This is a genomic window from Dyadobacter psychrophilus (assembly GCF_900167945.1).
GTDB lineage: Bacteria > Bacteroidota > Bacteroidia > Cytophagales > Spirosomataceae > Dyadobacter > Dyadobacter psychrophilus.
In genome coordinates this window covers 1-43,051 of record NZ_FUZA01000015.1, presented here as the reverse complement: position 1 = coordinate 43,051, position 43,051 = coordinate 1, and the positions used below count along the sequence as shown (strand labels likewise).

The window sequence follows — 43,051 nt, the reverse complement described above, 5'->3', positions numbered from 1 at the left end:
GCCCTTTTTTGCGAAAAGTTCTTTAAGAATTTGATTGTCCAGGCTCAGGTCGGCAAACATCTTTTTCAGGCGTGAATTTTCCTCCTCCAAATCTTTCAGCCGTTTGACGTCAGATGCTTCCATTCCTCCATACCGGCTTTTCCAGTTATAAAAAGTGGCCTCAGAAATGCCATGCTGCCGACAAATCTCCTTAGTAGTGATGCCGGTTTCCTGCTGTTTGAGGATCGAAACGATCTGGGTTTCTGTGAATCTCGTCTTTTTCATCAGTTTAAAATTAAGTGATATTCTCTAATTTCAAACTGTCTGTCATTTAGGGACACTTACACACTTGTATTAATAATCCTTTGGCTGATCGGGTATCTTGGATTTGACGGCTTTGGGATGGGCATCATCATTCATTATTTACTTGTAATAGCAGTTGTAGCTATTCTTCTCAGAGTAATTCGAGGTTAAAAGGTAATTATTAACCTACTGTAATTGCATGTTAGCTGGATTTATCTCACTAAATCAGAGTTGGGAGATCAAGTAAATTACATCCGGGTAACCCATTCAATACTATTTCTTTGAAGTCTGATTTTTTGATCCTGTTCCATTTTCTTTAATAATCTTGATATTACCTCCCGAGAAGTATTGAGATCATTGGCAATCTGATGATGGGTAATTAAAATCTGACTGGTCTCAGTAGTTCTAAACCGATTTTTCAGATAAAATTCCAGCCTTTCGTCCATGCCCTTAAATACTACATTGTCAAATACTACCAGCAGCTCTTCAAAGCGGGCCCGGTAGTTGGCAATGACAAAGTAATACCAGGTTTTATATTTCTGCATCAGCTCGTCCATTAACTGGATGGGTATCAGAATTGCCACGGTATCTTCCAGGGCTTTGGCCATGATCTCACTAGCCTCTTGTTTTGTATTACAGATCATCGATAAGGCGCATGCGTTTCCTGGTTGAAGATCATAAACAAAGGCTTCCTGACCATCATCTCCCTGACGGTAAAGTTTTACTCTCCCGCTTCCAATAAGCAAGGTGTGTTTAATGTACTGTCCGGCCCGCATGATTACTTCTCCGGCTGGAATCTTTTTCAGGCTGCATTCCCGGATCAAGTGTTGTTTTAATTCAGGCTCAAAGTCCGCAAAAACGGTATCGAGATAGTAGGAAATATCTTCACTCATAAGTAGCTAAATAATTAAGCGAGGCATAAAGTCATAAAAAAAATGCACCCTAAAAGGTTCCGAAATGCTTGGAAGTACAAGTTTTGGGACATAATAAATATTATTTCCCATATGTGACCTTTATCACTTTCCCGGCGCTTGACACTTCTGATTTTTGCAGCATAAACAATGCAAAAAATGGAAATCATCGCCTACATAGCGTCTGTATTTATTGGTATCTCATTGGGTATGATCGGCGGGGGCGGCTCCATTTTGACTGTGCCGGTCCTGGTCTATATGTTCGGTATTAGTCCTTTGGTATCAACATCGTACTCGCTGTTCATTGTCGGATCCACCAGTCTTGTCGGGGCATACAGCAATTATTTGAAAGGCGCAGTCAAAATTAAGACGGCACTGCTCTTTGGAAGCACATCGATCACAACGGTTTTCCTGACGCGTAAGTTTTTAATTCCATTGGTGCCCCATGATCTTTTTAGCATTGGAGCCTTTCAGATCACCGAACCTTTACTGACGATGGTGCTCTTTGCTGTGCTGATGGTAGCGGCATCGGTAGGCATGATCAAAAGCAAAGAGCGAAAACCGGGGTGTTTGGAGTGTGACTTAAAAGGTAATATTGCCCGGATGCTTTTAAGCGGCATTGGGATTGGATTAACTACGGGTTTTCTGGGAGCAGGGGGCGGGTTTTTGCTGATCCCGACATTGGTATTGATCCTGGGGATGCCTATGAAGGAAGCTGTGGGCACTTCGCTTCTGATTATCGCGCTGAATTCGCTGATCGGTTTTGCAGGGGATATAGGACATTTCGTGATTGACTGGGCTTTTCTACTGAAAATCACTGGTATTGCCATGGCAGGGATTTTAATCGGGGGCATCCTAGCCAAAAGGGTTAATGCTACTTCTTTGAAGAAGGGGTTTGGCTGGTTTGTGCTGGTGATGGGGATTTATATTATATCCTCCGAGCTGATGCATCTCAAATAATTTCCGATCACTAGCCAAGCAGGTGAAAATGATTTTCATTCTTTTTCGCAATGTGACTCTTGTCACTGACCAGCCAGCTAAACATCCTGAAATTTGTATAGTTAATTCAAAAAGGGTTGAAAAATCAAAAAATCATCAATATGAAAATTGAGCAAATTTATACCGGCTGCCTCTCGCAAGGAGCCTATTATATCGAAAGCAATGGGGAAGCTGTGGTAATCGACCCACTGCGTGAAGTTGAGCCCTATATCAACCGTGCAGAACAAAATGGGGCAAAAATAAAATATGTCCTGGAAACGCATTTTCATGCGGATTTTGTATCAGGCCATATTGACCTGGCTGAAAAAACCGGTGCACAAATCGTTTTCGGCCCGACTGCTAAGCCTAGCTTTGATGCGCTTGTAGCCGTAGACGGCCAGGTTCTGAAAGTGGGCGATGTGTCGCTTACAGTATTGCATACACCCGGGCACACCATGGAAAGCACCTGTTATCTTTTAAGTGATCAGCAGGGAAAACAGGTTGGCATTTTTACAGGGGATACCCTGTTCATTGGTGATGTTGGGCGTCCTGACTTGGCACAAAAGGTATCCGCCGGACTGACACAAGAAAAGCTGGCAGAGCATCTGTTTGATTCCCTGCGTAATAAGATTATGCCACTTGCTGATGATATTATTGTCTATCCGGCCCACGGCGCAGGAAGTGCGTGCGGCAAAAACATGAGCAAAGAAACAACCGATACATTGGGTAGCCAGAAAACCTCCAACTATGCACTCAGGGTGGATATGACCAAGGAAGAGTTTGTCGAAGAAGTTACGGGTGGGCTGATGCCACCCCCTGCTTATTTTCCCGAGAACGTTTTGATGAATGTCAATGGCTACGAAAGCATTGACAGGGTTCTTGAAAGGGGAGCCCAGGCTTTGGATGCGGCGGCTTTTGAGGCGGTGGCAAACCAAACTGGCGCGGTCGTCCTTGATACGCGGGATGCAGAAATCTTTGCAAAAGGATTCGTTCCTAACTCGATCAACATCGGAATAAATGGGGGCTTTGCTCCCTGGGTTGGAGCGCTTATTCCCGACATCAAACAAAGCATATTGATAATAACTGAGCAGGGTAGGGAAGAAGAAGTGGTGACCCGTCTTGCGCGTGTGGGCTATGACCATACGATCGGATATTTAAAAGGTGGGATCGATGCCTGGGTTAAAGCCGGTAAAGAAACCAGCCAGATCCAGTCAGTAACCGCTGACCAGATGAGTCAGCGCTTGAAAATGGACCCTGCCATCGGCGTGCTGGACGTACGTAAGGCAAGTGAGTTCCTGTCTGAGCATATGCTGGATGCAGAAAATATCCCCCTGGATTATATCAATGATCACCTGGCGCAGATTGATAAAAACAAAACGTACTTCGTACACTGCGCCGGCGGTTACCGGTCGATGATCTTTAATTCAGTGCTCAAAGCACGGGGATATGACAATCTGATCGATGTCAGGGGAGGTTTTAAGGCAATTAAGGATTCAGGCAAGCTTGAAGTAAGCAACTATGTTTGTCCAAGTACACTATTGTAAGAAAAGATCATGGGAATTATGTCATTGTTTTTCGGAAATAATAAAACAGACTTGAAAGGCCTTGTCGGGCACGGGGCATTGATCGTTGACGTGCGTAGCCCTGAGGAATTCGCATCGGGCCATATTGATGAGAGCATTAATATTCCGCTGGATAAGATCAGCGACAAAGCATCATTTTTGAAAAAATGTGGAAAGCCTGTCATTACCTGTTGTCGTAGTGGCACGCGCAGTGGGCTGGCAGAAGGGATATTAAAAATGGCCGGGGTCCAGGTTTATAACGGTGGGGCCTGGGATAAGCTCAGACAAAAAATTCAATAAAAAAACACCTTCATACTATTATGCTGGAAATTATAAAACAGCCCTGGCCCTGGTATGTGGCCGGGCCGCTGATCGGGCTAACAGTGCCTGCACTTTTAATACTGGGTAATAAGTCCTTTGGGATTTCATCATCGCTCCGGCATGTTTGCGCCATGTGCGTTCCGGCTAAAATCCCGTTTTTTCAATACGATTGGAAAAAGGAGTTGTGGAATATGTTTTTTGTGCTGGGTATTTTTTTGGGAGGGATGATAGCGGTGACATTTCTGGCTAACACCGAACCAGTCCAGCTGAACCCATCATTGGTAAAAGAGCTGAGCATTTATGGTGTTACTGATTTTTCATCGCTCGTGCCTGTTGAGCTGGTAAGTTGGAATAAACTTTTGACGCTGCCCGGATTGATCATGATGGTTGGTGGTGGGTTTCTGGTAGGGTTTGGTGCGCGCTACGCGGGTGGCTGCACGAGCGGTCACGCGATTATGGGACTTGCTACCCTGCAATGGCCCTCGCTGGTTGCAACAGTATGTTTTATGATTGGCGGATTTGTAATGGCAAACTGGATATTGCCTTTCATATTAATGATGTAAGCAGATGAAAGATAACTTAAAAGCACATTGGGAAAATATTTATGGTACCAGCTCACCAGAGCAGTTAAGCTGGACAGAACAGAAGCCAGCGTATTCATTGGCCCTGATTCAGGATACAAATACCGCGAAAGATAGTGCAATCATTGACATTGGTGGCGGTGACAGCCTGCTTGTAGATTATTTATTGCTGGAAGGTTACAGGGATATAACTGTTTTGGATATTTCAGCCAAGGCGATAGAGAAAGCCCAAAAAAGGCTTGGCGCAAAGTCTGAGCAGGTTACCTGGCTGGTGGTTGATATACTGGATTTTAAACCGGAAAGACAATACGCACTCTGGCACGACAGGGCGGTGTTTCACTTCCTGATCACTGCTGAGCAGAAAGCGCACTACAAGCGCATCGCTGAAAACGCGGTCGCAAAAGGGCATATGATTTTGGGCACTTTTTCTTTGTCCGGCCCTCAGAAATGCAGTGGATTGCCGGTGAGTCAGTACGATATGACTGCACTTGCCGATGTCTTTAAAGATTCGTTTGCCGTAGAAACTCATTGCTACGCAACGCATATTACGCCTTTTCAAACAAGTCAGGATTTCCTTTTTGCGGATTTCATCAAAATAAACAATTAAAAGAGTATGGCCAATTCATCAGTAGAGCAGACGGCACAAAGCGAGCATGACATCCGGGCAACTGATTCAATATGCATCAATGAGAGTCAAAAACAACATAAATGGTATTACAACTTAAAATACCTTGTGGTTGGATTACTTTTTGGCGTACTATTTGTGAAAGCAGAAGTGATCAGCTGGTTTAGGATCCAGGAAATGTTCAGGCTGCAATCGTTTCATATGTACGGCATTATTGGAAGCGCCGTACTGGTCGGAATGATTTCAGTGTGGCTTATCAAACGGTACCGGATCAAAACCATTTCAGGGGAAGCTATCACCTTCACTGATAAGAAGTTCAATAAAGGACAAATTTATGGAGGCCTATTATTTGGGTTGGGCTGGGGTCTGACTGGCGCTTGTCCAGGGCCTTTGTTTGCACAGATTGGTATGGGGGCAACTGTTGTAATCGTCACGCTAATTAGCGCAGTGGCAGGAACCTGGGTATATGGCAGGTTTAGGGATCAATTACCTCATTAGTTACAGTTTAGAGTTGAATTAAAAACATTTGTTATGAAAATCCAACAGTTCGAAGATAAATTCTTGGCACATTACAGTTATGCCATCCTGAGTGAATGCGAATCAAAAATGGTATTAATCGATCCGGCCCGGAATCCAGAGCCGTATTATGCGTTTGCAAAAGAGCATCAAGTCCAGATTATCGCTGTTATAGAAACGCATTCACATGCCGACTTTGTCAGCAGCCATCTGGAAATCGCCCAGACCACTGGAGCTGCCATTTATGCGAGCCGAAAAATTGATGCTGCTTATACTCTGACGCCTTTTGACGAAGGAGACACATTAGCCTTTGGCAAAATCGTATTGAAAGCTATTAACACACCAGGCCATTCGGATGACAGCATATCTGTTCTTTTAGAGCATGATGGTAAACCTAAGTATTTGTTCAGTGGGGATACGCTATTCATTGGCGATTGTGGCCGTCCGGATTTGAGAGGAACTGGCAAAGACATGGACGCGCAGCGCAACAGACTGGCAGCTAAAATGTATGATTCACTTCGCAATAAACTACTTCCATTACCTGATGATGTTATCCTTTACCCGGCGCATGGAGCGGGCACTTTATGCGGAAAAGCGCTGAGTGATGCTTCCAGCAGCAGTATGGGAGAGCAAAAGAGAGAGAATTGGTCTTTACAGCCCATGAGTCAGGAAGCATTTGTACAACAATTAACGTCTGATCAGCCCTTTATTCCAGGCTATTTTCCTTTTGATGTCGATCTTAACAAAAAAGGCGCACCAGCATTTGGTGAAAGTGTTGGTAAAGTAAAGCTGGCTTCATCATTAGGGCAAAGTAAGGCTGAGCAATTAGATCCTGATCTATGGGTTGTAGATAGCCGCGACCAACAGGATTTTAAAAACGGGCATCTGGCCAGATCCATTAATATTATGGATGGAACCAAGTTTGAAACGTGGCTGGGAAGCATGATTGATCCTTCGGAGCAGTTTTATCTTGCTGCCCAGGATATACAAACTTTGAAAGAGCTTATCAAGCGCACAGCATCCATCGGATATGAAGCCAAGATCAAGGAAGCTTTTGTATTAAATAGTGGGCAGCAAACTATTCAGCTTTTGGACCTGAAAGATTTTAGGGCTCATCAGGACAAATACACTATTGTTGACGTAAGAAACAGCTCGGAAGTGTCTGAGAATCCGATTTTCAGCAGTAGTATTTCGATTCCGCTGGCCGATTTGAAAAGCAGGATTGATGAAATCCCGCTTGATAAGTCGATTGCAGTACACTGCGCGGGTGGATACCGGAGCGCTATTGGCAGCTCACTGATTGCTTCGCTAATTGGCGAGGGCAAACCGGTATATGACATTGGGAAACACATCAAAGAGTTTGATCAGTAGCCTTCTATTGAATAGGTTAATCTGCCAATAGCTTTTTTTAAAATAAATGTCATTTGGCTCACTAAAAACCCGATCGTTTGCGTTAGTAGTATTACAGCAAGCGGTCGGGAGGCGTGATCGGATACTACTTTACCTTGCAATATTTAATTTTCATAGTGAAACAATACGATATAAAACATCAAGTTCAAGGATGCAAGCCTGTCAGGGCGGTAGTCTTCTTGTTTTTTATTTTATTTTTGTTGTCCAACTGTCAAATTAAAAAATCTTTAAGTGATGCGCTTCTAGATCACTCACGCCAAGCGAATACCACACAGAGAATTGATAAGGGTTTACCTGCTGCTACTAAGGTGACCCAGCATGAGGCTTGTGGAGTGCTTAATAACTCGGCCTATGCTGATCAGGATCTTCATGCTACATCAGATACGGCCACCTTGCCGGTGGTTGAGTTCTTTATACTGACGTATCTACCGTTTTTGCTGATTTTCACTAGATTTTCTGGCGATGTGCATAGCCCTTTAGCGCATCTTTTTAAAGTTTTACCTGCCGACAGTGGCAGTCCCATCTACATCAAAAACAGATATCTTCTCATTTGAGCCTACATAATAAATCTAACTTTTTATTGGCACTAGCAGGATTTTAACTCTTGTTGATGTCGCAGTTTTAAAACTAACAGATTTAATATGATAAGGCTTAAGCTTTGTCTGACAAGCATTTTGATCATGCTAGTCGGCTCATCTTTGCATGCACAATCCAGTTTGGGACTTACCCAAATCTGGGAAATGACCCTTTCTAATTATCCGTCACTAGCCTCGAAACAGGCGCAACTGGATGAATCCAGATTGGCCAGAAGGCTCACCCGGAATAATGCCTATATGCCCAATGTGCAATTGCAGCTTCAAAATTCGATGGGGACCTACGCCAGCAGTAGCGGCGCGTTCTTTCCGCTTCCTGGCGTGATTAATATTAACGGCCGGGCAGCAGGGCAACCAGGCCAGCCGACAGCAGCATTCAATACTTTCGGTTCCGTTGTAGCAGATTGGAGATTCTTTGAATTTGGCCGCAAAAATCTGGCCATCAAAGCTGCTGATCAAGGTATTGATCAGGCGACAAATGAGCTCAGTGCCGAGCAGCTCAGACTAAAAACCAGGTCTACGCAATTATTTTTGAAGCTGTTAAACAGTAAAGTTAATTTGCAATGGGCACTTCAAAATGAAGCACGTACAAAACAAATCTTTGAGTTATCAGCAAGTCTGGCTGTGGCAGGCTTAAAGCCGGGAGCAGACAGTTCACTTGCCCTGTCTGCGTATTTGCAGACGGATGCAGAGCAGGAGTCATGGCACGCACAATTAAGCTCAGACCTGCAAGCGCTGACTGAACTCGCACCTGAGGTTGATACAGCCCAGGCGCTATATTATCAGCCTTACCTGGCCCCGGCACCTGTAATGCAAGGCGGCATGATAGAGAATCCCCACCCATACCTGCAAGTACTTGATGATGCTGTAAGGTATGGTCAAACTCAGGCTGAGCTCGCCGGCCGCCAGGCGCTACCCTCGTTTTCAGCACTTGGAGGGCTTGCCCTGAGGGGCAGCGGTATTAGTCAGGATGGCTTAGTTGAAAATGGGGTTTTCGATGGCTATGCAAACGGGTCCACCAACTACTTGTTGGGTCTGGCTGTTACTTGGAACATAACCAACGCTTCAAACAGTAGTCTTGAGAAGAAACGTATATTGTCAAGAGTTAGGTCACGCCAGGCAAATTACGATGTTCAAAAACTCGATCTGGACATTCGGCATATTTCTGCCTCAAAACGTATCGAAGGCCAACTAAGACAAATCAGCAGCATAAATGCAGCGGTTAAAAACGCCAGGCTGGCTTACGAGCTTTATTTATCAAGATATGAGAATGGGCTGATCAGTTTGACAGAACTATTGCAGATCCAGTTGATCTTACAGCAAGCAGAGAAAACCAATATCGATGCCCATAGTCAACTATGGGAGCACGTTCTGGTCCGCTCGGAGGCATCGGGCGATTTTTCCTATCTGCAAAACCAATTTAAATAGAATACGATGAATATTATAAGGCTTGCTTTGCGAAGACCTTTATCGATAATGGTAGCTGTTATTGGTATAGCTTACTTTTCTTTCACGGCGATCCGCAAGATCAATGTGGATATATTCCCTAGGGTCGAACTTCCGGTCATCTATATTGCTATGCCCTATGGTGGGCTATCACCAGCCTATATGGATGGTTTTATGGCCAACGAGTTTCAGAAAGTGCTCATATTTGTAAGCGGTGTCAAGGATATTGACTTTAAAAGTATCCAGGGTTTTACGCTGATGAAATTGACATTTTACCCTGGTACCGATATGGCGCAGGCTTCTGGCGAGGTTTCAACCCAGGTTTCCAGGGCTATGGGCTTTCTGCCACCTGGAGCAGTGCCGCCTCAGGTCGTGCGCTTTGATGGCAGCTCGATCCCGATCGGGCAGCTGGTGTTCGAAAGCCCTCAAAGATCAATCACTGAGCTTCAAAATATGGCCCTGACCAAGATCAGGCCGATGTTTGTGTCCATCCCTGGTGTGACGGCCCCTGCACCTTTCGGTGGTAATATCCGTACGATGGTTGTCAAGGTTAATTCCGATCTGATGCAGTCCTACGGGCTTTCAGCGGAAGAAGTCACTACTGCAATAGCCAAGAATAATTTTCCGGCCCCTGCTGGAAACATCCGGATCGGCAACCAAAATTTGATGAGCCCGCTTAACTCGATTGCCAATGATCCACAGGAATTTTTAGATATTCCAATCCGGAAGGGTTCAGGGACCAATGTATATGTCAAAGATATTGCCAGTGTAGAAGATGCGGCCGATATCACCACCGGCTATGCGATCATCAACGGCAAACGGTCTGTGTATTTGCCTGTGATCAAAAAATCAGATGCGTCTACGCTCAAAGTGGTTGAAAACCTGAAAGCTGCCATACCCATGCTGAAAGCAGCCTTGCCGGAAGATGTAGATATACGGTATGTTTTCGACCAGTCGGGTTATATCGAGCGTTCACTTGAAAACCTGATCCACGAAGGCATTTTAGGGGCGCTGCTAACAGGGCTGATGGTATTTCTTTTTCTGGGAGATTCGCGTGGATCATTGATTGTGGTAATGACCATACCCATCGCGATCCTTTCCGCTGTGATTATGCTATACATGCTCGGTCAAACCATCAATGTGATGACTTTGAGCGGTCTTGCGCTTGCCATTGGGATCCTGGTAGATGAAGCTACGGTAACCATTGAAAATATCCATCAGCATTTTGAAATGGATAAACCCAAAAAAAGGGCTATCCTGGATGCACTGCTTGAAATTTCGGTCCCTAAGCTTTTAATTCTGCTCTGTATACTAGCGGTACTGATCCCTTCATTTATGATGAGTGGCATTCCAAAAGATATGTTTATGCCGCTCTCTTTGGCTGTGGCTTTTGCTATGATCGCCTCTTTTCTGGCTTCCCAGACATTTGTTCCCATCATGGCAAACTGGCTAATGAAACCAGAAAAGCTAAAAGCCCATCACAGGGTTAAAGGCGCAAAGCGGACATGGTTTGACGCTTTTAAGTCCCAATATTTATTGCTCACCCGCCGTTTGCAAGGCAGGCCCGTAGCTGTTTTGACGGTCTATGCGCTTGCAGTAGGTGTTATGGTGGCGGCATCTTTTCTGGCAGTCGGAACTGATATTTTACCAGCTAGCAACAGCGGTGATATACAGCTACGGATTGTCGCCCCCGAGGGCAACAGGCTTGAAAATACAGAAGCATACCTAAAAAAAGTGACGGGTATCATCCAGCAGGCACTGCCTGAAAATTCGATTAAAATCAGCTCTGCCTTTGTAGGCCTTCAGCCATCGGCTACCGCTATTAATCCCATCTTTCTGTTCACCAGTGGTTCGCATGAAGCGGTTTTGCAGATTTCGATTGATCAGACGATTTTTAAAGAGTCCATTTCAGCACTCAAGGAAAGGATCAGGTCACAAGTAAAAAAAGAGCTGCCTGAGCTGAAAATCAACTTTGAGCCTATGGAGCTTGTTGAAAAGATTATGAGCCAGGGGGCCATGACTCCCATACAGATCAAAGTTGCAGCAGGGCAGCTAAAAGCTGCTAATCAGTATGCGTTGAAGTTGAAAGGGGAAATGGATAAAATCCCTTTTTTAAGAGATGTTCGTATTGCCGAGCCGGTCAATTATCCGAGTGTAAAGATCAATGTAGACAGGCAGCTTGCAGCCCAATTTGGTCTGACTATGGAAGACGTCTCACGGGCGCTGGCTATTGCCACATCATCAACCCGTTTTACCAATAAAAACCTGTGGGTTGATCCTAAGTCAGGTCTAGTATTTCAGGTGCAGGTGCAGATACCGGAATCTGATATGGGCTCGCTGGACAAACTTCGCTCTATTCCTCTCAAATCGGGCGAGCCGCGACCGGTACTCGAAGACGTGGCCAGCCTGGAAATGGTTAAGCAAGCAGGACAGGTAAACCGGCAGGGATCAAACCGGTATGTTACTATACTAGCCAATACCTACCAAAAAGATCTGGGTAGCGCTTCCGGCGCAGTCAAACAAGTTCTGGCGGATGCGGGTGATGCACCACGCGGGGTAATTGTTTCAAGCGAAGGGCTCATGCAGCTGCTGGATGAGACCATGTCGGGACTCCAGACCGGTTTGGTGGTTGCAATTGTGGTGATCTTTTTGATGCTGACAGCTTATTATCAGTCCTTTAAAATATCTGCGATGATACTTGCTGTCGTGCCAGCTGTGATCGGTGGAAGTATCCTGATGCTTTTGTTATTTGGCAGCACACTTAATTTACAGTCCTACATGGGTATTATCATGTCGGTGGGTGTATCTGTTTCTAATGCGGTGCTTCTAATCAACCAGGCTGAGCATAACAGGTTGTACATGGGGATGCAGGCACGGCAGGCAGGCCTTGCTGCGGCATCCTCGCGCCTGCGGCCCATCGTGATGACGACGCTGGCTATGATTGCCGGTATGGTCCCGATGGCTTCGGGCATGGGAGATGGCGGCGAGCAGGTCGCCCCGCTGGGACAGGCTGTAATCGGTGGCCTTCTTTTGTCCACGCTTACTGTGCTTTTGGTTATGCCGCACCTTTTTACATGGGCGATGCGTAAAACAGGCCGAGAAAGTCCATCACTGGATCCGGACGACACCGAGGCTCAATTAATTGCAATCACTAAATGAATAGGACAATGCTGTCAAACATGATGACAACTCATAAAAATTCAACCGTTCTCTTTCTGGGCCTAGCCCTGATAAGTGCTGGTATAAATGGCTGCGATAGCAAACCAGAAACAGACAGCCAAAGCAAGCCAAATGTGAAAGGCCCTGTGAGCGTGCAGGTAATCAGTCCAGTGAAAGACCAGCCAGACTACACGCTGGCGTTGCCAGGTGAGCTAAAACCTTATGAACAGGTCAGCCTATTTGCAAAGGTCAAGGGCTTTGTAAAAAACATCCATGTTGACCGTGGCAGTGTAGTCAAGAAAGGACAGGTACTTGCCATCTTAGAAGCTCCGGAGGTCTCACAACGCTTTCAGTCAGCCAGGTCTGACCAGCAGAAGTTCTATGAAGATTTTCAGCTGAGCCGTCAGATGTATGAAAGGGTTTTGAAAGCTACCCAAAAGGACGGTTCTGTTGCCGCCATCGAGCTGGATAGGGCTAAAAGCAAACTAAGAAGTGACAGTGCTGCGTATCAATCTGCTATATCGAGTGCCCAATCCTTTGGACAGATCGAAGAATATCTAAAAATTATTGCGCCATTCGATGGCGTAGTAGTGGAAAGGAATGTATCAGTGGGAGCCTTGGTGGGGGAAAATAATACAACACCGCTGCTGGTTATTGCCCAGAACAAAAAGCTAAGGCTGACTGTTGCAATTCCGGAAAAACATGCACAGTCTGTTGGAAAAAATGCCATGGCCAGCTTTACGGTTTCCAATCTGCCTGGGAAAATGTTTACGTCTGTTCTATCCAGGAAAAGCCAGGTTTTACAGCAGCAGAACCGCTCGGTAACCGCTGAATTTGATGTGGAAAACAAGGATAATTCCCTGGATGGAGGGGAGTATGCCCAGGTAACGATGAAGCTAAGGCGTCCAGATTCTACTTTATGGGTGCCTGCCAGCAGCATCGTGCACGCGCAGTCGGGAACATTCGTATTGCGTGTGGAAAACCAGGCGGTCAGAAAAGTGCCCATCAGTGAGGGAACAAGACGGGATTCGGTCCAGGAGGTATTTGGCGAGCTGGATCGAAAAGACCAGATTGTCAAAATTGGCAGCGAAGAGCTGCTCAATGCCGGTAAGGTTAAAATTAAATAACACTTTAAAATAGAAATAATGATGAAAAAGAAATGGTTATCGCCTTCAAACATATTCTCGGCCATGATGGTGGTATTTATCGCAGCTATGGTGATCAGCCCACAGGTAAAAGGATGGACAATTCAGAGCCTGATGAAAATCGGCCTGTTCCAGCCCAAAATTGACAGGCAGCCTGATGAAGCTGCCGCAGAACCTTTACCAAATGTTTATTTTAAAGATGGTGGTGGAAAGACGATTGATCTGGCCTCGTTAAAAGGAAAAGTCATATTTATCAATTTTTGGGCAACCTGGTGCCCGCCCTGCATTGCAGAAATGCCTTCGATCAATGATTTGCATAGCAAGTTTAAGGAGAATGAAAAGGTGGTCTTTTTGATGGTGGATGTAGATGGTAATCACCAGAAGTCAGATAGCTTCATGAAGAAGCACCAGTATGCTTTGGAGGTGGTAAGTCCGGCCAGCGAGATACCGCCGGTTTTTATGCAGGGAGCCGTTCCTACTACGGTTATTCTGGATAGGCAAGGCAAAATGGTATACAGACAGGAAGGTGCTGCGGACTACAGTAGTCCTAAAATTGTTGATATGATCGCACAGCTTGCAAAGTAGGAAAGGCCACTTAATAATCATTATGAAGCAAACTGCTTATGACAAATCTCACCAAAGTTTGTAGGCTTGTTTATCAGATTATGTATCATTCCAATCAATGGAAAGATCATGCATTTTGAAAAACTTTACAGGCTGTCTGACTTAGCACCTAGTCCAATGCAGCAGCATAATCATACTTAATAAGTAAATCAATTAAAACTATAAGAAATGAAAAAGATCGCATGCCTTTTATTTGCCACCTTATTGTTGCTTTCAAGCCGAGCCTGGGCGCAAAATAAACCGTTTAGCCCCAGTGAGTTTCACGGTGCAACTGCCGATAAAAAGTCTTATAAGGTCGTCTACCAACTGAATAGCGACGATGATAAAACAATTAAGGCAACCCTAAAAAACATAATGAATGCCCTGGAAGATCCCCGTTTGAAAGGAAAGCTCAAGGCTGAGCTCGTAGTTCACGGCGGGGGAGTTGCGGTCTTCAAAAAAACCAATCCTTATGAGAGCCAGGTGAAGGCCTTACAGGCAAAAGGGGTTATCCTGGCGGAATGCGAAAACACACTTCGGGAGCGTAATATCAGTAAGGATGAGCTTTTCGATTTTATATCATTTGTCCCTAGCGGTAACGGCGAGATCATAATCCGTCAGCAGCAGGGGTGGGCGGTTGTACACCCATAAACGCCTACCGCTATGAATAGAATTGTTTTTCTTACGATTATGCTCGTAAACCTTTTTGCTTTGGGCAGGGTGAGCGGGCAGGATCATTCTTTTGATCCGCCCTGGAATACGCCGCCCACTGAAGGCTTACAGTTTACAGTACCAGGCATAGACAATGTACCTGATCTGTATGGAGATATTACTGATCCCCAATTAATCATATTTTTTGGAGGTAACCAGTTTATGGTGATTGATGATTTGTTATCAGCATTTAAAAAACAGTATCCGCAGTATCAACGGGTATTTGCAGAGACGTTACCGCCCGGGATTTTGGGCAAACAGATCCAGTCTGGATCTATAACGATTGGGAATATGCGTATCAGTCATCAGCCGGACATTTATACCGCCGGAAAAGGGAAAATTGATGAGTTCTCGGACATGTTTTTGCGAACAGAAACCTATGCTAAAAGCAAACTTGCCATTATGGTTCAGAAAGGCAACCCGCAGCAGATAAAAAGCCTGGCAGATCTGGGCCATAAGGACGTGTTGGTAAGTATGCCAAACCCGGAATGGGAAGGGATAGGGAAGCTTATCGAAGAAGCTTATACGAAAGTTGGCGGTCAGAAGCTTCGCGAGCTGATTATGCATGACAAGGTAAATGCGAAGACAACTTTTTTAACCCAGATCCATCACCGGCAAACACCGATGCGAATTTTGTACGGGCAATCACATGCAGGTCCGGTCTGGTATTCTGAGGCCTATTATCAAAAAATGATCGGGCATCCGATTGAGCTGGTAGAAATTCCTGAGAAAGATAATATTGAATCAACCTATGTGGCTGGTTTGCTAAAAAAAGCACCCCATCCGAAAGCGGCGAAGGATTTTATGGATTTTCTAACCAGTACTACCGCAAAAAATATTTATGTCAAATATGGCTTTAATGTAAATTAAACGGCCTGTCCTAAAAATTCTTTTCGAACATGAAAAAGATCACACAAATTATTACAGTATTATCTCTGTTAGTATCATTTACATTCGTGCAGGGACAAACTAAGCAGGAGCCCTGGTCTTCTTCTCAGCTTATGCCACCAAAGCAATTGGCAGACCGGATCCAGCAAGCAAAAACTCTTATGCCCCTTATCGTTAATATCGGCCCGCAGGCAGTTATCAAAGGTTCTGTGGATATCGGCCCGGCAGACGAAAAGGCCAACCTTAAAAAGCTGGAAACATTACTTTCGAAAGAGGATAAAAACCGTGAAGTGGTCCTGTACTGTGGTTGCTGTCCCTTTGATCGTTGTCCTAATATCAGGCCTGCCTTTTCCCAGATTAAGAAAATGGGATTTAAAAACGCTAAACTTCTGGATATACCCAAGAATATTAAAACAGATTGGATAGATAAAGATTACCCAGTTCAATAATGATTTCTAAAATGAAACAATTACCCCTCATAGTTTTTTTAACGGTTCTTTTGTATGGTATTGGCGGAAATTTATCCGCTCAGCAACCACTTAAAATCGGAAGCCAGGCTCCCGAAATAACGCTGCCTTCGATAACTGGCGAACAAAAGTCGCTTTCATCCATGAAAGGCAATCTTGTGTTGATCGACTTTTGGGCATCCTGGTGCGCGCCCTGCATTCAGGAGCAGCCAGAGCTTAAACGATTATATGCAAAGTATCACCGCCCTGGATCACAAAGCAAAAATTTTGAAATTTTTGCAGTTTCCCTTGACAGTAAAAGAGACGCTTGGCAGCGGGCGATCACGAAACTCGGTCTTCCCTGGACCCAGGTCAGCGATTTGAAATTCTGGGCATCGCCTGTTGCAAAGACTTATCAATTAGAGGGGATTCCTTTCAATGCGATCATTGACGAAAAAGGCTCGATTATTGCACTAAATCTGCATGGAAAAGAGCTAGACCAGTTTTTAAGTGATAAGGTAGGCAAGTAATTTTAGTACTAAACAAACTGATTATCCAAACCAGTTACCTGATTAAGCAAGGTTTGCGGTCGTCCAGGATTCTTGAATCTGCTCTCAGGGAAGGGTTCGCAGGAGAAAGCACTAGGTTCCCCCGAAAGCCGTCTTTTTCTTTAACATACTGACGTGGCTCCCTTTGGTTTACACTTTGCCTATAAGTGCTCGGCCCTAGAGATAACGCGCGTTTAAAGGAGGCCGATAGCCAACACGAACTTAGCCGATCAATTAGATACCGCCAAGCAGGCCAGCGTTAAAGGCCCTGCATCGCTAAATTCATTATAGAAATAGGAAGCAAACATAAAGTTTGGCTTCCTATTTTGTTCAGATTCTCATACTGGCGTGGCCATCTGCTCACAAGCCTTTGCACATGCTCGGCAGGCTTCCGCGCACCGGCGGCAATGATCCATCCCCATATGCGCATGCTGCTCGCATTCCTGTGCACAAGCATTACAAGCATTTGCGCAAACACGGCACAAATCTGCGCTGAATTCGCTTCCCAGGCTCATTACTTCTACGGCGCTACGGCAGATGGCAGCGCATTCAAGATCAAGCTGGATACATCTGACTAACTTTTCTGGATTAGCTTCTTTTAAACATTCAGTTGCACAATAGCTGCATGCCACTGCACAAGCCGCACAAGCGTCGATGCAGTCTTTAAATTGTTGATTTGCCATATTTCATAGTTTAAATAAACATTATTGAAATTGGCGTTTCGATACAAAAACGGTTCCAGTGTCCCAGCTATTTGAGAACTTAATTGTCTTATTTTTTTGCGAGCTGCTAGCTGGCTTTTGTAACCGCTATTGGCTGACTAGTTAGTCGGTCGTTTACTGTTTATTTGAAAAGTTACTTTATTATGTAGGGATGTCTCTGTAAAAATATCAGAAAAAGTATCTCTCATGAGCGTAAGATCGCTGACCTGGAATTCATCAAGAAGTCAATGATTAGCGGTGTAGACAAATGCCTGGAAAAATGGTCGCCCGGATACTGCCGAATGTAACTGTCCAATGCTTGTTAGCGCGATAACCTAGATTTTCACTTTTGAAAAAACATACAAGTTTTCTATGGCGATCTGTTTGCAGCGTTCGTCGTATTTGGCCGTCTCCTGCGCGCTGCCATCAAAGGCTTTTGGGTCATCATAAGGAACGGCAACCCTGGCAGCTGCGCCTTTTACAACAGGGCACGCTTCATCAGCCTGCGAGCAGGTCATGATAGCGCAAAAATTGCTTTGAGGGTTGCTAGCGTCATCATATTTTTTTGAAAAAGCTTTCATAGGTTCAGCTCCGTCCCCGTAGCTTACATGATAAACCGGGTTTTTGCCCTCTGATGTTTTCGTTACCGCAAAACCAGCCCGCTCGCAGGCAGCGACCGCCCGCTCATTGAATGCGCTGGCCTCAGTACCGCCAGAGTATGTTTTCACATTAGGGATATCGTAATTTGCAGCAGCAGTTGCGCCCCAAATTTGGCCGAAATGGCTGCGGCGCGAATTGTGCGTGCAGATGTAAGTGAGCTGCACGGGCTGGCCGGCTTTAACCTGCTTTTGGATAAATGCGGCTATTTTGTCGAGCTCTTCTCTTCTCTCGCCTGGAATTTTTAAAATGTCGTCTTTAATCGTGTTGATGTAGGAAGACAGCTTCGGGTTTAGTGCTTTTTTGTTGTCTGATTTGCTAGCTGGCATGATTGCGGCAGTGGTAAAAAAGGTTATTAGTAAAAGATGGATCAGGCTCATATTTATCAGGTAAGTTGTAGTCAATCGTAAAGATACGATAGAATTTATCAGACAAAAAAATATTCATCGTAATATTGCAATTGATAGAATGCTATCTATATTTGCAGCATGGGAGTAACTAAAACCGAAATATTCACAGAGCAGCAGAACCGTATCGCCGATCTGGCAAAGGCGTTTTCGCACCCGGCCAGGGTTGCGATCTTGCAACTGCTAATTTCCAGAAAAGCATGTGTTTGCGGTGATTTAGTGGATGAGCTCGAACTTGCCCAGGCAACTGTTTCACAGCATTTAAAAGAGCTCAAAAGGATCGGCATTATCCACGGTGAAATCAATCCACCAAGGGTATGTTATTGCATAAACCCGGTCGTGTGGTCAGAAGCGCAAAAAACTTTCGGTACGTTGCTTGATACATTTGCCCTTAGTGAATCCTGCTGCAACTAGGCAGGGCATTTTTTTGAAAATATCAATCGTAATAATACATTTAACCAATAAAAACCATGAGCCAATTAAATCCGGAGACCCGCGGTCCGATGAGCTGGGGTGATTTCAAAAATACCCTTAAACAAAACCCTGATCTGCACCTGCAATTCCAATATGAGGAAGGCAAATTTGTAGACAGCTCTTACCACATTACCGAGATCAAACAAGCACCGATTGTTTCAGTTGATTGCGGCGGGGTAATGAACAGCTGGACAGAAGTGATCGTGCAGCTATGGGAACCCTCAGAGAAAGAAGTAGACCGTTCAATGAAAGTTGACAAAGCGCTGAAAATTGTTGACCTGGTTGAAAAATCCCTTCCCCTGAACCCTAATGCAACCGTTAAAATTGAGTTCGGCAATTCCAGGTTTGATACACGCCAGATGTACCCCGGAGAATTTGCCTCCGATGGTGAAACATTCACTGTTAACCTGGTTCCGGACTTCACCCAATGCAAGGCACTTACCCGAAACCAAAGCTGCGGCACGTCGCCCGCCGAAGCTTCATGCTGCGCGCCTGCCCCTGTTAAACAGGAATTGGAACTGGTCACCTCCGATGGTGAGAGCTGCAAGCCAGGCTCTGGGTGCTGCTAATCAAAACAACCAGCTATGAAACTTCAAATTGATAAAGCAGGGCCAGCAGACAAAGAACTCGTAATCAGCCTGCTGAAAGATGCAGGCCTTCTTACCGAAGACTTGCCTGCTGGCTTGCCGGATTTTCTTTTAGCCAGACAGGAAGGAGCACTTGTTGGTGTTGCTGGAATAGAGCTTTATAGAGAAGTTGGATTGTTACGCTCAGTTGCAGTTCGCCCTGATCATCAGGGTAAGGGCATTGCCCGAAAATTGGTCGAGCAGCTGCTGGCAAATGCTGACACGAAAGAACTTGAAGCTATATATTTGATCACAACCACAGCTGACCATTATTTTGACCGCTATGGTTTTGCGGTCGTAAACCGTGAGCAAGTGCCGGAAGCAATTCAGCAAACCAAGCAGTTTAGTGGCCTTTGCCCAACATCTGCTGTCGTGATGAAAAGAGATTTAAAGCATACAACCACATGAATAACCCGCGTCTTTCCTTCCTAGACCGCTACCTGACTTTATGGATTTTTCTGGCCATGCTGATCGGTGTGTCAATTGGCTATTTCTTGCCAGGCACACCTGATTTTATCAACCAGTTTAATTCTGGGTCAGGCGTGAACGTTCCACTAGCCATTGGCCTTGTGCTAATGATGTACCCGCCACTGGCCAAGGTGCGTTATGCAGAGCTGCCAAAGGTGTTTAACAACACCAAGATCCTGGGGCTTTCGCTGCTTCAAAACTGGATCATTGGCCCGCTGCTGATGTTTGGCCTGGCCGTTATCTTCCTTCCCGATAAGCCTGAGTACATGACTGGCCTGATCATGATCGGCATTGCCCGCTGCATTGCCATGGTCATTGTCTGGAATGACCTGGCTAATGGTGACCGCCTGTATGCGGCAGGACTGGTTGCTTTCAACAGCATTTTTCAAGTCTTGTTTTATTCGGTGTATGCCTATGTTTTCGTAACGGTATTACCGCCGCTTTTCGGCTTGAAGGGCTTTGAGGTTAACATTACTATTGGGCAAGTTGCCCAAAGCGTTTTCATTTATCTGGGCATCCCGTTCTTGGCAGGCATTATTTCACGGATCGTATTAACGAAGCTGTATAGTAAGCAGTGGTATGAGAAGAAATTTCTTCCCGCCATCAGCCCAATCACATTAATTGCCTTGCTCTTTACGATTGTGGTCATGTTTAGTTTGAAGGGCCAGCTGATTGTCAGTATTCCCTTTGACGTGCTGCGCATTGCGCTGCCGCTTACAATCTATTTTGCAATCATGTTTTTCTCTGCTTTCTACCTGTCCAAACGCGCAGGCGCAGATTATGCCAAATCAACATCGCTGGCCTTCACTGCCGCAGGTAACAACTTTGAGCTCGGGATAGCGGTAGCCATCGCAGTATTCGGGATTGATTCGGGGGCTGCATTCGCTGCTGTCATTGGCCCACTAATAGAAGTGCCGGTATTGATCCTGATGGTCAATTTTGCACTCAAACAGCAGCACAAGTTTTCCAATTAACTACATATTAAATGAGAATTGCCCTTTTTTCTGACATTCACGCCAACCTTCCGGCATTGGAGGCGTTTTTTAAAGATGTTGATTCAAGAGACACTGATGCTATTTATTGCCTGGGTGATCTGGTTGGTTACAACATCTGGCCAAACGAAGTAATCGATCAGATCAGGAAACGTGGTATCCCTACCATTGCCGGAAATTACGACTTCGGGATCGGACGAAGCAGCGACGATTGTGGCTGCGCTTATAAAACGGACGATGAAAAAGAAAACGGCAAAGTATCGATTGCTTACACAAACGAAATTGTCAAGGACGAGCAGCGGGCTTATCTAAGAACCTTGCCGGCACACATCCGTCTGGATTTCCAGTTGAATGATAAACCACTTTCGGTTCTTCTGGTGCATGGCAGCCCTCGCAGGATCAACGAATACTTGTTTGAGGACCGTGACGAAAAAAGCATGCTGCGGATCATGGAACAGGCCAGCGCAGATGTGATGCTTTTCGGGCATACCCACAAACCTTATCATAGGATCTTGGGCTCAGTCGAGCCAGACGGCACAGATCATTTCCGGCACGCGATCAATATTGGTTCTGTCGGTAAGCCAAAAGATGGTGACCCAAGGGGTGGTTATGTGATCCTGCATATTAGTACCGATGCACTGGCATCAAGTAAGGATAGCATTACGGTAGAGTTTATACGCTTTCAATATGATATTGAAAAGGCAGCCAAGGCCGTAGAAGGCAGCATCCTTCCCGACGCATATGCAGAATCATTACGTCTGGGGAAATGAAAATAGCACTACTATCTGATATCCATGCAAACCTTCCCGCTTTCAAGGCAGTGCTAGCGGATCTGGAAACCAGGAAGCCAGACGCAGTTTATTGCCTGGGCGATCTTGTGGGCTATAATGTATGGCCTAACCAAGTAATTGGTTTGGTGCGCAAACATGGCATTGCAACCATTGCAGGAAACCACGACCTGAAAGTTGCAAAGATACTGCCTTCCCAAGGCGATTGCAGCAAAGAAGAAAACAGCGAATATGCTTATAAACTGGTTGGAAACAAAGAAAGGGATTACCTGTTAACACTTCCCAGGCATTTGCGAATAGAGTTTCAGCTTAATGATCAGCAGCTGAACATACTGCTTGTACATGGTAGCCCTAGAAGCATCAACGAATATCTGTTGCAGGAACTGCCTGAGCAGTGCATGCTTGAAATAGTCAAAGAATTTAAAGCGGATATCCTTTGCTTCGGACATTCGCACAAGCCTTATCACCGTGTCATTGATTCAGGTGAAAATGGCAGTGAGCATTTTCATCACCTTATTAACACTGGTTCCGTCGGAAAACCCAAAGATGGTGATGCGCGCGCTTGTTATGTACTTATCACGATTAATCAGACAGCCAGTAGTACAGATCAAGATGCTGTTAAGGTTGAATTTGTAAGGGTTAAGTACGATGTAGAAAAGGCAGCGCAGGCCGTAGAGCTGAGCCTACTTCCTAATGCTTTTGCAGATAATTTAAGAAAAGCATATTAACCTTTATTCAGATGAAAGGTTTGATGGTTTTGTTTCTTCTCTTTTTTACCACAGTGGCAACTTGCTATTCTTTAACAAGATGAGAAAAGACGTATGACCTAGGCAATCAATTATCCTGCCTTCTTGACTATCCTGCTGTTCTTGGTGAAAATGGCGGTATAGTTGTAATACAGTTTTCTGTTGGCGAAGATAGCGCTATAGGGAAAGTGAAAGTATTTACCCGCGATGATAAGCTTAATTACGATCTGATCCGGCAGCTGACTGGAAAGAGGATATTTTTGCCTGATCATCATCCAGCCGCAAGATACATAGTCAGATTAAGGTTTGTAAGAGCTAAATAAACCGAATTAAGGGAGGGATGAGAAAGAATATTGCCGAAATGAAATTGCCCATGTATGCGTCTTTCAGCTTGAGCTTCGCTTTGATGGGTGATGCATTTCTATATTCTTTTCTGCCAGTAAATGCTTCCAGCATCCACGTTCCAATCATTTGGATAGGAACCATCCTGTCAATTAATCGCTTCACACGGATTCTGCTTAACCCACTTATCTTGCGCGTTTTCAGTCTTGTGGGATTTCGTATACCTATAATCGTCGCGGCAACTGTATCCGTATTAGCCACAGCTGGCTATGGTGCAGGTTTTGGCATTGTAACTTTGGTGCTGCTCAGGATCTTGTGGGGTATATCGTATTCTGTCCTTCGCGTTGGGGCAATTACTTATGCCATGGATTATCCAAAGAAAGGCCTGGCACTGGGAATGAGCCAAAGCATTATCGAATCAGGCCCACTACTAGCGTTGTTGGTTGGCCCACTGCTTTTTGAAGTAATCAGTCCTAGCTCGATCTTTTTAGTAATTGCGCTCCTTTCGACGCCAGGAATTTGCCTCGCTTTTAAACTAAAAGAAAGGGACAGCTTGCGAGCTCGCCCATTTAACTTCAAATTATCATTTCCATCAGTCTTTAACCGGTTAGCGTTTCTAGCGGCTTTTGCAGTGGAAGGTATGCTTGTGGTTTTAATTGGAGCCCTGTTGATGGATGCGCATCCCTATTGGTCGGCAGTTGAAATTACTGCCGCTGCTGCCGGGTTTCTTATTTTCAGACGGATCTGCTCGCTTTTGATTTCGCCTTTTGCGGGTTGGTCCGCTGACCGGTTTGGGCTTGCTAACATTTACTCAGGGTCAATACTTTTGATCTGCATGGGTTTGCTGCTGGCAACAAGCGGCTGGGTAATGCCGGGATTGATCCTCGTATTTACGTTTTATAATGTCAATGCATCCCTGGCAGCGGGCGCAGCATCCGCTGGGAAAGACGATGTGACGCGCGCTGTCTCAATTAATGCCACTTTCCGGGATGCGGGTTCCGCATTTGGTGCATTGGCGGGCGGCTTTTTATTGGCCAATAACGATGTGAGCCTGATCTTTACTGCTCTCACTTTGCTTTTAATAGTTCATACCTGGGTTTATCACAAACGAACCAAGACATTACTTGTATAGATCATGATTCTCTGGACTGATTAACTTTTAACCATTCATTCCATGAATTCAGATCATTTTCATCATCTATGTCTGAAAGTTCTTCGAGGAGCGTATAACTAAGCCCATGCATGGCGCATTTTTGAAGCGTTAATTCCAGCACACTTGAAGTACTCCATGGTACATCTTCGAAAAGAAAGCTATGGAAACCAGTCATTCCAAGAAGATAATAACCTCCGTCGTTTGCTGGCCCTATCACAACTTGATGCATATCAAGTGCATCAAAAGCCTGCTCGATAATAGATGTATCCAGGCCAGGACAGTCAGTTCCTATAATAAGTACTTTCTCAGCAGACGACTCGAAGACTTCTTTGAAAGCATTTGACATTCTCTCTCCCAGATCGCCGCCTTGTTGTTGGCGAAGCAGAAAATCTTGTCCAATTACAGGAAGGTCACTATGCAGGTTATCGGAAAAGTAAAGCAATTTCTCATAGTTAGCCGTATTCACCTGATTTAAGGTATGTTCCACAAGTTGGCTATAAATTTCTAAGGCCTTCTGGTCGCCAATGGTAGCTGCCAATCTGGTTTTAACCTTTCCAAGCGTTAAATTCTTCAAAAAAACAATTAAAGCGTTGTTCATAGGAAACGGGCTAAATCGTGTTACCGCCGCAGCTTGAACCAGCACCAGCTGTGCAGCCATAGCAATGCTGACCAGTCTTAATTTCACGATTATCGATCAGCTCCTGGTCATAGCGACTGATGTGGTTGTATGCAGCATCAAACTGCATATCGAGCATTTGATTAAAATCACAATCATATAGTGAGCCATCCCAACCGACCGAAACCATTGACCGGCACATGACACCGGTTGCAGCTACGGGATTAAAGGCGTTAACAAGTTTTTCCATGTAGCCATCATAATTACCCGAGCTGATCAGGTAATCCAGATACCGGCTGACAGGAATATTGGTTATTGCAAAAAGCTCATTAAATAAAATTCCAAATTCATCATGCAGGGCCTTTTTGAATTGGCGCTGCAAGCCCTGTTGTGGCGCAGGCATGAATGCCCCATTTGGGTTGTAAACCAAATTAAGGATAAGCCCGCTGCCTTCCACTCCATAGCCTCTCGCGTTTAGCATCCTTAATGCCTTCACAGAATCCTCGAAAACGCCTTTGCCTCTCTGCCGGTCTGTCTTGTCGGCGTTATAGAAGGGCAGCGAGCTGACTACTTCAACCTGATGCTGCTTAAAAAAGTCAGGCAAGTCGTGATATTTTGGGTTGGCTACGATAATAGTCAAATTGCAGCGGACAATAACATGTTTACCAATTGCAGTCAGTTCTGCAACAAACCAACGGAAATCAGGATTCATCTCAGGTGCCCCTCCCGTAAGATCGACGGTAGTAATTTCAGAATCCGCAAGTTTATCCAGGCACTGCTGCATGGTATGCCTGGTCATAATCTCTTTCCGGTCGGGACCCGCATCCACATGGCAATGTTTGCAAATCTGATTGCACATTTTACCAACATTAATCTGCATGGTGGTGGTGCGGGCCGGTTTTAAAGGATACAGGGATGCAGCCTCCATTTTTTGTTCAAAAAGAGGAAGCTGCAGCTTATCAAACACCTGGTCATGCAAGGTCTTGATCTGCGACGCAGAATCCGAGAGCAAATGCCCGCTTGCCTTGAGTGATTTCATTGCTTTACTTGGGTTACTGGTGAAACGCCGACAATCGCTTACATGGAAAGATCTTTTGCTTTGTTCATCATCTGAACGCCGTGCACCAAAGTCGCTCCCCCTCTAATGGCGGCGGCCACATGCACGGCTTCCATCATTTCTGCTTCCGAACACCCTTTTTCCAAGGTATCTGTCGTGTAGGCATCAATGCAGTAAGGACACTGGACAGTATGGGAAACAGCGAGTGCAATCAGCGATTTCTCCCTGGCAGTAAGTGCACCTTCGGCAAATACAGAGCCATAATAAGAGAAAAATTTATCAGCCAGTTCTTTCTGGAATTCACCAATTGAACCAAATTTTTTTAGGTCTTCGGGATTATAATAGGTATTCATCTTTGGCAGATTAAGGTTGGCATTTATATACGATGATCAGAATAGCAAAGATTAAGCGGGCGCTTGTCTCACCGGTAATCCAGCAGGGATTTATATTTTAAGGCAATGCTAGCCGGTTCTCTTTTTAAATAAAACATGGTAAAAGCAGTTAAGTTAGCAATTTGGACCCGCAGCCAGCTATTGTTCTGGTACTTTCGGGCAGAGACGGTTACCTCTTTTGGGATGATCTTGAACCGGGCTATTTTCCAGATCCGGATGATGATATCATAGTCCTCCATAATGGTATAATATTCATCAAACCCATTTAGCTGGTCAAACAGCTTTCTGGTTATAAAAAGGGTTTGATCACCACCGCGGCACATCAGCCTGTTAAAACGTGTAAAATAACTGTTGATTTTAAGGATTGCCCGGTTTGAATCAAAGCGGAACCGGTAACAGCCCGCTTCAAACCCGTCTGACGCAGCCCGCTCAATGTCTTGAAAATAATCCTGATTTATGCCAACATCGGCGTGAACAAAGTATAGCACATCTCCATTTGCAAAACCAGAAGCATAATTCATTTGTGCTGCCCTGCCTGGCTTGGGAGATTTGAGCACGCTTGCACCGGCTTGGAGCGCTATTTCCAAGGTAGCATCTTTGCTTCCACCATCCGATACAATGACTTCAATCGGCTGATCACCTGCATATCTGAACAAATCCTGTAACAGGCGTGCAATGTTAGCTGCTTCATTGTAGGTTGGAATGATTATACTGAGCTTCATAGGTATCGGAACGATTTCAGTGAGCAATCTAAATAATTTCACTACGCGTATGTACGGGGACAAGAAGTAAACAGTTTTATTGCCAGGGTAACTTCTAAAAAATGATGTTGAATTGATTTCCTGCGTGATATATTGATGGTTAATGGTAAAAAAAATGAAGTGGATATTAGTAATAACAGGCCTTGTTTTAGTTATATGGGCAGTTGGTTTACTACCCGTTGCCGGCCAATCTAACAAAGAACCTGACCGAAAACTGATTGCACTATCAGGAAAACTGCTCTTGCAGGTGAAGATGGATGAGCCAGTAGATAGTATTCACAAGGCTTTGGAAGCCATCAAAACCGATTGCCTGATTTCCGGATTGGCTGACGATGATGCCCGTAAAACATTCTGGATCAACATCTACAATGCTTACTTTCAGATCCTTGCTACAAAGGAAAAGAAAACCAGGCCAGCCATTTTTGAGGAAAAACTGATAACGATCGGAGGGGTAAAACTGAGCCTTGACCAGATCGAACATGGTATCCTCAGACGTTACCGGGCGAAATTGAGTTTGGGCTATCTGCCTCAGTTTTTTCCTGGTAAGATCATTAAACAATTAGCTGTTTCTAAAATTGATTATCGTATTCATTTTGCCCTTAACTGTGGTGCAACCAGTTGTCCACCAATCGCATTTTATGACTATGATAAGATCGACAAACAGCTCGGCATTGCTGCATCATCGTTTTTAAAGACGGATACACAGATCAATCCGCAGAAAAAAACAGTAATGGTTAGCCGGATATTGCAGTGGTTCAAAGCAGATTTTGGTGGAAATCAGGGTATTAAAATAATTTTGGAAAAATACCTGGGCGAAGACTTTTCAGAATATTCGTTGAAATTCAAAGAGTATGACTGGACGCAAAAAATGAAAAACTTTGACTCATAATTTATCCTAAAAAGCCTTACATGTTTATTCTAAGTGCAAACGACATTGCTACGCTCGAGACTTACCTGCAAAGCCAGGGCTGGTTAACAAATAGGGAACGGATAAGTCAGGTTTCAGTGCCGGGGGAGGGAAATATGAACTATGTGCTCCGGATAACCACCCAGGACAGATCCTTCATTGTCAAGCAATCCAGGGGATATGTCGAAAAGTACCCGCATGTGAGTGCTCCCGCCGACAGGGTATTGATGGAAGGTGCTTTTTATCAAACGACAAACGTTGACCCGTTGATCGCAGACTTCACCCCGGATCTGATTGGCCTTGATCCGGTGAACAATATCATGGCCTTGGAAGACTTGGGCGCGGCCAGCGATTTTATATATCTATACAATTCGTCCAGGGCTCTTGAAATCTCCCAAGTTTCGCAATTAACGGATTTTTTAAGCACGCTTCATACGCGTTTTTCCTGCGTATCGCCCGCCGATTCGCTCAAAAACAATGCTATGAGGGCGCTGAACCATCAACACATATTCGAATACCCGTTTATGAAAGAGAACGGGTTTGATCTTGATACAGTCCAGCCAGGATTGCAAGCTGTCGCTACTGTCTACAAGAATGATAATGAGCTAAAAACTCAGGCTGCACATTTGGGACAAACCTATCTTTCTGATGGAAAATCTCTTTTACATGGGGACTTTTATCCGGGTAGCTGGCTTGATACAACGCAGGGAATAAAAATTATCGACCCCGAGTTCTGCTTTTATGGCCCTGCCGAGTTTGATCTGGGCGTCATGATTGCGCACCTGCACCTAGCAGGCCAACGTAAAATAATAGTTGATTTTACGCTGGATAGATACAACTTGATCAATCAAATTGATTACTTCACCTTAAATCAGTTTGTTGGCATTGAAATTATCCGGCGGCTAATTGGATTGGCACAATTACCCATGCAGAGAACATTACAGCAAAAGCAGGAGCTGCTAAGATTTGCAAGGACTTTAATTCTACCACATACAAGCGCAGATTAGGCCATCTCAATTTCATCGTCGGTTGTCGGGAATACTACATGTAAGGGTGTGAGCGCAGTAATATAACTCCAAGCTGATTCCGTCCATACAGGCGGAAAGCCTTTATGTTTGCTGCTCTGACAATGAGCGCGAGCTTTAATTGCAAGGTCATCAATCTGGTGTTTAGCCATGATGTAATCAAAGCTGCACTCATCGCATGGCCATAATGGGAAATACCCTGTACCTTCAATATCTTATGGGATCGCCCTTAGCCGCGGGCCCTTTCAGAAACCTGGTCTTTGGGCACATAATGGGAAAAAGCCTTGGCTGTCCACAAAGTTTTGATCAGCTACGAGCAGGCGATCTGACCGATTTGGGCGTTTTTGGGTAATTGAGTTCATTTTTCTAGTGCGTTGAATGCGCCGCTTTAACAGGTTTTCCAAGAACATCCAAGGCCGATCGAAACCCTTTTGCAAGCGTAGTGGCTGGACCACGGCCATAATAATGCAGGAAAATGATCCTTGGGTTCTCACCAAACATATGGTTATGCAATGCAACTACTTCCAGGTTGTTGGCCCGAAGTGCTTTAATGACTGTATTGACTTCGTCTTCCAGCATGGCAATGTCACCCGCTATATGGGCGCTGTCTTTATTTCCTGCAAAGCTTGCCCAGGAGTTCAGGCCTATGGCAGCTGTCATTTCTGCGCCCATAGCCATCACCGTCAGATCGTCGCGGCCAACAGTATATTTATAGGTTGGGCCGTTCACTACGCCGGTATACTTAACAACCGCGTCAAGGGCGGTTATATCAAAGAGTTCTTTCCCGGTGGTGGTTGGTGGCGCAGAAGGCGCAGGCTGGTTGGCCGGGGAGATTTTGGCATCTTTAATAGTTGCAGCGAATTTCTTGGCCAGCTCTTGCGGCGTGCCCATGCCATGAAGGTGCATATAGAAAATCCGTGGCTGTTCGTAGAAGAAGTGGTTGTGGATCGCTCCAATTTCCAGCCCATTTGCATGTGCGGCTGATATTAATAGGTTTACTTCTTCTTCTAAAAGCACTGTATCGCTCATCAGTACAGCCGATTTGCCGTCCAGGGTCTTTTTGATGGAAGCCCAGCCGCCAAATCCAAATGGAATCGGGACAGCTTCGCCTTTCACAGTTACCTTCAAATCGTTACGTGGCAACGGGGTAGTATGCACAGCTTGCCCTTCATTGTAGGTGCCCTTTTTGCCCATCGCGGCTTCAATGGCGGCAACTTCTTCTGGCGTCAAGGCAGGCGTCTTTGCCACGCTATTGGTTTTTGCCATCAACGGCCTTAGCCCCAGAAGCTGGGCAGACCCGAGCACTCCGCTGGCGCGTAGCCAGTTCCTGCGAGAAAAAAATGTGTCTGTGTTCATATGTATCATTTGGTGGTTGCTTCTAGCGGTGCAATACTAACTTAAAGTGCAGCTAAATGATAGTATGAAAATGACGGATTTGTACCGGGATTACTTTTTAGGCCAATTTTTTCTGAAATCGGAAGGGCTTTCGCATGCGCGCATTGAATATTCTGTTAAAACGGCTCTGATCTGAAAAGCCCGTCAGATAGGCAATCTCTGATAAGGTATGGTCAAAGCTGGCAAGCAGGTCTACTGCTTTTTCGATGCGCAACTTCCGGATATATTCACCAAAGGACAAGTGCTGAAATACTTCAAAAACTCGCCGGAGACATACGAGGGATGTATTTGTAGGCCTTCCGAAATTTCTTTCAGGCTTAAACTTATTGCTAAGTCGTCTGACTAACTCAGCATAAAGGAGAAATATTAAACATTGATTAGTTAGATAGCAATTTGAAATTTTAATACCGCGACCGGGCTGATTGTTACTTTCACAGTAATTTCAATTGTTTCATTAGGGGTATGTAGCTCTGGAGCAAAATGGGGTATGTGTTCTGTCCTTGTCATAATTTCTTACATAAGATTCGAATTCTATAAAGGTACTAGTACTACCTGAGCAGGTTTCAGTCCAATTTTAAATGGTTAGCTTGCATAAAGAGTGCTAAACGCTTTATATCATGGGGGGCCGCAAGGAATTGTTTATAGTAGCCATTGGCTTTTCAGCGGGGGGAAGGGAAGATATTCATGATTTCTTTTCGCATCTGCCTAAAGCCCCGAATGCTGCTTTCATAGTATTACAACACCTAAACCGTGACCACCCGAGTGTAGCGGACGTTTTGCTAATGCCAAATACCAACTTGCCCATTAGTTGGGCAGCAGATCAGGACCTTGTCGAAGCGAATCATATTTATTTGCTAGCTCCCAACAAATTCATGACGATATCTAAGGGGCATTTGCAAACGACTAACCGGGACCCAGATGATCGCAGTAATTGGGCGGTGGACATTTTCTTCAACTCCCTGGCTGATGACTCTGCCGATAAAGCAGTCGGCATTATCCTTTCTGGCTTGGGCTCTGACGGTGCCAAAGGGGCTGTCCGCATCCATGAGCATGGGGGCATTGTATTAGTTCAAGACCCGTCAACTGCATTGTTTGATAGCATGCCTGTGTCTGCCATTATAAAAGATAGCCCTGATGAGATACTCTCGCCTCGCAAACTAGCTAACGCGTTAACAACTTATTTGCAGACCCGTCACCTCGTGTAACAAATTCTTAATAATCGCCAACGAGCGCAAATGACAAAGGCCATATATCCTTGGCGATTTGAGGCTCCATTTTTCAGCAAGATTCACCGCAAGGAATTCCTACTATTTCGTGATGCGGCGGGTACCAAGGATCGTGATATTTCAATTTAATCACTGACATATAAACGATATCTATATGTCATACCTCGAATTTAATCGGTGGTATAAACGAACTTTGGTAAAAATGCAACATTATTCACTTCTGAGATACCATAAGCTCTTTTGGTACATATAATGGTTTGCCGTACACGTTAAATCGTATTTTATAAATATTGACCCGTCCTAAAAAGCGTTGACCATTCAACCGACGTTTTGGTTGAAAAAGACAACTGGACAGGGTTATGCAATGAGTTGACCTGCCCGAAACTTGAAAGTGGGGTAAAGAGCATCTGGCACCTTTGATAATAAACCTGACTGGTACAATGTTGGGAAAGATAATTTATGTATGATAACATTTAGTTATAACACATGCCTTTTTGTGATGAAAATATGAATCCTAAATCCAGGACCTTTGAGTATCAAAACAGAAAAGTCATGAATACTCAAAATCAGATTACAAAGCAAACGAGTGGATTACTTGTTAACCTAAGCGAAAACGGCAGAAAAATAATATTCATTGTTTGTGTTGTGCTTAGCATTACACAATTGGTAAGTCCGGCCATGGCCTTACTGATGGGCTTGGTTGTTGCTCAGCTAAGCGGCCACCCATACCTGCACTTAAACCATAAAGCAACGCACTGGCTTTTACAGGCTTCTGTTGTTGGCCTGGGTTTTGGCATGAATGTGCACAGTGCGATTAAAGCAGGCAGTGAGGGCATACTTTTCACATTAGGGTCAATCAGTATGACCTTGGGCTTCGGTTATCTGCTGGGAAAATGGCTGCGTATTGAAGAAAAAACGTCCTTTTTGATTTCGAGTGGAACGGCGATCTGCGGCGGAAGCGCGATTGCAGCAATTTCTCCCGTCATCCAGGCGAAAGAGAAACAGATATCTGTAGCTCTTGGCTGTGTTTTTATTCTCAATTCAGCTGCATTGATCATTTTTCCGCTAGTCGGACATTACTATAATTTGTCCCAGGCTGAGTTTGGCCTATGGTGTGCTTTGGCGATCCATGATACCAGTTCGGTAGTAGGGGCGGCCAGCAAATACGGCGAGCAGGCACTTGAAGTAGCCACCACAGTAAAGCTTGCCAGGGCACTGTGGATTATACCGGTTGCCTTTGCTTCCACCTTTATCTTTAAGAATGAATCTAAAAAGATTAATATTCCTTACTTTATAGGATTTTTCATACTTGCCATGGTGGTCAATACCAATGTCCCTCAGATCGCCCTGGTAAAGCCCTTGTTAACCGGTATCGCTAAGGCGGGGTTAACGCTTACTTTGTTTTTGATCGGTGCTGGCCTGTCACGAAAAGTGCTTACATCCATTGGGTACAAGCCGTTACTTCAGGGCCTTGCACTCTGGATCGTGATCTCGGCCGTTGCCTTGTATGCAGTTGTGCATTGGGCCTGATAAAGGACTTTATAAAAATAAAATATAATGAACGGATGGAAAATCCGGCTAAACTAACTTTAAAAAGAGCTATGCTATTCGATTTTCGTTTGCAGGTATTTCAAGCAGTTGCTACCAGGCTTAATTTTACAAGAGCAGCTTCTGAGTTGTTTATATCCCAGCCTGCTGTGACCAAACATATCCATGAGCTTGAAAGCCAGCTTAAGATAAAACTTTTTGAAAGAGACGGTTCAAAAATCACCCTGACCCAGGCCGGACAGCTGCTGCTGGTGCATACCAAGCAGATACTTGAAGCCTACCGGAACCTGGAATTTGATATCAATGCGCTGGCTGGACGGCATAGCGGTATACTCAGGCTAGGTGCCAGTACCACGCTTGCACAATATGTTTTACCTCCTATTTTAGCCGCATTCCATAATAAGTTACCGGATGTGCAGGTGACACTTACGGTTAATAATACCGAGCAGATCGAGCAGCTGCTTCAGAACAAAATAATTGACCTGGGCGTGATCGAGGGTTATTCTAAAAATACAGCCATCCGGTATTCAGAGTTTCTGAAAGATGAAATCGTGCTGGTTTCCAGTTTGAAAAATACATTTGTAAAATCAGGGTCTATTCTGCCGCAGCAGCTCAAAGAAATTCCGCTTCTTCTTCGGGAGCCGGGTTCGGGAACACTGGAAGTAATCGGACATGCACTAAAAGCGGCAGGCATGAGCCTGTCTGATTTAAAAAGCGAAATGCAGCTTGGAGGAAGCGAAAGTATAAAATTATACATGCTTCATTCTGATTGTATGGCATTGCTTTCGATCCATGCGGTATTAAAGGAGCTTCAAAACAAGGAGTGCTACATTGTCGATATTGAAGGGCTTAACATAGAAAGGTATTTTTATTTCACACAGCTTCATGGTCAGCAAGAAGCGCTTCCTGAACTGTTTATGAAATTTGCCTGCCGTAATGCCGGATTACCCAGGTGATGAAAGTATATGAATGGTACGCTCTTCTATAATGAAATGTTATGGCACATTACTTTTAATGATTTCTATTAGGGCTGTGTTCACCCTATCTTTGTATCATCAATCAGCAGAACGTCATCATACCCTTGAATCTGCCTGAACAATAATTTTCTAAACCTAATAAATATGAAGGATCCAATAACCTTTCTGAAGTTGCTGAAAAATACTCTGACTTGTCTTCTTGGATTGGCAGGTCTGTTGCTGCTGATCACTGGAATTCTACTGCCTGGCCTGGCGCAAAGACCGGCTAAAATTCCATCAGCCAGTGCTGCTAGTGCCCCAAAGAAAACGGAATCAGTGCGGCCGCAAAATCAACTCTGGCAGCCGCCGAAGACAGATTCTATTCCCAAAATCAGCGAGATAGAGCTGATCCGGTATGGAAAAGAGCTGATTGCACACACCGCTGACTACCTGGGGCCAAAAGGAACTGTGATGCAGATTAGTAATGGGATGAACTGCCAGAACTGCCATCTTGACGCAGGTACCAAAATCATGGGCAATAATTATGCGGCGGTATTCAGCACTTATCCCAAATTCAGGGCACGTTCGGGCACAGAAGAGACCATCATCAAACGCATTTCAGACTGCTTTGAAAGAAGTTTAAACGGAACGAAACCCGACAGCGCCAGCAAGGAAATGACAGCGATGATCGCTTACATGAAGTGGCTGGGGAAGGATACTCCCAAAGGTATCGTGCCGAAAGGAACGGGGCTAGAGAAGCTTGCCTACCTTGACCGAGCCGCAGATCCTAAAAATGGGCAGATTATTTACAAAGCCAAATGTGAAAGCTGTCATGGTGTTAACGGTGAAGGAATACCCAATCCGGAGAAAGGGTCTTACATCTATCCGCCGCTTTGGGGTAAAAACAGCTACAACGACGGGGCAGGACTTTACCGGCTTTCCTCCTTTGCAGGCTATGTGGTAAACAACATGCCTTTCGGTGCGAGTTATGAAAACAGGCTATTGACTGAGAAAGAAGCCTGGGATCTTGCCGCATTTGTCAATTCACAGCCACGCCCGCACAAAGACCAAAAAAATGATTGGGTGGACCTTACCAAAAAACCAATTGATTTTCCGTTTGCACCCTATGCTGACGAATTTACAGAGAAACAGCATAAGCTTGGTCCATTCAAGGCTATTGCAGATGCAAAAAAAGAAAGAAAATAATTTAAACAGTACCCTAATCTTTTAAAACCAAAACAGATGAAAACGTTGAAAACAATGATGTATGTAGCAGCAATGCTTATTTCTGCAGGTGCGATTGCGCAGAAATCTCCCGTAAGTCCAGCAGATTTTCACGGAGCTATTGCAGATCAGAAATCCTATAAGGTGGTTTATCAGCTTAATAGTGATGACGAAAAAGTAATTAAAGCAACGATGAGAAACATTATGAATGCGCTGGATGACCCGCGTTTAAATGGAAAACTGGAAGTGGAACTTGTGGCGCATGGCGGGGGAGTGACCGTGTTTAAAAAGGACCAGCCCTATGAAACCCAGCTAAAAGCTTTGCAGCAGCGAGGGGTGATTCTGGCTGAATGCGAGAACACGATGCGAGAAAGAAAAATCAGCAAAGATGAGCTCTTTGACTTTATTTCTTATGTGCCCAGCGGAAACGGAGAAATCATTATCCGTCAGCAGCAAGGCTGGGCCATTGTACATCCATGATCATCATCAACCTATTAACAACAGATATGAAACATTTAGTAATCATCACCGCACTCATTTTGAGTTTAACAAGCCTAAGTCAGCTTCATGCCCAGCAGCAGGAACACCGTTTTGACCCACCCTGGAACAAACCCTGGAACGAAGGCCTTTCCTTTACCGTAGCGGGTGTTGACAATGTGCCTGATCTGTACGGAGATATCGTTGATCCGCAGCTGGTTGTGTTTTTTGCCGGAAACCAGTTTATGGTCATTGATGACCTTCTGGCCGGCTTTAAAAAAGCCTATCCTGATTACACCCGCATTTTTGCTGAGACACTTCCGCCCGGTATTTTGGCCAAGCAAATTAAAAGTGGATCAATAACAGTTGGCAACATGCGGATTTCGCATCAGCCTGATGTTTATACGGCGGGCAAATCCAAGATCTCCGAGATGCAGGATTTTTTTAGCCGCAGCGAAGTATATGCTAAAAACAATCTGGCAATCATGGTGCAAAAAGGTAATCCTAAAAATGTAAAAGGGCTCTGTGATCTTGGAAGGGCAGATGTGATGGTGAGCATGCCCAATCCTGAATGGGAGGGAATTGGAAAAAGGATAGAAGAAGCCTATGTGAAAGCCGGTGGCGAAATGCTACGAAAAAAGATCATGGAGCTAAAAGTAAAAGATAAAACAACGTATCTGACCCAGATCCATCATCGTCAGACGCCCATGCGCATCATGTACGGACAATCACAGGCCGGGCCCGTGTGGTATTCTGAGGCCTATTATCAGAAGATGATCGGCAATCCAATCGAGATGATCCCGGTTCCGGAAAAGGAAAATATCCAGGCAATCTATATGGCCGGGCAGCTCAAAACCGCGCCACATCCCAAAGCTGCCGAAGATTTTATGAACTTTCTGGTCAGCAGCGAAGCAAAAAAGATTTACCGCCAGTATGGCTTTACAGTGGATTAAGCCAATGGTCTATGAAAAGACTTTTTTAGCCAGAGGCTTCTGATAACAGCGACGGCAAATGCACAGCCCGGCACGTGCTATTTAACAATCCGGGAAGCCCGTTTTATGCTGTTAACAAATGTGCACAATAGGCTAGGGTTAAAATAACAATCGGACCTGAAGAAAAATGACAGAAAAGTGCAAGGGTACATGCAGGAATTTTTTGGAGGATCTGAATTTATGCTGGCATAGTTTGTCATAAACCATCAAAGGATATGTAACCAGGAGGTGGGGATGAGAGTAATTGTTTTATTTTACTTACTATCTGCTGTCCAGCCAGTTCAGGAATGAGCCAGTTTTATCTTTTCCGATTAGTAGTTTATCGGGAGTGTCAACGGATAAAGATACGACCAGTTTGCGGGTAAAATAATGCTCTACTTCTTTAACAGCCGTATAGTTTACCAGGTACTGACGGTTAATGCGGAAAAACTGATGTGGTGCCAATTGCTGGTAAATCTCATCCAAGGATTGGTTTACGGGAAATTCCTGGCCATCAAAAGTCGTTATCGTGGTGGTATCATGATGGGTGTAAAAGAACGCAATATTTTCTGTTTGTATGGTTAGATATTTGTTATTCTTAAATACCAGAAAGCCTTTTTTACCACGGACTTCAATTTTATTCAGCAGAACTTCCAGATCCGGCAAAGCATTGTCATGTGTTTGAAAAAAGTTTTTCAGGTGAACGACTTTATCCAGTGCTGCCGTTAAACTTTCCCTGGAAAACGGTTTAAGCACATAATCTACTCCGTTAGCTTTAAAAGCTTCCAGTGCATATTCATCAAAAGCGGTACAGAATATAACCGGCGAAACGACTTTAACCAGCTTAAATATGTCAAAACACAAGCCGTCCGCCAGCTGAATATCCATAAAGATCAGGTCAGGACTTTCATTTTCCCTGATGTATTTAACTGCTGCTTCAACACTTTGTATAGTAGCCAGGATTTTTGCAGTTGGATTGATAGACAAAATTAATTGCCCTAATGCCTTGGCTGTTTTAATCTCGTCTTCGATCAACAGGATTTTCATAAATAAGAGGTAAAATAACCTTAAAGGAAATTGTATTCTGTTCTATTCTGATTTCTTTCTGAGTAAGATGCTGGTAACGCTGATTGATATTTTCCAGTCCCATTCCTGTTGATGCTTCCGGATTTTTCTTTAACTGCAATTGATTTTCAACAATCAGCGTATCATCAGCGGTGTACAATTTAATATTTAAAGGATGTTCAAGAGAAATCACGTTGTGTTTTACACAGTTTTCTACCAGTAACTGCAATGTAAAAGGAGGAATGAAAGTAAAAGCTGCGGATGTCTCAATATTGATATTCAGGTTGATGCCTTCTTCAAACCTCGCTTCCAGTAAAAACATATAAGCCTGCAATATATTTAATTCTTCTGACAGCGGAATAATATCCTGTTGTCTGTTGTTCAGTGTAAAACGGTAAAAATCAGAAAGTTTAAGAACAAACTCCACGGAATGCGCATCGCCAATCTCAATCATCGATTTCAATGTATTCAGGCTGTTAAAAAGAAAATGTGGATTGACCTGCTGTTTCAGTAATTCATATTGTGCCCCGATATGGTCTGCTTTTACACGTTCCAGTTCTATACCGATCAGCTGTGTATGATAACTTTGATAAAGCAGGTATAAAAACATATAAATGGTCAGGTTGATGAGTATGCCGCGAAACTCATACATCATGATCATCGACTCAAATTTATAATGCGGAAACAATAGCTGATGGGCACTGACCAGCAGAAACATTAAACCAATGCCCAAAAGCAAACTGTAGAGCAGTCTGAGATTGAAAAACCGGCTGGTAAATTGTCGGTTTGAAAATTTAGGCAGACTGTATATATTAAAATACCATACAAAAAGGGAAAACAAAAAAGCAACGGATGCATCCACAGCCAGTTCGATAAGCGTAATATGCAGCTGAAGTATTTTCGGTATAGACGCCAGAACGCCCATAAATAAAGCACTGAACCATATCACTCTGGCAGAGACACGAAACACAGTGCTGTTACTCAACCGGACATTGTTTTTGGTAATCATAAAATAGTTGACAGTCGGCCAAAGATAACCTTAAAAAATCATAAGGGCTTATCAAACAGTCTGTTGTAAATCTACTTTTTAAAGTTGATCTGATAATACAACATTCCCGGTTTTAGTGTCGGTTAAAATCACATGACGGAAAGACTGACTATCAACACTGTTAATCGTTTTAACCAGCCCGGTAGACTGACCCATGTATTTGCCATTCGCATCGGTATCAAAAGTATTGATCTGATAATCAGAAGAAAACGGCGCTTTATCTGACCTTGATAAAGCCAGGGTATAAGAGGTGTTCGGTTGTAATGAAGTGAAAATCTGCTCCACCAGATCAGCCAGGCCAATGCTTCGCACAGCAATTCTGCCATGTGATTTTTGATTTGTGTTAACTGCATTTAATGCAATTACCTGTGTGGAAGCCGTATCATTCAGGGCAGAAAGACCGGATTTAGCGTTGATATTAGTTACCGCATTTTCAGCATAAACCAGTGCCTGCGGACTTTGTCCAATCTGGATCGTGCTGATTATTTTCATTGTTTGCAGGTCAACAGCCTGCACCTGGTCAGCGAATTCCAGGCCTACATACAGTAATTTTCCATCCGTCGAAGGCCACAGGCCATGAGGCAAAGCTCCGATATTAACCGTATCGGTTTGTTTAAAATCCTGAGCTGCATCAAATACCCGCAGTTTGTTTTCACCGCCAACTGTAACGAGCATCATCAGTTTATTTTTCACATAACTGAAAGAAACATGATTGGTTATCGCGCCGGTCGTAATCACTTTGGCAACAGACTGAGAAGCGGTATTGATAATGGTAACTTTCCCAGTATCCTTGTGCGTCATGGCTATCCATTCACCTTTGGGACTGGTAAATATATTGGGTGAAAAGGGGCTGGTAACCGGAATCTTTTTTACAATTGTATAAGTTGCTGCATCCACAATATCTACCTCCGGCGTAAAGCTGGAACATATATAGGCCAGTTTGCCATCCGGTGTAAAGGATACCATGCCCGGTCCGTCTGCAACGGGTACGCGCCTGATCTCTGCCATTTTTTCAACATCAATGACACTGATGTATGCTTCTCCTCTCACAGACACCCATATTTGTTTACTATCGGGCGTAAACGTCGGCTCGTGCGGGGAACGGCCAACATAAATGGTCTTCAATATCTGGTTTGTTTCCGTAGAGATCAGGGTAACAGCATTGGAGCCGATGGACACCACAGCCAGTATTTTTTTCTCCTGTGAGTATCGAAGGCCATGCACCAGCGCCTGGCCTTTGTATAAGGGACTCAATACGTTAGGGTAGGGTTTACCCAGTTTAATTTCTCCCAATAACTTATTCGTTGATGGGTCTACAACAGAAACGGTATTGGAAACCTGGTTACCTGTATAAACACGGTCATGAGCATACGGACTTTGGGCAGCGGTAATTAAACCAACAAGATTTAATATGACTGCAAGCGCTATTGTTTTCATTTTCATTTATTTAAGAATAAGGACATTTGTTCAATTTCAACCTGCTGTAAGGAAATAAGTTGTTTGGCAAAACCGGTAATCAGCTGATCACCGGAATATTTTAATATGATTTTGGCCATATCAACAGCGGCCTGGTGATGCGGGACCATCACAGCTGCAAAAGCATGATCAATATCTGTCAGCTGCTCATTTGAAGGCATGGTGTTCATCATGGTCTGCATCGATTGGTTCATAGACTGCTGGTAACCGGAGGGCATTTCTTTGTCCGTTGCAGAAATTTGCTTTAACCACAGGTTCATCTGCTGGATCTCACTGGTTTGCTCAGTCAGAATACTTCTGGCGAGCTGTATCATGTTAAAATCTTTGCCATGCTGAATTTCATACTTTGCCATGGCTACGGCACCTTCATGATGCGGTATCATCTGCTGTATAAAATCAGATTCCGGTGAAGTGGCTTTTGGCAGTTTACTCATTTGTACCATCATGGAATCCATCAGGGTAAGGAGCATGTTTTTACCTGCCGACGAATGCTGATGATGCATCTGCATAGATTGCGCTTTAACGGGCCTGATGGCTGTAAGCAACGCTAATACCAGCATTATTTTGAACGTATTAAATATTTTATTTTTCATGTCTTTCAGATTTAATAGTAAAACTAGGAGGATGAGATTTATTTCCTGCAGCGGCTTTTGTTAAAACCGGCACATTGGAAGCTAAAAGCGGCAGAATTCAGGCTGATTACTATATTGGAAATGACGGAAGATCCAGATGTGCTGCGCATTACGCATGGGAGTATGCAGGATTATCAAAACCGTCCCTGCCGTAGATCTGATGTTCAGATAAATTGACCGTACAGGAACCATAGCCACCCAGAAGCGAATCCAATCATCCACCAGCCTTGGTGCAGACGAACGATACGAACAGATTGCAAAAACATATTCTGAATTTATTAGGCGCTTTCCCCCAAGCCTGATTCCTTCCTACCCGGGGATTTCAGCTGAAACACTGAGTCGGATTTGTTTTTCTATACTTACTACACGAGCCTGTTCCATAAGTGCAGGCTTTTTTGTTGGACGTTCACATATAGAAAATATCTATGTGAAATTTTAGCTAATTTATTCGGTGGTTTTTATGTACTCTCAGCGCCTTTAATTTTTCTTCCCTTCTAGTTCTCAAAAGGACCTTTCTCAGCACTTTTAAATTCCAGATTAGTGGTACACCAAAACAAATTACTGTATATTGCTAACTGGCACGTTAAACTGTACTATTTGGATGGTTATTGGATATATACGGGTTTCAAAGACTGAGCAGAACCAAGACCTGCAATTTGACTCCCTCAAGAAAGCAGGATGTGAGAAAATATATCATGAAAAGATTTCGGGTGCATCAATGCAAAGACCTGAATATATAAGGATGATCTCGGAGCTTCGAAAAGGAGATGTCATAGTTGTCTGGAGAATCGACCGGCTTGGTCGGACGACATATGAGCTGATCAAGCTGATGGTTGAATGGAAGGAGATGGGAGTGGACTTCCGGAGTATTTCAGAGGGAATTGACACTTCAACAAAAATGGGACGGCTTTGGTATATGCTCAGTTCAGTATTTGCTGAAAATGAAAGGGAAATCTTGATGGAACGGACCTTGGCTGGAATGGAAGCCGCGCGAGCGCGTGGGAGGGTAGGAGGTAGGCCAAAGGGATTGACAAAAAAATCGAAGGAGCTTGCCGGCCTAGCAGCAACTTTGTATTTGAGTAAAAAATACACAACCAATCAGATTTGCGAACAATTAAAGATTGGAAGCAAAACGACGCTCTATAACTATCTTAGGCATGAGGGGATAGAAATAGAAGGTTGGACACGGTCCGAAAAGATTTCTATTTCTAACCTGCCAAATAATTAAATAATTTTTACATGTTGTTATCCATTACCGTTAATCAATGGTACGAATAACTTAGTGTTTATGCATTATTGATGGAAGAGAAATGGACGATATAAAATTTGACGACAACTATTGGATATGGCTTAGTGAGATTAAGTCTAAAATTCGTTCTTCACAGATCAGAGCTGCAGTTGCTGCGAATTCAGCATTGATTGAGTTCTATTGGGACTTAGGAAAGCTTATTGTTGAAAAACAAGCTGATACACAATGGGGTGATAAACTGATAGAAACGTTGTCAAAAGATCTGAAAGAAGACTTTACAGATATTAAAGGTTTATCATCTTCAAATCTGAAATACTGTAAAAGATTTTATTCTTTCTACTCTTGGCCAATTGGTCAACAACCTGTTGACCAATTGGCCAAGAGGCTGATTAAACAAATACCATGGGGTCATAATATCCTAATATTTACTAAATCAGATAACTTGGATCAAGCGACTTTCTATCTGCAGAAAACCCTGGAAAATGGATGGAGCAGGGATATTCTAGCATTGCAGCTGAAGTCCAATTTATATGTTCGGGCAGGAGCTTCTGTGACAAATTTCGATTTGACTCTACCTAAGCCATTTTCCGATTTAGCGCAACAAACCTTGAAAGACCCATATGTCTTCGATTTTATAACACTTGGACCAAAAGCTAAGGAGCAGGACATAGAGATACAGCTCACTAAACACATAACTCATTTCTTGCTCGAGCTTGGAAAGGGTTTTGCTTTTATTGGAAGACAATACCATTTAATTGTAGGAGACTCTGATTATTTTTTGGATTTGCTATTTTATCACGTGAAACTTAAATGTTATGTAGTTATTGAACTTTTATGTTGTGCACAACATAACAGATCATATGTTGCGTAAACAATTATGTTGTGTGTAAATCCTATCGCTTTCATTCATAGCACTTTTCTTCCTTGGTAAAGTAACATAATTTTTT

Annotated in this window: 48 protein-coding genes; 34 read left to right on the top strand and 14 right to left on the bottom strand. The window is 44.1% G+C overall.

Annotated features, from left to right (window positions below; all coding sequences use genetic code 11):
* The coding region (gene tnpA / locus B5X68_RS27585; RefSeq protein ID WP_141110303.1) for an IS66 family insertion sequence element accessory protein TnpA at positions 1-264 on the bottom strand (264 nt) is incomplete at its 3' end.
* A 39-nt stretch (positions 265-303) separates the two neighbouring features.
* On the opposite strand from tnpA, the gene B5X68_RS28740 reads away from it, so the two are divergent.
* Positions 304-453: a lmo0937 family membrane protein gene (locus B5X68_RS28740; protein ID WP_141110446.1), complete on the top strand. Its 150-nt coding sequence runs from the start codon at positions 304-306 to the stop codon at positions 451-453.
* A 77-nt stretch (positions 454-530) separates the two neighbouring features.
* Here the strand turns inward: B5X68_RS28740 and B5X68_RS27580 are convergent, their stop codons facing one another.
* A complete protein-coding gene (locus B5X68_RS27580) occupies positions 531-1,175 on the bottom strand; it encodes a Crp/Fnr family transcriptional regulator (protein ID WP_082217997.1) in 645 nt (214 codons plus the stop codon).
* Between the two features lie 177 nt (positions 1,176-1,352).
* Between B5X68_RS27580 and B5X68_RS27575 the strand changes: the two genes are divergently transcribed.
* The 16 genes from B5X68_RS27575 (at position 1,353) to B5X68_RS27500 (ending at position 16,707) form a co-directional block, all read left to right on the top strand.
* Positions 1,353-2,153, top strand: coding sequence for a sulfite exporter TauE/SafE family protein (locus B5X68_RS27575; protein WP_170916749.1), 801 nt, complete (start codon positions 1,353-1,355; stop codon positions 2,151-2,153).
* A 140-nt stretch (positions 2,154-2,293) separates the two neighbouring features.
* Positions 2,294-3,715, top strand: coding sequence for an MBL fold metallo-hydrolase (locus B5X68_RS27570; protein ID WP_082218004.1), 1,422 nt, complete (start codon positions 2,294-2,296; stop codon positions 3,713-3,715).
* Between the two features lie 18 nt (positions 3,716-3,733).
* Entirely contained in the window at positions 3,734-4,033 is a 300-nt protein-coding gene (locus B5X68_RS27565; protein ID WP_229208595.1) for a rhodanese-like domain-containing protein, read from the top strand.
* 20 nt (positions 4,034-4,053) lie between these two features.
* On the top strand, positions 4,054-4,617 hold the full coding sequence (locus tag B5X68_RS27560; protein WP_082217994.1) for a YeeE/YedE family protein: 564 nt from the start codon (positions 4,054-4,056) through the stop codon (positions 4,615-4,617).
* Positions 4,618-4,621: 4 nt separating this feature from the next.
* Positions 4,622-5,242: a class I SAM-dependent methyltransferase gene (locus B5X68_RS27555; RefSeq protein ID WP_082217993.1), complete on the top strand. Its 621-nt coding sequence runs from the start codon at positions 4,622-4,624 to the stop codon at positions 5,240-5,242.
* A 6-nt stretch (positions 5,243-5,248) separates the two neighbouring features.
* On the top strand, positions 5,249-5,758 hold the full coding sequence (locus B5X68_RS27550) for a DUF6691 family protein (protein ID WP_082217992.1): 510 nt from the start codon (positions 5,249-5,251) through the stop codon (positions 5,756-5,758).
* Positions 5,759-5,791: 33 nt separating this feature from the next.
* Positions 5,792-7,147, top strand: coding sequence for an MBL fold metallo-hydrolase (locus B5X68_RS27545; RefSeq protein WP_082217991.1), 1,356 nt, complete (start codon positions 5,792-5,794; stop codon positions 7,145-7,147).
* A gap of 155 nt (positions 7,148-7,302) precedes the next feature.
* Complete coding sequence (locus B5X68_RS27540) at positions 7,303-7,740, top strand: hypothetical protein (protein ID WP_082217990.1); 438 nt, start codon at positions 7,303-7,305, stop codon at positions 7,738-7,740.
* 87 nt (positions 7,741-7,827) lie between these two features.
* Positions 7,828-9,207, top strand: a complete 1,380-nt coding sequence (locus B5X68_RS27535; protein ID WP_082217989.1) for a TolC family protein — start codon at positions 7,828-7,830, stop codon at positions 9,205-9,207.
* A gap of 48 nt (positions 9,208-9,255) precedes the next feature.
* On the top strand, positions 9,256-12,384 hold the full coding sequence (locus B5X68_RS27530; RefSeq protein WP_229208594.1) for an efflux RND transporter permease subunit: 3,129 nt from the start codon (positions 9,256-9,258) through the stop codon (positions 12,382-12,384).
* 20 nt (positions 12,385-12,404) lie between these two features.
* Positions 12,405-13,511: an efflux RND transporter periplasmic adaptor subunit gene (locus B5X68_RS27525; RefSeq protein WP_166444594.1), complete on the top strand. Its 1,107-nt coding sequence runs from the start codon at positions 12,405-12,407 to the stop codon at positions 13,509-13,511.
* Between the two features lie 18 nt (positions 13,512-13,529).
* Complete coding sequence (locus B5X68_RS27520) at positions 13,530-14,114, top strand: TlpA family protein disulfide reductase (protein WP_082217986.1); 585 nt, start codon at positions 13,530-13,532, stop codon at positions 14,112-14,114.
* 207 nt (positions 14,115-14,321) lie between these two features.
* Positions 14,322-14,783: a DsrE family protein gene (locus tag B5X68_RS27515; RefSeq protein ID WP_082217985.1), complete on the top strand. Its 462-nt coding sequence runs from the start codon at positions 14,322-14,324 to the stop codon at positions 14,781-14,783.
* Positions 14,784-14,795: 12 nt separating this feature from the next.
* Positions 14,796-15,713 (top strand): substrate-binding domain-containing protein, encoded by a 918-nt coding sequence (locus B5X68_RS27510; protein WP_082217984.1) that lies wholly within the window; start codon positions 14,796-14,798, stop codon positions 15,711-15,713.
* 29 nt (positions 15,714-15,742) lie between these two features.
* On the top strand, positions 15,743-16,180 hold the full coding sequence (locus B5X68_RS27505; RefSeq protein ID WP_082217983.1) for a rhodanese-like domain-containing protein: 438 nt from the start codon (positions 15,743-15,745) through the stop codon (positions 16,178-16,180).
* 11 nt (positions 16,181-16,191) lie between these two features.
* Complete coding sequence (locus B5X68_RS27500; RefSeq protein ID WP_082218003.1) at positions 16,192-16,707, top strand: TlpA family protein disulfide reductase; 516 nt, start codon at positions 16,192-16,194, stop codon at positions 16,705-16,707.
* Between the two features lie 356 nt (positions 16,708-17,063).
* Here the strand turns inward: B5X68_RS27500 and B5X68_RS29570 are convergent, their stop codons facing one another.
* Both B5X68_RS29570 and B5X68_RS27490 read right to left on the bottom strand, forming a co-directional pair.
* Entirely contained in the window at positions 17,064-17,408 is a 345-nt protein-coding gene (locus B5X68_RS29570; protein WP_082217982.1) for a four-helix bundle copper-binding protein, read from the bottom strand.
* A 353-nt stretch (positions 17,409-17,761) separates the two neighbouring features.
* Positions 17,762-18,412: a low molecular weight phosphatase family protein gene (locus B5X68_RS27490; protein ID WP_082218002.1), complete on the bottom strand. Its 651-nt coding sequence runs from the start codon at positions 18,410-18,412 to the stop codon at positions 17,762-17,764.
* Positions 18,413-18,571: 159 nt separating this feature from the next.
* On the opposite strand from B5X68_RS27490, the gene B5X68_RS27485 reads away from it, so the two are divergent.
* The 7 genes from B5X68_RS27485 (at position 18,572) to B5X68_RS27450 (ending at position 24,058) form a co-directional block, all read left to right on the top strand.
* Positions 18,572-18,904, top strand: coding sequence for an ArsR/SmtB family transcription factor (locus B5X68_RS27485; RefSeq protein WP_082217981.1), 333 nt, complete (start codon positions 18,572-18,574; stop codon positions 18,902-18,904).
* Between the two features lie 56 nt (positions 18,905-18,960).
* On the top strand, positions 18,961-19,533 hold the full coding sequence (locus B5X68_RS27480) for a DUF6428 family protein (RefSeq protein WP_229208591.1): 573 nt from the start codon (positions 18,961-18,963) through the stop codon (positions 19,531-19,533).
* 15 nt (positions 19,534-19,548) lie between these two features.
* Positions 19,549-19,998 (top strand): arsenic resistance N-acetyltransferase ArsN2, encoded by a 450-nt coding sequence (arsN2, locus tag B5X68_RS27475; RefSeq protein WP_082217980.1) that lies wholly within the window; start codon positions 19,549-19,551, stop codon positions 19,996-19,998.
* Positions 19,995-21,032 carry an ACR3 family arsenite efflux transporter gene (arsB, locus tag B5X68_RS27470; RefSeq protein WP_082217979.1) on the top strand — a complete coding sequence of 346 codons (1,038 nt, stop codon included), beginning with the start codon at positions 19,995-19,997 and terminating at the stop codon, positions 21,030-21,032. The genes arsN2 and arsB overlap by 4 nt, the downstream gene beginning before the upstream one ends.
* A gap of 11 nt (positions 21,033-21,043) precedes the next feature.
* A complete protein-coding gene (locus tag B5X68_RS27465) occupies positions 21,044-21,820 on the top strand; it encodes a metallophosphoesterase family protein (protein WP_082217978.1) in 777 nt (258 codons plus the stop codon).
* Positions 21,817-22,566, top strand: a complete 750-nt coding sequence (locus B5X68_RS27460) for a metallophosphoesterase family protein (RefSeq protein ID WP_082217977.1) — start codon at positions 21,817-21,819, stop codon at positions 22,564-22,566. Before B5X68_RS27465 ends, B5X68_RS27460 begins: the two co-directional genes overlap by 4 nt.
* Positions 22,567-22,924: 358 nt before the next feature.
* On the top strand, positions 22,925-24,058 hold the full coding sequence (locus B5X68_RS27450) for an MFS transporter (RefSeq protein ID WP_082217975.1): 1,134 nt from the start codon (positions 22,925-22,927) through the stop codon (positions 24,056-24,058).
* A 1-nt stretch (position 24,059) separates the two neighbouring features.
* Here B5X68_RS27450 and B5X68_RS27445 read toward each other — a convergent pair whose 3' ends face one another.
* The 4 genes from B5X68_RS27445 to B5X68_RS27430 form a co-directional block, all read right to left on the bottom strand.
* The gene (locus tag B5X68_RS27445) at positions 24,060-24,737 is read right to left on the bottom strand and encodes a TIGR04282 family arsenosugar biosynthesis glycosyltransferase (RefSeq protein ID WP_229208589.1); all 678 of its coding nucleotides are present in this window, start codon (positions 24,735-24,737) and stop codon (positions 24,060-24,062) included.
* Entirely contained in the window at positions 24,688-25,734 is a 1,047-nt protein-coding gene (gene arsS, locus B5X68_RS27440) for an arsenosugar biosynthesis radical SAM (seleno)protein ArsS (protein WP_082217973.1), read from the bottom strand. The genes B5X68_RS27445 and arsS overlap by 50 nt, the downstream gene beginning before the upstream one ends.
* A gap of 38 nt (positions 25,735-25,772) precedes the next feature.
* Positions 25,773-26,105, bottom strand: coding sequence for an arsenosugar biosynthesis-associated peroxidase-like protein (locus B5X68_RS27435; protein ID WP_082217972.1), 333 nt, complete (start codon positions 26,103-26,105; stop codon positions 25,773-25,775).
* A 68-nt stretch (positions 26,106-26,173) separates the two neighbouring features.
* Positions 26,174-26,866 carry a TIGR04283 family arsenosugar biosynthesis glycosyltransferase gene (locus B5X68_RS27430; protein ID WP_082217971.1) on the bottom strand — a complete coding sequence of 231 codons (693 nt, stop codon included), beginning with the start codon at positions 26,864-26,866 and terminating at the stop codon, positions 26,174-26,176.
* 154 nt (positions 26,867-27,020) lie between these two features.
* Between B5X68_RS27430 and B5X68_RS27425 the strand changes: the two genes are divergently transcribed.
* On the top strand, positions 27,021-27,794 hold the full coding sequence (locus B5X68_RS27425; protein WP_166444593.1) for a DUF547 domain-containing protein: 774 nt from the start codon (positions 27,021-27,023) through the stop codon (positions 27,792-27,794).
* 20 nt (positions 27,795-27,814) lie between these two features.
* Positions 27,815-28,819, top strand: coding sequence for a phosphotransferase (locus B5X68_RS27420; RefSeq protein WP_082217969.1), 1,005 nt, complete (start codon positions 27,815-27,817; stop codon positions 28,817-28,819).
* A 384-nt stretch (positions 28,820-29,203) separates the two neighbouring features.
* On the opposite strand, the gene B5X68_RS27415 is transcribed toward B5X68_RS27420, so the two are convergent.
* Both B5X68_RS27415 and B5X68_RS27410 read right to left on the bottom strand, forming a co-directional pair.
* Positions 29,204-30,193: a DUF1259 domain-containing protein gene (locus B5X68_RS27415; RefSeq protein ID WP_082217968.1), complete on the bottom strand. Its 990-nt coding sequence runs from the start codon at positions 30,191-30,193 to the stop codon at positions 29,204-29,206.
* Between the two features lie 97 nt (positions 30,194-30,290).
* The gene (locus B5X68_RS27410) at positions 30,291-30,473 is read right to left on the bottom strand and encodes a helix-turn-helix domain-containing protein (protein WP_229208588.1); all 183 of its coding nucleotides are present in this window, start codon (positions 30,471-30,473) and stop codon (positions 30,291-30,293) included.
* Between the two features lie 376 nt (positions 30,474-30,849).
* Here B5X68_RS27410 and B5X68_RS27405 point away from each other — a divergent pair, with 376 nt between their 5' ends.
* The 6 genes from B5X68_RS27405 (at position 30,850) to B5X68_RS27380 (ending at position 36,616) form a co-directional block, all read left to right on the top strand.
* The gene (locus B5X68_RS27405; RefSeq protein WP_082217967.1) at positions 30,850-31,437 is read left to right on the top strand and encodes a chemotaxis protein CheB; all 588 of its coding nucleotides are present in this window, start codon (positions 30,850-30,852) and stop codon (positions 31,435-31,437) included.
* Positions 31,438-32,010: 573 nt separating this feature from the next.
* Positions 32,011-32,988 carry a YeiH family protein gene (locus B5X68_RS27400; protein ID WP_082218000.1) on the top strand — a complete coding sequence of 326 codons (978 nt, stop codon included), beginning with the start codon at positions 32,011-32,013 and terminating at the stop codon, positions 32,986-32,988.
* A gap of 71 nt (positions 32,989-33,059) precedes the next feature.
* Complete coding sequence (locus B5X68_RS27395) at positions 33,060-33,962, top strand: LysR substrate-binding domain-containing protein (RefSeq protein ID WP_082217999.1); 903 nt, start codon at positions 33,060-33,062, stop codon at positions 33,960-33,962.
* A gap of 165 nt (positions 33,963-34,127) precedes the next feature.
* Positions 34,128-35,168 carry a c-type cytochrome gene (locus B5X68_RS27390; RefSeq protein WP_082217966.1) on the top strand — a complete coding sequence of 347 codons (1,041 nt, stop codon included), beginning with the start codon at positions 34,128-34,130 and terminating at the stop codon, positions 35,166-35,168.
* 36 nt (positions 35,169-35,204) lie between these two features.
* Positions 35,205-35,666, top strand: coding sequence for a DsrE family protein (locus tag B5X68_RS27385; protein ID WP_082217965.1), 462 nt, complete (start codon positions 35,205-35,207; stop codon positions 35,664-35,666).
* Positions 35,667-35,692: 26 nt separating this feature from the next.
* Entirely contained in the window at positions 35,693-36,616 is a 924-nt protein-coding gene (locus B5X68_RS27380) for a molybdate ABC transporter substrate-binding protein (RefSeq protein WP_082217998.1), read from the top strand.
* Positions 36,617-36,916: 300 nt separating this feature from the next.
* Here B5X68_RS27380 and B5X68_RS27375 read toward each other — a convergent pair whose 3' ends face one another.
* From B5X68_RS27375 to B5X68_RS27360, 4 genes are all read right to left on the bottom strand, one after another.
* Positions 36,917-37,681 carry a LytR/AlgR family response regulator transcription factor gene (locus tag B5X68_RS27375; RefSeq protein ID WP_082217964.1) on the bottom strand — a complete coding sequence of 255 codons (765 nt, stop codon included), beginning with the start codon at positions 37,679-37,681 and terminating at the stop codon, positions 36,917-36,919.
* On the bottom strand, positions 37,650-38,708 hold the full coding sequence (locus B5X68_RS27370) for a sensor histidine kinase (protein ID WP_082217963.1): 1,059 nt from the start codon (positions 38,706-38,708) through the stop codon (positions 37,650-37,652). The genes B5X68_RS27375 and B5X68_RS27370 overlap by 32 nt, the downstream gene beginning before the upstream one ends.
* Before the next feature lie 78 nt (positions 38,709-38,786).
* Complete coding sequence (locus B5X68_RS27365; protein ID WP_229208587.1) at positions 38,787-40,184, bottom strand: YncE family protein; 1,398 nt, start codon at positions 40,182-40,184, stop codon at positions 38,787-38,789.
* Positions 40,185-40,186: 2 nt separating this feature from the next.
* On the bottom strand, positions 40,187-40,816 hold the full coding sequence (locus B5X68_RS27360; RefSeq protein WP_082217961.1) for a DUF305 domain-containing protein: 630 nt from the start codon (positions 40,814-40,816) through the stop codon (positions 40,187-40,189).
* A gap of 640 nt (positions 40,817-41,456) precedes the next feature.
* On the opposite strand from B5X68_RS27360, the gene B5X68_RS27355 reads away from it, so the two are divergent.
* Together B5X68_RS27355 and B5X68_RS27350 are read left to right on the top strand one after the other, a co-directional pair.
* The gene (locus tag B5X68_RS27355) at positions 41,457-42,083 is read left to right on the top strand and encodes a recombinase family protein (protein ID WP_082217960.1); all 627 of its coding nucleotides are present in this window, start codon (positions 41,457-41,459) and stop codon (positions 42,081-42,083) included.
* An 82-nt stretch (positions 42,084-42,165) separates the two neighbouring features.
* Complete coding sequence (locus B5X68_RS27350) at positions 42,166-42,975, top strand: PDDEXK nuclease domain-containing protein (protein ID WP_082217959.1); 810 nt, start codon at positions 42,166-42,168, stop codon at positions 42,973-42,975.
* Positions 42,976-43,051: the final 76 nt, after the last annotated feature.

Excerpts from the sequence above, each read along its gene's own strand:
- B5X68_RS27580 (WP_082217997.1), bottom strand. The coding sequence starts at position 1,175 with ATGAGTGAAGATATTTCCTACTATCTCGATACCGTTTTTGCGGACTTT.
- B5X68_RS27575 (WP_170916749.1), top strand. The coding sequence starts at position 1,353 with ATGGAAATCATCGCCTACATAGCGTCTGTATTTATTGGTATCTCATTG.
- B5X68_RS27570 (WP_082218004.1), top strand. The coding sequence starts at position 2,294 with ATGAAAATTGAGCAAATTTATACCGGCTGCCTCTCGCAAGGAGCCTAT.
- B5X68_RS27565 (WP_229208595.1), top strand. The coding sequence starts at position 3,734 with ATGTCATTGTTTTTCGGAAATAATAAAACAGACTTGAAAGGCCTTGTC.
- B5X68_RS27560 (WP_082217994.1), top strand. The coding sequence starts at position 4,054 with ATGCTGGAAATTATAAAACAGCCCTGGCCCTGGTATGTGGCCGGGCCG.
- B5X68_RS27555 (WP_082217993.1), top strand. The coding sequence starts at position 4,622 with ATGAAAGATAACTTAAAAGCACATTGGGAAAATATTTATGGTACCAGC.
- B5X68_RS27550 (WP_082217992.1), top strand. The coding sequence starts at position 5,249 with ATGGCCAATTCATCAGTAGAGCAGACGGCACAAAGCGAGCATGACATC.
- B5X68_RS27545 (WP_082217991.1), top strand. The coding sequence starts at position 5,792 with ATGAAAATCCAACAGTTCGAAGATAAATTCTTGGCACATTACAGTTAT.
- B5X68_RS27535 (WP_082217989.1), top strand. The coding sequence starts at position 7,828 with ATGATAAGGCTTAAGCTTTGTCTGACAAGCATTTTGATCATGCTAGTC.
- B5X68_RS27530 (WP_229208594.1), top strand. The coding sequence starts at position 9,256 with ATGGTAGCTGTTATTGGTATAGCTTACTTTTCTTTCACGGCGATCCGC.
- B5X68_RS27525 (WP_166444594.1), top strand. The coding sequence starts at position 12,405 with ATGATGACAACTCATAAAAATTCAACCGTTCTCTTTCTGGGCCTAGCC.
- B5X68_RS27520 (WP_082217986.1), top strand. The coding sequence starts at position 13,530 with ATGATGAAAAAGAAATGGTTATCGCCTTCAAACATATTCTCGGCCATG.
- B5X68_RS27515 (WP_082217985.1), top strand. The coding sequence starts at position 14,322 with ATGAAAAAGATCGCATGCCTTTTATTTGCCACCTTATTGTTGCTTTCA.
- B5X68_RS27510 (WP_082217984.1), top strand. The coding sequence starts at position 14,796 with ATGAATAGAATTGTTTTTCTTACGATTATGCTCGTAAACCTTTTTGCT.
- B5X68_RS27505 (WP_082217983.1), top strand. The coding sequence starts at position 15,743 with ATGAAAAAGATCACACAAATTATTACAGTATTATCTCTGTTAGTATCA.
- B5X68_RS27500 (WP_082218003.1), top strand. The coding sequence starts at position 16,192 with ATGAAACAATTACCCCTCATAGTTTTTTTAACGGTTCTTTTGTATGGT.
- B5X68_RS29570 (WP_082217982.1), bottom strand. The coding sequence starts at position 17,408 with ATGGCAAATCAACAATTTAAAGACTGCATCGACGCTTGTGCGGCTTGT.
- B5X68_RS27490 (WP_082218002.1), bottom strand. The coding sequence starts at position 18,412 with ATGCCAGCTAGCAAATCAGACAACAAAAAAGCACTAAACCCGAAGCTG.
- B5X68_RS27485 (WP_082217981.1), top strand. The coding sequence starts at position 18,572 with ATGGGAGTAACTAAAACCGAAATATTCACAGAGCAGCAGAACCGTATC.
- B5X68_RS27480 (WP_229208591.1), top strand. The coding sequence starts at position 18,961 with ATGAGCCAATTAAATCCGGAGACCCGCGGTCCGATGAGCTGGGGTGAT.
- arsN2 (WP_082217980.1), top strand. The coding sequence starts at position 19,549 with ATGAAACTTCAAATTGATAAAGCAGGGCCAGCAGACAAAGAACTCGTA.
- arsB (WP_082217979.1), top strand. The coding sequence starts at position 19,995 with ATGAATAACCCGCGTCTTTCCTTCCTAGACCGCTACCTGACTTTATGG.
- B5X68_RS27465 (WP_082217978.1), top strand. The coding sequence starts at position 21,044 with ATGAGAATTGCCCTTTTTTCTGACATTCACGCCAACCTTCCGGCATTG.
- B5X68_RS27460 (WP_082217977.1), top strand. The coding sequence starts at position 21,817 with ATGAAAATAGCACTACTATCTGATATCCATGCAAACCTTCCCGCTTTC.
- B5X68_RS27450 (WP_082217975.1), top strand. The coding sequence starts at position 22,925 with ATGAGAAAGAATATTGCCGAAATGAAATTGCCCATGTATGCGTCTTTC.
- B5X68_RS27445 (WP_229208589.1), bottom strand. The coding sequence starts at position 24,737 with ATGGCTGCACAGCTGGTGCTGGTTCAAGCTGCGGCGGTAACACGATTT.
- arsS (WP_082217973.1), bottom strand. The coding sequence starts at position 25,734 with ATGAAATCACTCAAGGCAAGCGGGCATTTGCTCTCGGATTCTGCGTCG.
- B5X68_RS27435 (WP_082217972.1), bottom strand. The coding sequence starts at position 26,105 with ATGAATACCTATTATAATCCCGAAGACCTAAAAAAATTTGGTTCAATT.
- B5X68_RS27430 (WP_082217971.1), bottom strand. The coding sequence starts at position 26,866 with ATGAAGCTCAGTATAATCATTCCAACCTACAATGAAGCAGCTAACATT.
- B5X68_RS27425 (WP_166444593.1), top strand. The coding sequence starts at position 27,021 with ATGAAGTGGATATTAGTAATAACAGGCCTTGTTTTAGTTATATGGGCA.
- B5X68_RS27420 (WP_082217969.1), top strand. The coding sequence starts at position 27,815 with ATGTTTATTCTAAGTGCAAACGACATTGCTACGCTCGAGACTTACCTG.
- B5X68_RS27415 (WP_082217968.1), bottom strand. The coding sequence starts at position 30,193 with ATGAACACAGACACATTTTTTTCTCGCAGGAACTGGCTACGCGCCAGC.
- B5X68_RS27405 (WP_082217967.1), top strand. The coding sequence starts at position 30,850 with ATGGGGGGCCGCAAGGAATTGTTTATAGTAGCCATTGGCTTTTCAGCG.
- B5X68_RS27400 (WP_082218000.1), top strand. The coding sequence starts at position 32,011 with ATGAATACTCAAAATCAGATTACAAAGCAAACGAGTGGATTACTTGTT.
- B5X68_RS27395 (WP_082217999.1), top strand. The coding sequence starts at position 33,060 with ATGCTATTCGATTTTCGTTTGCAGGTATTTCAAGCAGTTGCTACCAGG.
- B5X68_RS27390 (WP_082217966.1), top strand. The coding sequence starts at position 34,128 with ATGAAGGATCCAATAACCTTTCTGAAGTTGCTGAAAAATACTCTGACT.
- B5X68_RS27385 (WP_082217965.1), top strand. The coding sequence starts at position 35,205 with ATGAAAACGTTGAAAACAATGATGTATGTAGCAGCAATGCTTATTTCT.
- B5X68_RS27380 (WP_082217998.1), top strand. The coding sequence starts at position 35,693 with ATGAAACATTTAGTAATCATCACCGCACTCATTTTGAGTTTAACAAGC.
- B5X68_RS27375 (WP_082217964.1), bottom strand. The coding sequence starts at position 37,681 with ATGAAAATCCTGTTGATCGAAGACGAGATTAAAACAGCCAAGGCATTA.
- B5X68_RS27370 (WP_082217963.1), bottom strand. The coding sequence starts at position 38,708 with ATGATTACCAAAAACAATGTCCGGTTGAGTAACAGCACTGTGTTTCGT.
- B5X68_RS27365 (WP_229208587.1), bottom strand. The coding sequence starts at position 40,184 with ATGAAAACAATAGCGCTTGCAGTCATATTAAATCTTGTTGGTTTAATT.
- B5X68_RS27360 (WP_082217961.1), bottom strand. The coding sequence starts at position 40,816 with ATGAAAAATAAAATATTTAATACGTTCAAAATAATGCTGGTATTAGCG.
- B5X68_RS27355 (WP_082217960.1), top strand. The coding sequence starts at position 41,457 with ATGGTTATTGGATATATACGGGTTTCAAAGACTGAGCAGAACCAAGAC.
- B5X68_RS27350 (WP_082217959.1), top strand. The coding sequence starts at position 42,166 with ATGGACGATATAAAATTTGACGACAACTATTGGATATGGCTTAGTGAG.